This is a genomic window from Stenotrophomonas sp. STEN038 (genome assembly GCF_056759895.1).
The window spans coordinates 1-57,671 of the sequence record NZ_JBRRDW010000030.1 but is presented as its reverse complement, the minus strand read 5'-3'; the positions used below and the strand labels follow the sequence as shown (position 1 = coordinate 57,671).

At 63.9% G+C, this 57,671-nt stretch carries 46 protein-coding genes and 1 tRNA gene (1 of these 47 running past the window's edge); 15 read left to right on the top strand and 32 right to left on the bottom strand.

Annotated elements, in window-relative coordinates; genetic code table 11:
- The 5 genes from ACVOLS_RS13445 to ACVOLS_RS13425 form a co-directional block, all read right to left on the bottom strand.
- Positions 1–29 carry the 5' end (the start) of an alpha/beta hydrolase gene (locus ACVOLS_RS13445; RefSeq protein WP_481546004.1) on the bottom strand. Its footprint begins 739 nt before the window's first position, so the window shows 29 of its 768 coding nt (coding positions 1–29); it begins with the start codon at positions 27–29; its stop codon lies beyond the left edge, outside the window.
- Between the two features lie 196 nt (positions 30–225).
- Positions 226–981 carry a tetratricopeptide repeat protein gene (locus ACVOLS_RS13440; RefSeq protein ID WP_481546003.1) on the bottom strand — a complete coding sequence of 252 codons (756 nt, stop codon included), beginning with the start codon at positions 979–981 and terminating at the stop codon, positions 226–228.
- A 28-nt stretch (positions 982–1,009) separates the two neighbouring features.
- The gene (locus ACVOLS_RS13435) at positions 1,010–1,969 is read right to left on the bottom strand and encodes an acetyl-CoA carboxylase carboxyltransferase subunit alpha (RefSeq protein WP_481536010.1); all 960 of its coding nucleotides are present in this window, start codon (positions 1,967–1,969) and stop codon (positions 1,010–1,012) included.
- A 76-nt stretch (positions 1,970–2,045) separates the two neighbouring features.
- Positions 2,046–5,636, bottom strand: a complete 3,591-nt coding sequence (dnaE, locus tag ACVOLS_RS13430; RefSeq protein WP_481546002.1) for a DNA polymerase III subunit alpha — start codon at positions 5,634–5,636, stop codon at positions 2,046–2,048.
- A 214-nt stretch (positions 5,637–5,850) separates the two neighbouring features.
- Positions 5,851–6,495 carry a hypothetical protein gene (locus ACVOLS_RS13425; RefSeq protein ID WP_481546001.1) on the bottom strand — a complete coding sequence of 215 codons (645 nt, stop codon included), beginning with the start codon at positions 6,493–6,495 and terminating at the stop codon, positions 5,851–5,853.
- A 143-nt stretch (positions 6,496–6,638) separates the two neighbouring features.
- Here ACVOLS_RS13425 and ACVOLS_RS13420 point away from each other — a divergent pair, with 143 nt between their 5' ends.
- Both ACVOLS_RS13420 and ACVOLS_RS13415 read left to right on the top strand, forming a co-directional pair.
- Positions 6,639–8,861 carry a winged helix-turn-helix domain-containing tetratricopeptide repeat protein gene (locus ACVOLS_RS13420; protein WP_481546000.1) on the top strand — a complete coding sequence of 741 codons (2,223 nt, stop codon included), beginning with the start codon at positions 6,639–6,641 and terminating at the stop codon, positions 8,859–8,861.
- 50 nt (positions 8,862–8,911) lie between these two features.
- Entirely contained in the window at positions 8,912–9,376 is a 465-nt protein-coding gene (locus ACVOLS_RS13415) for a hypothetical protein (protein WP_481545999.1), read from the top strand.
- A gap of 17 nt (positions 9,377–9,393) precedes the next feature.
- Here the strand turns inward: ACVOLS_RS13415 and ACVOLS_RS13410 are convergent, their stop codons facing one another.
- The 19 genes from ACVOLS_RS13410 to ACVOLS_RS13320 form a co-directional block, all read right to left on the bottom strand.
- Complete coding sequence (locus ACVOLS_RS13410; protein ID WP_481546010.1) at positions 9,394–10,011, bottom strand: ribonuclease HII; 618 nt, start codon at positions 10,009–10,011, stop codon at positions 9,394–9,396.
- A gap of 35 nt (positions 10,012–10,046) precedes the next feature.
- A complete protein-coding gene (lpxB, locus tag ACVOLS_RS13405) occupies positions 10,047–11,255 on the bottom strand; it encodes a lipid-A-disaccharide synthase (RefSeq protein WP_481545998.1) in 1,209 nt (402 codons plus the stop codon).
- Complete coding sequence (gene lpxA, locus ACVOLS_RS13400) at positions 11,252–12,043, bottom strand: acyl-ACP--UDP-N-acetylglucosamine O-acyltransferase (RefSeq protein ID WP_481545997.1); 792 nt, start codon at positions 12,041–12,043, stop codon at positions 11,252–11,254. The genes lpxB and lpxA overlap by 4 nt, the downstream gene beginning before the upstream one ends.
- Before the next feature lie 17 nt (positions 12,044–12,060).
- Positions 12,061–12,519, bottom strand: coding sequence for a 3-hydroxyacyl-ACP dehydratase FabZ (gene fabZ / locus ACVOLS_RS13395; protein ID WP_481545996.1), 459 nt, complete (start codon positions 12,517–12,519; stop codon positions 12,061–12,063).
- Positions 12,516–13,538, bottom strand: coding sequence for a UDP-3-O-(3-hydroxymyristoyl)glucosamine N-acyltransferase (lpxD, locus tag ACVOLS_RS13390; RefSeq protein WP_481545995.1), 1,023 nt, complete (start codon positions 13,536–13,538; stop codon positions 12,516–12,518). The genes fabZ and lpxD overlap by 4 nt, the downstream gene beginning before the upstream one ends.
- Before the next feature lie 357 nt (positions 13,539–13,895).
- Positions 13,896–16,379 (bottom strand): outer membrane protein assembly factor BamA, encoded by a 2,484-nt coding sequence (bamA, locus tag ACVOLS_RS13385; protein ID WP_481545994.1) that lies wholly within the window; start codon positions 16,377–16,379, stop codon positions 13,896–13,898.
- Between the two features lie 71 nt (positions 16,380–16,450).
- Entirely contained in the window at positions 16,451–17,809 is a 1,359-nt protein-coding gene (gene rseP / locus ACVOLS_RS13380; protein ID WP_481545993.1) for an RIP metalloprotease RseP, read from the bottom strand.
- Between the two features lie 26 nt (positions 17,810–17,835).
- Positions 17,836–19,029, bottom strand: a complete 1,194-nt coding sequence (locus ACVOLS_RS13375) for a 1-deoxy-D-xylulose-5-phosphate reductoisomerase (RefSeq protein WP_481545992.1) — start codon at positions 19,027–19,029, stop codon at positions 17,836–17,838.
- Positions 19,030–19,031: 2 nt separating this feature from the next.
- Positions 19,032–19,850 (bottom strand): phosphatidate cytidylyltransferase, encoded by an 819-nt coding sequence (locus tag ACVOLS_RS13370; RefSeq protein ID WP_481545991.1) that lies wholly within the window; start codon positions 19,848–19,850, stop codon positions 19,032–19,034.
- The gene (uppS, locus tag ACVOLS_RS13365; protein ID WP_481545990.1) at positions 19,847–20,620 is read right to left on the bottom strand and encodes a polyprenyl diphosphate synthase; all 774 of its coding nucleotides are present in this window, start codon (positions 20,618–20,620) and stop codon (positions 19,847–19,849) included. The genes ACVOLS_RS13370 and uppS overlap by 4 nt, the downstream gene beginning before the upstream one ends.
- Positions 20,621–20,623: 3 nt before the next feature.
- Positions 20,624–21,181 (bottom strand): ribosome recycling factor, encoded by a 558-nt coding sequence (frr, locus tag ACVOLS_RS13360; protein ID WP_481507893.1) that lies wholly within the window; start codon positions 21,179–21,181, stop codon positions 20,624–20,626.
- Between the two features lie 75 nt (positions 21,182–21,256).
- Entirely contained in the window at positions 21,257–21,985 is a 729-nt protein-coding gene (pyrH, locus tag ACVOLS_RS13355) for a UMP kinase (protein ID WP_481507894.1), read from the bottom strand.
- Between the two features lie 110 nt (positions 21,986–22,095).
- The gene (locus tag ACVOLS_RS13350; protein WP_481545989.1) at positions 22,096–23,601 is read right to left on the bottom strand and encodes an HDOD domain-containing protein; all 1,506 of its coding nucleotides are present in this window, start codon (positions 23,599–23,601) and stop codon (positions 22,096–22,098) included.
- 159 nt (positions 23,602–23,760) lie between these two features.
- Positions 23,761–24,639, bottom strand: coding sequence for a translation elongation factor Ts (gene tsf, locus ACVOLS_RS13345; protein ID WP_481545988.1), 879 nt, complete (start codon positions 24,637–24,639; stop codon positions 23,761–23,763).
- Between the two features lie 134 nt (positions 24,640–24,773).
- Positions 24,774–25,583, bottom strand: coding sequence for a 30S ribosomal protein S2 (gene rpsB / locus ACVOLS_RS13340; protein WP_481545987.1), 810 nt, complete (start codon positions 25,581–25,583; stop codon positions 24,774–24,776).
- Between the two features lie 303 nt (positions 25,584–25,886).
- Positions 25,887–26,894, bottom strand: a complete 1,008-nt coding sequence (locus tag ACVOLS_RS13335; protein WP_481545986.1) for a Csu type fimbrial protein — start codon at positions 26,892–26,894, stop codon at positions 25,887–25,889.
- The gene (locus ACVOLS_RS13330) at positions 26,891–29,221 is read right to left on the bottom strand and encodes a fimbria/pilus outer membrane usher protein (protein WP_481545985.1); all 2,331 of its coding nucleotides are present in this window, start codon (positions 29,219–29,221) and stop codon (positions 26,891–26,893) included. The genes ACVOLS_RS13335 and ACVOLS_RS13330 overlap by 4 nt, the downstream gene beginning before the upstream one ends.
- A gap of 13 nt (positions 29,222–29,234) precedes the next feature.
- On the bottom strand, positions 29,235–30,020 hold the full coding sequence (locus ACVOLS_RS13325) for a fimbrial biogenesis chaperone (protein WP_481545984.1): 786 nt from the start codon (positions 30,018–30,020) through the stop codon (positions 29,235–29,237).
- Between the two features lie 11 nt (positions 30,021–30,031).
- Positions 30,032–30,544, bottom strand: a complete 513-nt coding sequence (locus tag ACVOLS_RS13320; protein WP_481545983.1) for a Csu type fimbrial protein — start codon at positions 30,542–30,544, stop codon at positions 30,032–30,034.
- A 375-nt stretch (positions 30,545–30,919) separates the two neighbouring features.
- On the opposite strand from ACVOLS_RS13320, the gene map reads away from it, so the two are divergent.
- From map to dapE, 5 genes are all read left to right on the top strand, one after another.
- Complete coding sequence (gene map, locus ACVOLS_RS13315; RefSeq protein ID WP_481545982.1) at positions 30,920–31,696, top strand: type I methionyl aminopeptidase; 777 nt, start codon at positions 30,920–30,922, stop codon at positions 31,694–31,696.
- A gap of 20 nt (positions 31,697–31,716) precedes the next feature.
- Positions 31,717–34,332 (top strand): [protein-PII] uridylyltransferase, encoded by a 2,616-nt coding sequence (locus ACVOLS_RS13310; protein ID WP_481546009.1) that lies wholly within the window; start codon positions 31,717–31,719, stop codon positions 34,330–34,332.
- Positions 34,332–35,417, top strand: a complete 1,086-nt coding sequence (gene dapD, locus ACVOLS_RS13305; RefSeq protein WP_481545981.1) for a 2,3,4,5-tetrahydropyridine-2,6-dicarboxylate N-succinyltransferase — start codon at positions 34,332–34,334, stop codon at positions 35,415–35,417. Before ACVOLS_RS13310 ends, dapD begins: the two co-directional genes overlap by 1 nt.
- Positions 35,418–35,615: 198 nt before the next feature.
- Positions 35,616–35,972 (top strand): Spx/MgsR family RNA polymerase-binding regulatory protein, encoded by a 357-nt coding sequence (locus ACVOLS_RS13300; protein ID WP_481545980.1) that lies wholly within the window; start codon positions 35,616–35,618, stop codon positions 35,970–35,972.
- Positions 35,973–36,030: 58 nt separating this feature from the next.
- Positions 36,031–37,158 carry a succinyl-diaminopimelate desuccinylase gene (gene dapE, locus ACVOLS_RS13295; RefSeq protein WP_481545979.1) on the top strand — a complete coding sequence of 376 codons (1,128 nt, stop codon included), beginning with the start codon at positions 36,031–36,033 and terminating at the stop codon, positions 37,156–37,158.
- 190 nt (positions 37,159–37,348) lie between these two features.
- Here the strand turns inward: dapE and ACVOLS_RS13290 are convergent, their stop codons facing one another.
- The 3 genes from ACVOLS_RS13290 to ACVOLS_RS13280 form a co-directional block, all read right to left on the bottom strand.
- Entirely contained in the window at positions 37,349–38,101 is a 753-nt protein-coding gene (locus ACVOLS_RS13290) for an SDR family oxidoreductase (RefSeq protein ID WP_481545978.1), read from the bottom strand.
- 379 nt (positions 38,102–38,480) lie between these two features.
- A complete protein-coding gene (locus tag ACVOLS_RS13285) occupies positions 38,481–39,167 on the bottom strand; it encodes a pentapeptide repeat-containing protein (RefSeq protein ID WP_481545977.1) in 687 nt (228 codons plus the stop codon).
- 97 nt (positions 39,168–39,264) lie between these two features.
- Entirely contained in the window at positions 39,265–40,161 is an 897-nt protein-coding gene (locus ACVOLS_RS13280) for a tetratricopeptide repeat protein (RefSeq protein ID WP_481545976.1), read from the bottom strand.
- A 358-nt stretch (positions 40,162–40,519) separates the two neighbouring features.
- Between ACVOLS_RS13280 and asnB the strand changes: the two genes are divergently transcribed.
- The 3 genes from asnB (at position 40,520) to ACVOLS_RS13265 (ending at position 44,175) form a co-directional block, all read left to right on the top strand.
- A complete protein-coding gene (asnB, locus tag ACVOLS_RS13275) occupies positions 40,520–42,205 on the top strand; it encodes an asparagine synthase B (protein ID WP_481545975.1) in 1,686 nt (561 codons plus the stop codon).
- A 98-nt stretch (positions 42,206–42,303) separates the two neighbouring features.
- A complete protein-coding gene (locus ACVOLS_RS13270; RefSeq protein WP_481545974.1) occupies positions 42,304–43,689 on the top strand; it encodes a cation:proton antiporter domain-containing protein in 1,386 nt (461 codons plus the stop codon).
- A 57-nt stretch (positions 43,690–43,746) separates the two neighbouring features.
- The gene (locus ACVOLS_RS13265) at positions 43,747–44,175 is read left to right on the top strand and encodes a RidA family protein (RefSeq protein ID WP_481545973.1); all 429 of its coding nucleotides are present in this window, start codon (positions 43,747–43,749) and stop codon (positions 44,173–44,175) included.
- Between the two features lie 183 nt (positions 44,176–44,358).
- On the opposite strand, the gene ACVOLS_RS13260 is transcribed toward ACVOLS_RS13265, so the two are convergent.
- Complete coding sequence (locus ACVOLS_RS13260; RefSeq protein WP_481545972.1) at positions 44,359–46,683, bottom strand: penicillin acylase family protein; 2,325 nt, start codon at positions 46,681–46,683, stop codon at positions 44,359–44,361.
- A 149-nt stretch (positions 46,684–46,832) separates the two neighbouring features.
- On the opposite strand from ACVOLS_RS13260, the gene ACVOLS_RS13255 reads away from it, so the two are divergent.
- On the top strand, positions 46,833–47,321 hold the full coding sequence (locus ACVOLS_RS13255; RefSeq protein ID WP_481545971.1) for a bacterioferritin: 489 nt from the start codon (positions 46,833–46,835) through the stop codon (positions 47,319–47,321).
- Between the two features lie 296 nt (positions 47,322–47,617).
- Here the strand turns inward: ACVOLS_RS13255 and ACVOLS_RS13250 are convergent, their stop codons facing one another.
- The 3 genes from ACVOLS_RS13250 to parC all read right to left on the bottom strand — a co-directional run bounded on the left by ACVOLS_RS13250 (position 47,618) and on the right by parC (position 52,306).
- Positions 47,618–48,958, bottom strand: a complete 1,341-nt coding sequence (locus tag ACVOLS_RS13250) for an extracellular solute-binding protein (RefSeq protein WP_481545970.1) — start codon at positions 48,956–48,958, stop codon at positions 47,618–47,620.
- Positions 48,959–49,227: 269 nt separating this feature from the next.
- Positions 49,228–49,884: a thiopurine S-methyltransferase gene (locus ACVOLS_RS13245; RefSeq protein ID WP_481545969.1), complete on the bottom strand. Its 657-nt coding sequence runs from the start codon at positions 49,882–49,884 to the stop codon at positions 49,228–49,230.
- Positions 49,885–50,062: 178 nt separating this feature from the next.
- Entirely contained in the window at positions 50,063–52,306 is a 2,244-nt protein-coding gene (parC, locus tag ACVOLS_RS13240; protein ID WP_481545968.1) for a DNA topoisomerase IV subunit A, read from the bottom strand.
- 214 nt (positions 52,307–52,520) lie between these two features.
- On the opposite strand from parC, the gene ACVOLS_RS13235 reads away from it, so the two are divergent.
- The 4 genes from ACVOLS_RS13235 to ACVOLS_RS13220 are packed head-to-tail and all read left to right on the top strand — an operon-like array spanning position 52,521 to position 57,199.
- A complete protein-coding gene (locus tag ACVOLS_RS13235; protein ID WP_481545967.1) occupies positions 52,521–52,964 on the top strand; it encodes a MarR family winged helix-turn-helix transcriptional regulator in 444 nt (147 codons plus the stop codon).
- Entirely contained in the window at positions 52,961–54,454 is a 1,494-nt protein-coding gene (locus tag ACVOLS_RS13230) for an efflux transporter outer membrane subunit (protein WP_481545966.1), read from the top strand. Before ACVOLS_RS13235 ends, ACVOLS_RS13230 begins: the two co-directional genes overlap by 4 nt.
- A complete protein-coding gene (locus ACVOLS_RS13225; protein WP_481545965.1) occupies positions 54,451–55,632 on the top strand; it encodes a multidrug transporter in 1,182 nt (393 codons plus the stop codon). Before ACVOLS_RS13230 ends, ACVOLS_RS13225 begins: the two co-directional genes overlap by 4 nt.
- A 7-nt stretch (positions 55,633–55,639) precedes the next feature.
- Positions 55,640–57,199 (top strand): DHA2 family efflux MFS transporter permease subunit, encoded by a 1,560-nt coding sequence (locus tag ACVOLS_RS13220; protein ID WP_481545964.1) that lies wholly within the window; start codon positions 55,640–55,642, stop codon positions 57,197–57,199.
- Positions 57,200–57,467: 268 nt separating this feature from the next.
- On the opposite strand, the gene ACVOLS_RS13215 is transcribed toward ACVOLS_RS13220, so the two are convergent.
- Positions 57,468–57,554 (bottom strand) — tRNA-Leu (locus tag ACVOLS_RS13215).
- Positions 57,555–57,671: the final 117 nt, after the last annotated feature.

Here is a 57,671-nt window from a genome sequence, read left to right as displayed (position 1 = left end):
ATCAACAGGACTTTCAGGCTGGTGATCATGCTGCTTGGCCTCGCCGGGGATGGGGAGAAGGCAGGTGCTGCGGTAAACCGATGCCAGCGAGCAGGTGGCGGATCCATTTGTAGGAGCGGCGTGAGCCGCGAAGCAAGTACATCACCAGATGGCGCAGGTGCCAAGGGCTTCAGCAGGGTCAGCTTCGCGGCTCACGCCGCTCCTACAAAAGCCAAGGTCCTGCGCTCAGCCTGCCGGCGTCAGCTGCCGCAGTTCCTTGCGCGCGGCGTCGATCCAGGTGCGCTGTGCCTGCTGGTAGTAGCGCGGTGAGGTCTCGGCGCGGTCGAGGATGTTCTGCAGTTGCCTGGCAGCGTCGTCCTCGCGCCCGGCGCGCTTGAGCAGCAAGGCATAGCGCAGCCGCGCTTCTTCGCCCGGGTAGCCGCCGATCATGGCTTCGTACTCGTGCAGGGCGGCAGGGATGTCGGCGCTGTCTTCCACCGTGCGGGCATACAGCAGGTGGCCGTCATGCGAGCGGAAGTTGGGATTGGCGGCGATCAGCGCTTCCAGTGTCTGGCGTGCCTGCGCCGGTTGCTGCAGACCGTACTGGGCCTTGGCCAGGCCCAGCATCAGGTCCGGGTCCTGGCTGTGCAGGCCGCGCAGCGCACCCTGGTATAGCGTCGCGGCTTCGGCATATTCGCTGCGGTCCAGGTGCTCCTGGGCCAGGCGCCTGCGGTTGTCTGCGGTGTCAGATACCCGCAGGTGTTGGTCGGCCTGGCGCTTGCCACGCGTCGGGTCGATCTGGTCGCGGACCTTGCGCAGGCCACGACGCGCGGTCGGGCTGTTGCGCAGGTCCGGCAGCACTTCGGCGATCACATAGATCAGTACAGCCAGGTACGAAAAGACCAGCAGGATGAAGACCCAGTACAACGGCCGCCCGGTGCGCACGACGTGCACGCAGCAGGCGACCTGCAGGACTATCGAAAGCAGAATGATCGGACTCATCCGTGTGTCCTCGGCTGTATTGGCGTGATTACGCCGTCTCGTAGACGCCGTAGCTGCGCAGGCGCTTGTAGCGACGTTCCAGCAGCTCTTCGACCGACAGCTTGTCCAGCGCTTCCAGCTCGTTGAGCAGCACGGCTTTCAGGCGCTTGCCCATCTGGGTCGGATTGCGGTGTGCGCCGCCGATCGGCTCGCGGACCATCTTGTCGATCAGGCCCAGGCTCTTCAGGCGCGGGGCGGTCATGCCCAACTGCTCGGCGGCGTCCTTGGCCTTGCCGGCGTCCTTCCACAGGATCGAGGCGCAGCCTTCCGGGGTAATGGTCGAATAGACGCTGTACTCCAGCATCAGGGTGCGGTCGCCCACGCCCAGCGCCAACGCGCCGCCGGAGCCGCCTTCACCGATCACGGTGCAGATCACCGGCACCTTCAGCTCGGCCATTTCCATCAGGTTGCGGGCGATGGCTTCGGACTGGCCGCGCTCTTCCGCGTCGATGCCCGGCCAGGCGCCGGCGGTGTCGATCAGGGTCAGCACCGGCAGGCCAAAACGCTCGGCCATCTTCATCAGGCGCAGCGCCTTGCGGTAACCCTCGGGCTTGGGCATGCCGAAGTTGCGCTTGATCTTTTCCTTGGTGTCACGGCCTTTCTGGTGGCCGATCAGCATCACCGAGCGGCCGCCGATACGGGCCAGGCCGCCAACAATGGCCTTGTCGTCGGCAAAGGCGCGGTCGCCGGCCAGTTCCTGGAACTCGTCGCAGAAGATGCGGATGTAGTCCAATGGGTAGGGACGTGACGGGTGGCGGGCCACCTGCAGCACCTGCCACGAGGACAGGTTGCGGAAGATCTGGGCAGTACGCAGGCGCAGCTTGTCTTCAAGCGCCTTGACCTCAGCATCGACATTGACCGCCGGGCCAGCGCTGGCATTGCGCAGGTCCTTGATCTTGGATTCCAGATCGGCGATGGGTTGCTCGAAATCGAGGTAGTTCGGATTCATCGGAAACCGTCAGCAATGAAAGGGGGGAAGTGTAGCCGAACGCGCCGTATCAACCCGTACGCGTCCGTCCGGACAATCAATTGGCCCAGGGTGGGCTGTACTTGACCTTGACCCGGCGTACGGCCGGATCCTCACGCAGGGCATCCAACAACTTGGGCGTGACCCGCACCGAGCCGCTGCTGCCCAGGTCGAGCATGCCGGCAATGCTGCCGGGCTTGCCGTTGAGCAGCAGGTCCAGGCGCAGGGGGGTACGGCCCGGGCGGGCGGTGGCAAGCAGGGCGTCGATCCGTTGCCAGATCGGGCCGCCGCGGCCGTCCACGCGCATCGACAGGCGCAGCGCGTGGTCGGCGCAGAGTTGCTCGTAGTCCCAGCACTGGCGCATGCGCAGGGCATAACCGCCGTTGAACTCGTCTTCGCGCAGGCCGCCCTTGACCACCAGGATGCGGTCCTTGGTCATCAGGTGGCCGAATTCGGCCAGGCCATCGGAGAACGCACTGCATTCGACCCGGCCCTTGCCGTCTTCCAGGGTCACGAAGACCTGGCTGTCGCCCTTGCGGCGCACGCCAATGACCATGCCGGCCAGGATCACCGGGGATTCCTGGCGCCAGGCGCGCTTCTCGCCGTCCTTGGAGGGGAAAGCGGGGGCAATCAGTTTGTCGAGGCCGCCGAGGTCGGTGCCAACCAGTTCCTTGACGTCATCGGCGTAAGGGTCGAACGGATGGCCGCTGAGGAAGAAGCCCAGCGTCTCGCGTTCGCCATTGAGCAGCTGTGCCAGCGGCCATTCCTTGCTCTCGGGCAGATCGAGCTGGCTGGCGGTGCTGACCGGGTCCGGTGCACCAAACAGGGAGTTCTGCCCGGAAGCCTTCTCGCGCGCCATCTGCTCGGTGGCCTTGATCACTTCCGGCAGCTGCAATGCCAGCGTCGCGCGGTTCTTGCCGATGCCGTCGAAGGCACCGCAGTTGATCATCGCTTCCAGCGTGCGGCGGTTGAGCTTGCCCGATTCCACGCGTGCACAGAAATCCAGCAGCGAGGCGTATTCGCCACCGCGCTCGCGTTGTTCCACTACCGCTTCGCAGGCGCCTTGGCCGACGCCCTTGATCGCACCCAGTCCGTATCGGATGGTGTCGGCGTTGGCTGCCTCGAACATATAGGCCGAGTCATTGACGCGTGGCGGCAGTACGGTCAGGCCAAGGTTCTTCACCTCGGCCAGGAAGCCCACCACCTTGTCGGTGTTGTCCATGTCCGAGGACAGCGTCGCGGCCATGAACTCGGCCGGGTAGTGACGCTTGAGCCAGGCGGTCTGGTAGCTGACCAGCGCGTACGCGGCAGCATGCGACTTGTTGAAACCGTAGCCGGCGAACTTCTCCATCAAGTCGAAGATTTCGTCGGCCTTGGGGCCATCGACGCCGCCGGTGGCCGCACCTTCGCGGAAGATCTCGCGGTGCTTGGCCATTTCCGCCGGCACCTTCTTGCCCATCGCACGACGCAATAGATCGGCGCCGCCCAGCGAGTAATTGCCGACGATCTGCGCCATCTGCATCACCTGCTCCTGATACACCATGATGCCGTAGGTGTCTTTCAGGATGGCCTCGGTACGCGGATCGGGATAGATGATTTCTTCCTGGCCGTGCTTACGCGCGTTGAAGGAGGGAATCAGGTCCATCGGGCCCGGGCGGTACAGCGACACCAGGGCGATCAGGTCTTCGAAACGGTCGGGCCGCGCGTCCTTCAGCAGGCGCCGCATGCCCGAGGATTCGAACTGGAACACTGCACCGGTATTGCCGTTGGCGAAGATGTCCTTGTAGGTCGGGGCGTCGTCGAGCGGGATGTGGGCGATATCGACCGGCGGAATGCCGGCGCGCTCATGGCGCTTGTTGATCGCCTTTACCGCCCAATCAATGATGGTCAGCGTGCGCAGGCCGAGGAAGTCGAACTTCACCAGGCCCACTTCTTCGACGTCGTTCTTGTCGAACTGGGTGACAGGGTTCTTGCCGATGCCGCCATCGTCATGTTCGGCGTACAGCGGGCAGAACTCGCTCAGCGGCTCCGGCCCGATCACCACGCCACCGGCATGCTTGCCGGCGTTGCGGGTCAGGTCTTCCAGCTGCAAAGCCAGGTCGATCAGGTCGCGGACGTCGTCTTCGGACTCGTAGCGCTGGATCAGCTCGGCCGAAGCCATTTCCGAACTAGTGCCTTCCTTGCCCTTGCCCAGCGCATCCTTCAGGTGGATGCCGAGGATGTTGGGGATCAGCTTGGAAACGCCGTCGACCAGGCCGTAGGGGAAGCCGAGCACGCGGCCGGTATCACGCACCACCGCCTTGGCCGCCATGGTGCCGTAGGTGATGATCTGGCTGACGCGCTCGCGGCCGTACTTGCGCGCGACGTAGTCGATCACCTCATCGCGGCGATCCATGCAGAAGTCGATGTCGAAGTCGGGCATCGACACGCGTTCCGGGTTCAGGAAGCGCTCGAACAGCAGGTTGTAGGGCAGCGGATCCAGATCGGTGATCTTCAGCGCCCACGCCACCAGCGAACCTGCACCGGAACCACGGCCCGGACCAATCGGAATGCCCTGGTTCTTCCCCCACTGGATGAAGTCGGCCACGATCAGGAAGTAGCCGGGGAAGCCCATCTTGATGATGGTATTGAGCTCGAACTCCAGCCGCGCGTCGTAGTCCTCGCGGGTCATGCCAGCAGCAATTGGATGCACCTGCAGGCGTTCTTCCAGGCCGTCGCGCGAGATCTTCTGGATCCAGCTGTCCAGGGTCTGGTCGTCGGGCACCGGATAGTTGGGCAGGAAGTAGGTGCCCAGCCGCATCTCGACGTTGCAGCGTTCGGCCAGCGCCAAGGTGTTGTCGATCGCGTCGGGGATGTCGGCGAACAGTTCGCACATCTGTTCCGGCGTTTTCAGGTACTGCTCGGCGCTGTACTCACGCGGACGCTTGGGGTCGTCCAGTACGCGGCCGGTGGAAATGCAGACGCGCGCTTCGTGCGCGTAGAAATCATCCGGTGACAGGAAGCGCACATCGTTGCTGGCAATCACCGGCAGGCCGCGTTGGCCGGCGGCCTGCAGCGCGAACTGGTTGAAGGCTTCTTCGCCATCGCGGCCGGTGCGGGTCAGTTCCAGATGCAGGCCGTCGCCGAATACGCGCTGCCAGTCGGCGAGCTGCTGCTCGGCCAGATCGTGGCGGCCGTCATTGGCCAGGCGCCCGGCCAGACTGTGGCGGCCGGCCAGCGCGAACAGATTCTTGCAGCCGTCCTTCAGCCACTGCGGGTGCACGGCGACGCCACCTTCGTTGCGATGGCCTTCCATCCACGCACGGGTGAGCAGGCGCGACAGGCTCAGGTAGCCCTCGCGGTCGCGGCACAGCAAGGTCATGCGCCAGGGGTCCTGGCCGTCCTCGGTGATCAGCAGGTCGGCACCGGCGATGGGCTTGATGCCCACGCCTTCGGCGGCCTTGTAGAACTTCACCAGCGCGAACATGTTGTTCAGGTCGGTGACGGCCAGCGCGGGCGCCTTCATTTCGACCGAGCGGCTCAGCAGGTTGGCCTGCTTGGCCTTCTTGGGGTCGGCCTGATCGGGCTTGGCGGGTACGCGGATGGTGGAGTCCACCATCGAGAATTCGGTGTGGACGTGGAGATGGACGAAGCGGGAAGAAGTAGACATGCGGAGCCAGAAGTATGCCGGTGCAGGGTAGCGACGGGGGCGGGGTGGGGCAAGGCTTGACATGCCCGCTACGCGCGCCGGCCCGGGCCAGTGGCCCGCAGTTGCACACTATCAGGACGGGCGTGGGCGCGGCGGGCTTGGTTGCCCAAGCCCCACGCGGCAGGGCTCCAGCATGCGCTTGGCGGGTATGGCTGGCGCCCTGTCGGCGTCGCTGTCAGTGGATACGGAAGTAGCTGAGCGGTTCAGGCGCGTAGCTGCTTTCGCGCACCCGCCGCTGGTGCTCGTGCAGGCGGGCTTCGATCTCACGCAGCTCCAGCCAGCTGCGGCGGTTGAAGGCGATGTCATGGTAGCCGCGGCCCTGGCGTTCGGCCTCCAGCTGGCGCAGGCGCTGGTAGTCGAGGAAGTTGGCCACTTCGCCTGCAAGTTTCGGCCAGACGGTATCGATCACGATGGCCTGATCCAGCTGGCCGACGCCCGGGACCGTGTCGGGGATCAGCTGGTGGCTGGCGTGCAGGTAGGCAATGACCATATGCAATTCACTGCTCACCTCGGCAGCGGGCTCCCAGTCGGTCTCCTGCAGCAGCTGTTCCAGCTGGTGGGCGTGGCACATCCGTTGCTCGATGCAGGGCGAGGTGCGCTCGTCCCCGGCGGCGTTGTTCAGGTTACGGGCAGCGGTGGCCACCTGGTCGGTCTGCAGCGGCGGCTGGGTCCGGCCCAGGCGGGCCAGCAGGCCATTGAAATACTCCATTTCACGCGGAACCAACAGATAGTCGTTCACATGGCTGCGGCGGTGCGGGGTGCCGCTCGGGTACTGGTCCAGCACCTGCGGCAGCGGTAGGCGGGGGTCGATGGTGTACATGGTGGTGCTCCTGCGGGTGGGGGCGTCCGGGAGGGGAGAACGCAGCGCCAGCATCCGCTTGGGCGTAGCATTGGTCATGATGGCAGGCGGAGCCTTCAGACAGTCATTGCGCTGGTTTCTGAGGAATTCATGAGGGCTTGCCGATGGGTGCGGTCGAAGACCCGGGTGACACAGCACAACCGGTCGAACGTTACCGTTTCGACGGCATCGTGGTGGATGCACTGGCGCATACGCTCAGCCGTGACGGCCAGTACCAATCGCTGGAGCCAAAAGCATTCGCCGTGCTGTTGATGCTGCTGCGGCATGCCGATGAATTGCTGGTGCGCGACCAGTTGCTGGATGCTGTCTGGGGCCATCGGCATGTGACGCCGGGCGTGCTGACCCGGGCCATCGCGCAGTTGCGTTCGGTGCTGGATGATCATTCGCATGAGCCGCGTTACATCCAGACCCAGCATGGCCTGGGCTATCGCTTCATTGGCAAGTTGTTGCCGCCAGAGACCACGGCTTCATCCGCTTCGGCCGTTGAACCAATTTCGACTTCTACGGCGGCACAGCCGCCTGTTGCAGTTGCTGAACCCGCTGAGCACATGGCTGCGGACAGTGATCCGCATGCCGAGCCGCCGTCACCGCCGGAACGGCGCTTGTCGCGTTGGTGGCGGGAGGCGCCGAAGTTATCGCTACCGGCGTGGATGCGTTCACGCGCGTTCCTGATCGCCGCCGTGCTGTTGCTGCTGTTGTTGGCTGCGGGCTACTGGTGGTGGAGCCGCATGCCGGCTGTAGCCGGTGCTTCGATCGCGGTGATGCCATTCAGCAGCCTCAGCGACGATGCCGCTGATCGTTACTTTGCTGATGGTCTTGCGGTGGAAATGCACGATGCCCTGACCAATGTGCCGGGCCTGAAAGTGGCCGCGCGACAACTCGCGGTTCCCACCGGCAGCGATACCGACGATGACGATGTACGCCGGATCGGGCGCCGTCTTGGGGTAGCCACGTTGCTGGATGCCAGTGTGCGTCGCGAGGGCGGGCGGGTGCGTATCAGTGCACGTCTATCCGATACCAACACCGGTTTTACCTTGTGGGCGGAAACCTATGATCGTGAGATCAATGATGTATTCGCGCTGCAGGGGGAGATCGCCAACAAGGTCGTGCACGCCTTGCTCGGCCATCTGCCCGGAAAGACGTCCGGGGTGGCGCAACGTTTGAGTCCGACCAACGACGTAAACGCCTATGACGCCTATCTGCGCGGCCTGGCGTTGCTGCAGCGGCCAATCGGCGAGGCTGGCAACGAGCGCGCGATGGCGGCGTTTGCGCAGGCGCTGGCGATTGATCCGCACTTCGCGCGGGCCCAGGCCGGCATCTGTCGCGCGCAGATCGCGCGGCTGGAAGGGGTCAGTGACGCAGGTGCGTTTGAACGCGCCCGTCAGGCCTGTGCACGCGCGCAGGCGATGGACCCCGGCTTGCGCGAGGTGAGTCTGGCGATGGCGGAAATCGCCCGCGTCAGTGGCCAGAACGAACAGGCGTTGCAGCTGTACCAGCAGGTCATCGATGATCCTGCGCTGCGCGCCGACGGTCTGGTCGGGCAGGCACGTACTTATGCTGCGCTCGGCAAGGAGGAGCAGGCACTGCAGTCATTCCAGCAGGCCATCGCGGCGCGGCCCAGTGATGCGCAGATCTACCGCCTGCTTGGCTACCATCATTGGCTGCGCGGCGACGTGCCCAAGGCGATCGATGCGTTTGTCACCGCGACCGTGCTGCAGCCGGAAGACAGTCGGCTATGGGGCAGCCTGGGCGGCCTGTATCTGGCCCAGGGCGACACTGCACAGGCCGGGCATGCGTTCAACATGTCCTTGTCGATCGAGCCCAATGCCGGTGCCTTGACCAATCTGGGGACGATGAAATTCGATCACGGCGAATACGCGGTCGCCGCAGAACTGTTCCAACAGGCGACGGTGCTGGAACCGGAGGACTATCTGCACTGGGGCAACCTGGCCGATGCGCTGGCCGCCGCACCAGCAACCGCGGCGCAGGCGCAGGCGCCGTATCTGCGCGCAGCCCACCTGGCGCAGCAATACGTTGATGTGCGCCGCGATGATGCGTATGCCTTGGCCTTGCTGTCCTGGTACCGGGCCAACCTGGGCGAGCGTGCACGCGCGCTGCAGGATCTGCAGGCGGCGCGCGCGCTGGGCACACAGGCGGCCGAGGTCGCGTTGTGGTGTGCACAGACCTTGACCCTGCTCGGCGACAAGCCAGGCGCGCAAAGCTGCGTTGAAAGCGCGTTGAAACAGGGCATTCCGCAGCAGCGCATCGATGCCTTGCTGTCGCTGCAGCGTTACGCGCTGGTCGGCAGCGGCGTGCCTAAAGAGTAAGTGCCGGATTTTCCGTCCGTGGCGGCGGACCTCAGCGAGGAGTGGTCGTCATGAACCATAGCGTGTGGCTCTATCTTGTCGTCTCCATCGGAACGGTTGCAGGCGTTGCTGCCTGCGCCACCCAACCACCGCTTCCGGGTGAAGTATTGCAATGCACGGAGAATCTACCGCCGCGTATCGTCAAACTGGTCTACGTCGATGTGGCGTCTGGTCCCAATGGACCGGTAATCACTCCGGATGTATGCACAGTGCGTAGCGGTACGCAGGTGCTCTGGCGCACCGCAGAAGATGTATTGGACCCGTTCGCATTGGCGTTTGCCGAATCTCCCGGTGCGGCCGCGTATTACCGCAGTGCGGGCAACACAGGGCAGAAGGACTTCAACTCGCAGCGCATGGGCAGGCGGCAGGAAGTGCTGATCGTTGCAAAAACCGTAACCAGCGAGAACAACATCAAGTACGACGTGCGCATTGGCTCAAACCACCTCGACCCGGGGATCAAGATCATGCCGCGCTGATCGGCGCGGCGCGTGGCTCAGGATGCGTCCAGGCTCGCACGCACCGGTGCAAAGCTGCGCCGGTGCTGCGGGCAGGGTCCATGTGCGCGCAGCGCGGCCATATGGAAGGGTGTGCCATAACCCTTGTGCTGGTCGAAGCCGTACTCGGGATGCTGTTGGTGCAGCTCCAGCATGAAGCGGTCGCGGCTGACCTTGGCCAGGATCGATGCGGCCATGATGCTGCGGTCGATGGCATCGCCGCCGACCAGTGCTTCGGCTGGGCAGGGCAGGCCCTTGGGAAGCTTGTTGCCATCGATGCGGGCGAACTGGGCCACATGCGCCACGCCTTCCACCGCCAATCGCATGCCCTGCATGGTTGCCTGGAAGATATTGAGGCTGTCGATCTCGGCCACCTCGACCATAACGATCTTGTAGGCCAAGGCGCGTTCGATGATGCGGTCGTAGAGCTGGTCGCGGCGTAGTGCGGTCAATGCCTTGGAGTCGTCGAGGCCGTTGATGCGGGGGCGTTCGGGATCGAACACCACGGCCGCCACAGCGACCGGGCCGGCCAGTGGGCCGCGACCGGCCTCGTCGACGCCGGCGACCAGACGCGGGGCTTGTCGCGCGAGCAAGGCAGCATCGTCAAACAAGGACAGCGAGACATCCGCTGCCTTGGGAGTACGTCTGGCGGTCACGGCTGGCCTTGATTGAGCGGTGCCTGCAGCAGCCCGGCGACAGCGTCGGCAGCGCGTGCCGAGGCGTCCTGACGCAATTGCTGGTGCAACTGCTGGTAGTCGTCCTGCAGGCCGTTGACGCAATCGGGATGCTCAAACCAGTTACGTACTGCAGCGGCCAGATTGTCTGGGGTGCATTCGTGCTGGATCAGCTCCGGCGCCAGGTCCTTGCCGGCCAATACGTTGGGCAGAGCAAAGCGATTGACCTTGATCAGGCCCAGCGCCTTGACGATGCGATAGGTGAGTTCGGCCACGCGGTAGCCCACCACCATCGGTCGTTTGACCAGCATGGTTTCCAGTGTGGCTGTGCCGGAGGCCAGCATCACCACGTCGGCGGCGATCATTGCTTCGCGTGCCCTGCCATCGAGCAGGTGCAGGCGCGCGCTGGGTAGCGCCGCGCTGCGGATCTGCTCGGTAATCATCGCCTTGCACTTGGCGTTGGCCGCCGGCACGACGATATGCAGGCCGCGGTCCTGCTCGCACAGCTGCCACGCGGCGGCGAAGAACGGCGGGCCGAGCCGGCTCACTTCGCCCAGACGGCTGCCGGGCAGTACCGCGAGCAGCGTTGCCTGCCCGGGAATGCCCAGTGCTTGCCGCGCTGCCGTGCGATCAGTGTGCAGCGGGATTTCATCCGCCATCGGATGGCCGACGAAGCGCGCGTCAATGCCGTGGCGGGCATAGATCGGCGGTTCCATCGGGAACAGGCACAGCACCAGGTCGGCGCTGGCGCCGATTTTCTGGGCACGCTTCTCGCGCCAGGCCCAGACCGAGGGGCTGACGTAATGCACGGTGCGCAAGCCACGTTGCTTGAGCCACTTCTCCACGCCCAGATTGAAATCCGGTGCGTCGATGCCGATGAATACATCCGGTTGCCAGTCGAGCACGCGCTGGCGGAATTCCTTGCGCAGCTTCAGCAGACGCGGCAGGTGGCGCAGGATCTCGGCCAGCCCCATCAGCGCCAGCTCGCTGGCGTCAAACCAGGTCTCGCAGCCGGCGTTGCGCATCGCATCGCCGCCGATGCCGGCAAACTCGGCATCGGGGTAATGCGCACGCAGGGCATTGATCAGTCCGGCGCCGAGCAGGTCGCCCGACGCCTCGCCGGCCACCAGCGCGATGCGCGGCTTGCGCGCGTGACCCAAGCCCGAATCGCGAGTCTCTGCGCTCATCGCTGCAGCGGACGCTCGCCGTGCTCGATGAAGTCCAGCATCTGCTTGACGTCATCGCTGCTCTGCGCCTGCTCGGCCAGCGCCAACTTGGCTTCGGCCAACGGCACGCCGGCCACGTAGATGGTGCGGTAAGCGCGCTTGATCGCACTGATGCGCTCGGCGTCGAAGCCGCGACGCTTCAGGCCTTCGCTGTTGATGCCGCGCGGACGGCCGTGGCCGTCGATGCCGACCATGGTGAACGGCGGGATATCGCCGGTGACCAGTGCACCCATGCCGAGGAAAGCATGGTCGCCGATGCGGCAGAACTGATGCGCACCGGCAAAGCCGCTGATGATCACCCAGTTGCCGACCGAAACGTGGCCGGCCAGCGTGGTGTTGTTGGAGAACACGCAGTGGTCGGCAACGTGGCAGTCATGGGCGACATGCACGTAGGCCAGCATCCAGTTGTCGTTGCCGATGGTGGTCACGCCACCGCCACCGACGGTGCCGCGGCTGAGGGTGACGAACTCGCGGAACACATTGCGATCGCCGATCACCAGCTCGGTACGCTCACCGGCGAACTTCTTGTCCTGCGGCTCGCCGCCGACCGCAACGTGGCCGATGAAACGATTGTCGCGGCCGATCCGGGTCGGCCCGTGGATGCTGCAATGCGGCCCCACTTCGGTGCCGTCACCAATCTCGACGTCGGCGCCGATCAGGGTGAATGCACCCACGCGCACGCCTTGGCCAAGTTTGGCCGAAGGATCGATGACTGCGGTCGGGTGAATCAGGGGGGCGTTATCGCTCATCGTGTGCTCCAGGCAGATTATTCGCGGGTGCCGGCGCACAGCACTTCGGCGTGTGCGACGATTTCACCGTCCACCTTGGCTTCGCCGTAGTAGACCGCCATGTTGCGGATCATGCGCTTGACCTGCACATGCAGTTCCAGCACGTCACCCGGCACCACCTGCTTCATGAAGCGCACGTTGTCGACCTTGACCAGATAGAACAGCTTGGACTGCGCATCGCGGCCAAGGCTGAGCTGGGTCAGCACGCCACCGGCCTGCGCCAGCGCTTCGATGATCAGCACGCCGGGCATGATCGGCTGACCCGGGAAGTGACCCTGGAAATAGGGCTCGTTGATGGTGACGTTCTTGTGCGCGATGATGCGCTTGGCGTCCACATCCAGGTCGACAACCTTGTCGACCAGCAGGAACGGGTAGCGGTGCGGGATCAACGTCTGGATGGTGTTGACGTCGATGGGCATCTGCAGTGGTGCGTTCATTCTTTCTCCTTGCTCACAGCCAGGATGCGCCGTGCCAGCGAATCGAGCTGCTTGAAGCGCGCGGCGTTTTTGCGCCACGTGCGGTTGTCGGTCAAAGGGGTACCTGACGAGTATTCGCCCGGTTCGGTAATCGAGTTGCGCACCACCGACTTGCCGGTGATGACAACGTGGTCGCAGATTTCCAGATGGCCAACCACGCCGACGGCGCCGCCGAGCAGGCAGTAGCGGCCGATCTTGGCGCTACCGGCGATGCCGGTGGAGCCTGCGATGGCGCTGTGTGCGCCGATCTGTACGTTGTGGGCGATCTGCACCAGGTTGTCCACGCGCACATCTTCGTCGAGCGTGGTGTCTTCCAGCGCACCGCGGTCGATGCAGGTATTGGCGCCGATCTCGCAATCGTCGCCGATGCGCACGCCGCCCAATTGCGGCACCTTGATCCAGTGGCCGTTGTCCATCGCCAGGCCGAAGCCTTCGGCACCAAGCACGGCACCCGGATGGATGCGCACACGCTTGCCCAGTTTGACCCGGGCAACCAGGGTGACGCGGGCCAGCAGTTCCGTGCCGGCCTCGACCACGCAGTCGTCGCCGATGATGCTGCCGACGCCGATGATGCAGCTCTCGCCGACCACACTGCGCGCACCGATGCAGACGTGTGGGCCGATATGGGCGCTCGCCGCTACCGTCGCGCTGGGATCGATGACCGCGCTGGGGTGGATGCCGGGCTCGCGTACCGGCACGGTCTCGAACAGCGCACCGATCTTGGCGAAGGTCGTGTACGGGTCCTTGGCGACCAGAGCGGCACCCGGCGCGGCCTCGGCGTCATCGGCACGCAGCAGCACGATGGACGCCTTGCTGTCGGTCAGCTGGGCCCGGTAGCGCGGATTGGCCAGGAAGGTCAGCTGCCCGGGGCCGGCATGCGCCAACGTGGCAACACCATGGATGGCAACCGACGGGTCACCGTGCACCTGCAGGCCGAAACGGTCGGCAAGTTCCTGAGCGGTATAGGTAGGAGTATTCACGCAGCAAGTTTACCGTGTGCGCCGATGGCGGTCATGCGAACGGACGTTATCACCCTTGCAGGGCAAGGGCAGCGGGGTGGGCGGGTCGCCTGAAGTGCAGGTGTTCCGTGAGGCGCAGCTTTAACGGGAAGGCTATTTCCCGCGGAGCGCAAGCACGGGCCCCGTAAAAACAAACCCCGGGAATGATTCGCTTCCCGGGGCAGGTTGAGACCGTAGATCTGGTGTAGAGCCCCCTTTGGTAAAGGGGGCGCGCCGACAGGCGCGGGGAATTGGTGGACCAGAGCGCGCCCGGCTTTCATGCCATGGCATGAAAGCCGGTATCCGGGGCTTCACCCCGGATGAGCGGGTCAGTTCTATTTAGAACTGACCACCAAAGGTGAACTGCAGACGTTCGATCTCGTCGCCGTCTTCCTTCTTCAACGGGATGGCGTAGCTGATCGAGATCGGGCCAACCGGTGCACGCCACAACAGGGCCAGACCGGCCGAAGCGCGAAGCTCATTGGCCTTGAAGTTGCTGGTGCCGTTGTAGACGTTGCCGAAGTCGAAGAACGCCGAAACGCGCGCCGACGGGCTGTCGAACAGCTTCGGGAAATAAGCTTCGATCGAGCCGACCGTCTTCACCGAGCCACCCAGCGGCTGGCCGTTGTAGTAACCGCCGATGATTTCCGAGCGCGGACCCAGGGTGTTGTCTTCGAAGCCGCGCACCGAGTTGGTGCCGCCGGCGTAGAAGTTCTCGAAGAACGGCAGGCCGCTCGCCTTGACCTGGCGGTGGTTTGCGGTGGGGTTGCTGCCGCAGTCCACCACCTGGGTGGTGCCTGCGGTGCCGGGGACGGCCGGGATCGCCGGAGTAGTCGGGGTGGCCGGGGTACCCGGGGTGCCTGGAGTGCCCGGGATATCGTTCCAGCAGATATCACGGACCTTGTCCTTGCCGTAGGAGTCGCCGTAGCCCAGTTCCAGACGGGTATTGATCACCAGTGATGGGATGATCGGCCAGTACTTGGAGAACTGGTAGCTGAGCTTGTAGTACTCAACGGTCGAACCCGGCAATGTGGTTTCCAGACCGAGGCGCTGGTAGGTGCCGCGGGTCGGCATGAAGTAGTCGTTACGGGTGTCGCGTGCCCAGCCCAGCTCCGAACGCCAGGAATGGAAGGTGCGCGTACCCACCGCATCGATGTAATCGATGATCGCCTTCGGGGTGTAACCCTGATAGGTGGTGATCTGGTTGCTGTCGATGCCGAACATCAGCGAGAACGCATCGTTCTCTGTGATCGGAATGCCGAACACCACCTGCGCCGAACCGTTGGTGCTGTTGTACTGCGCGGTGTTGAAGTCGGAGTAGTCGAGCTCACGCCAGGACAGGTTGTAGCCCAGCGAGACGCCGTCATCGGTGAAGTAGGGGTTGGTGTAGCTGAAGCCATAGCGCTGCAGGTAGCTGCTGCGCGAGGCTTCGACCGACACGCGGTTACCACCGCCGAGGAAGTTGTTCTGCGACAGCTGCACCGAGGTGGTCATGCCGTAGGACTGCGAATAGCCCAGGCCGAACACGAAGCTGCCGGAGGTGGTTTCCTTGACGTTGTAGACCACGTCGACCTGGTCGTTGCTGCCGGTGACCGGCTGCGTCTCGACGTCGACCGACTCGAAGTAGCCCAGGCGCTGCAGGCGGATCTTGGAACGGTCGATCGCCGCCTGCGAGTACCAGCTGTTCTCGAACTGGCGCATTTCACGGCGCAAGACTTCGTCACTGGTACGCGAGTTGCCCTTGAACACGATGCGGCGCACAGCCACGCGCGGGCCCGGTACCACCTGCATGTTCACCGCCACGGTACGCTCGGCGCGGTTGCTGGTCGGGATCGGGTTGACCTTGGCAAAAGCGTAGCCAACGTTGGACAGGCTGTTGGTGATGCCGTCGGCACTGAACTCCAGCAGGGCGCGCGAGAACGTATCGCCGCTCTTCTGGATGACCATCTTCTCGACGTCTTCCTGCGGCAGGATGGTGTCGCCGGTGACCTTGATGTCGGAGATCTTGTACTGCTCACCCTCGGTCACACCGGCGGTGATGAACATGTCGCGCTTGTCCGGGCTGATCGAGACCTGGGTGGAGTCGATGCTGAAGTCGACGTAGCCACGGTCCAGGTACCAGGAGTTGAGCTTTTCCAGATCGCCGGACAGCTTTTCCTTGGAGTACTGGTCATCGCGGCGGTACCACGAGGCCCAGTTGTGCTCCTTGGACTCCCAGATGTCCATGATGTCTTCGGCCGGGAACTTCTCGGTACCGATCAGGTTGACGTGGCGGATCTTGGCCGCCTTGCCTTCCTTGACGGCAATGGCGACGTCAACGCGGTTGCGGTCCAGCGGGCTCACCGTCGGGGTGATTTCCACGTTGTATTTGCCGCGGTCGTTGTACTGGCGGCGCAGTTCCTGGGTCACCCGGTCCAGGCTCAGACGGTCAAAGGTGCCGCCTTCGCTCAGGCCGATGTCAGCCAGGCCCTTGAGCAGCTGCTCGCTCTTGATGTCCTTGTTGCCAGTGACGGTCAACTTGTTGATCGCCGGGCGTTCCTTGACGGTGACAACCAGGATGTCGCCCTGGCGGTCCAGTTGCACGTCTTCAAAGAAGCCGGTCTTGTACAGGGCGCGGATGGTGTCGCCGATCTTGGCGTCGTCCACCGTGTCGCCGCGTTCCACCGGCAGGTAGGTGAACACGGTGCCGGAGGAAATGCGCTGCAGGCCATCCACGCGGATGTCGCTGGCGGTAAAGGGCTCGGCTGCCTGTGCGAGCACAGGCAGGGCCAGACCAGCGGCAAGTGCGAGGGCCAGCAAGCGGCGATTGGGAAGTCGCGTCATATCACGTCCGGTTGGAGTCGATTTCGATAATGCGTGGATGCCGGCGTAAGACGACGACAGCGGGAAAAAGTTCATCGCGGAACCAAGCTGAGGATGTCGTTGTAGAACGCCAGTCCCATCAGCCCGGCCAACAGCGCCAGACCGATGTATTGGCCGGCAGCCATGGCGCGCTCGCTAAGCGGGCTGCCCTTGACCAACTCGATAAGGTAATACAGCAGGTGCCCGCCGTCCAAGATGGGGATGGGCAGCAGGTTGATGATGCACAGGCTCAGCGACAGCAATGCCAGGAAATACAGGAACCAATCCACCCCGCGTTCAGCCGAGGCATTGGCCACGCGGGCGATGGTGATCGGGCCGGAAATGTTCTTTACCGAGGCGTGGCCAGTGAGCATGCGCCGCATCATACCCAGCGAATCTGTCGCCAATTTGCCGGTTTCGCGCACGGCGGCGGGGAAAGCGGCAAGTACGCCGAACTGCTGGCGGGCGTCGTAAGCCGGCATCTGGCCGGTGGCGAATTCCAGGCCGATGCGCCAGATCGGTTTGCCGTCCGGTGCCTTGCCAGGCTGCGGGGTGATCTCCAGCGCCAGCCGTTCACCGGCACGCTCGACCTCGACCATGCCCGGCCCGCCTCGCTGGCCCAATTGCTGGATCAGGGGCAGTACCAGTCCTGCATCGTCCACGCGCTGGCCGTCCACGGCCAGGATCAGGTCGTTGGGCTGGATCAGGTTGGCCGCGGCTGAATCGGCCGCGACCTTGGTCACCCGGGCCGGCTGCAGCGAGAACTGCCAGGCTAGCCCCGCCAGTATCGGTACCTGCCGCTCGTCGAAACCAGCCGGCAGCTGCGACAGCGGCAGCACCCGGGTGCGCTCGTTGTCGAGGTTGTCGCGGACGCGCACGTGGGCATCCTGGCGGTCCATGGCAGCGGTGGTGAAGGCCACGCTGGCCTCGGCCCAGGTGTCGACGCTGCGGTCTTCGACGGCGAGGATGCGGTCACCGGCGACGAAGCCGGACTGGGCGGCCATACCAGTGGTGCGGCCGATGGTGGCCGAATAGTCCTGGCGGCCGATCACGAACATCGCCCACAGCAGGGCAATGCACAGGATCAGATTGGCGGCAGGGCCGGCGGCGACAATGGCGATGCGCTGCCAGACGGTCTTGTTGTTGAAGGCGACGGCGCGCTCACCGGCCGGGACCTCGACCTCGCGCTCGTCGAGCATCTTCACGTAGCCACCCAGCGGGATGGCGGCGATGGCGAACTCGGTACCGTTGCGGTTACGGCGGCTCCACAGTGGCTTGCCGAAGCCCACCGAGAAGCGCAGCACCTTTACCCCGCAGCGGCGGGCTACCCAGTAATGGCCGAATTCATGAAAGGTCACCAGCACGCCGAGGCTGACGATCATCCACCACACAGACCCCAGGAAATCAGCCATGGGCACAGCTCGGTTGTAGGGTGGGATCAGACATTCGGCAGGCGGGCAATGGCGGTTTCAGTGATATGGCGGGCCTGGGTATCAGCTGCCAACAGGACGTCCAGTGTATCGGCCGCCACGTAGGGCAGGGTAGATAGCGTGTGTTCCACCAGTGCCGGGATCGACAGGAAGCCTATGCGCCCCTGAAGAAACGCTGAAACGGCGACTTCGTTGGCGGCGTTCAGGATCGCAGGGGCGCTGCCGCCGGCCTCCATTGCCTGCCAGGCCAGACGCAGGCAGGGGAAGGCGTCCATGTCTGGCGCCTCGAAATCCAGCCGGCCCTGGGTCAGCAGATCCAGCCCGCCGACGCCCGATTCGATGCGTTGCGGCCAGCCGAGGCCGACTGCCAGGGTGGTACGCATGTCCGGCAGGCCCAGCTGGGCCAGAGTCGAGCCGTCGATGAACTCGACCAGCGAATGCACCAGGCTCTGCGGGTGCACCAGCACGTCGATGCGGGAACCGGGCACGTTGAACAGGTGGTGGGCCTCGATGACTTCCAGGCCTTTATTCATCAACGTCGCCGAATCGACCGAGATCTTCGGGCCCATCGACCACTTTGGGTGGGCAACGGCCTGTGCCACGGTTACCTTTTCCAACTCGGCGCGGCTGCGCCCACGGAAGGGGCCGCCGGAGGCGGTAAGAATGATGCGGCGGACACCGGCTTCCAGCCGCGCATCGCGCGAGCGCAGGCATTGGAAGATGGCGTTGTGCTCGCTGTCGATCGGAATGATCTCGGCGCCAGCGTTGGCGGCCTCACGGGTCAGCAGTTCACCGGCCAGGACCAGTGATTCCTTGTTGGCCAGCAGCAGGCGCTTGCCGGCGCGGGCGGCTGCGAGCGTGGACGACAGGCCAGCGGCGCCAACAATGGCGGCCACGACGGTGTCACAGCAGTCGCTGGCAGCCAGCGCGTCAATGGCGTGATGACCAGCATGCGCTTCAGTCGCCAGCCCGGCATCTTTGAGGCCATCACGCAGGTGTGTGAACAGCGCCGGGTCGGCAATCGCGGCGTGATCCGGGCGGTGCTGCCGGCACAGTGCGATCAATGCGTCCACATTGCTGCCCGCAGCCAACACGCTGGCGCGCATCTGCTGCGGGTGGCGGGCCATCACATCCAGCGCCGAGGTGCCAATGGAGCCGGTGGCGCCAAGGATGGCGACCTGACGTATAGAAGAGGTGGGCATGCTCAGAAGCCGAAGATTTCCTTGCCCAGCGCGAATACCGGCAGCGCGGCAAGCACGCCGTCGATGCGGTCCAGCACGCCGCCGTGGCCGGGAATGATATGTCCCGAGTCCTTGGCACCGGCATGGCGCTTGAGCAGGCTTTCAAACAGATCGCCGAGCACCGAGGCCAGTACCGCCACCGCGGTGACCAGCATCAGCCAGCCGAACTGTGAAGTCTGCACGCCGGCAAACCAGCCGAATACGCCAGCGGTGATCAGGCCGGCAACCAGGCCGCCAAGCAGGCCTTCAATGGTCTTGTTGGGGCTGATGCGCGGGGCGAGCTTGTGCTTGCCAAAGGTGCGACCCGCGAAATACGCGCCGGAATCGGCCGCCCAGACCAGAGTCAATGCGGTCAACAGCCACAGGTGGCCGTTGCTGCCAGCGTGTATCAGTACCAGCGAGGCCCAGGCCGGGATGATCGCCAGGCTGCTGGCGGCGAGCTTGAGCATGCGGGCGCTGCTTTCGTCATGCGCGCCAAAATCGAAGAAACGCAGCCACAGCAACGCCAACAGCCAGAAGCCGACACCGATCAGTGCCGCCAGTTGGAACAGCACCATGCTGCCGTCCGAGGCCCATACCAGCAGCACCATAAGCAGCAGGTTCAGCGCTACGAGCACGGTACGCGGCAGGCCAACCACACCGGTGAGCTTGAGCCATTCCCACAGGCCGATCAGGAATACCAGGGCGGCAGCGGCGGCCAGCCATTGGCTGGGCAGGAACAGGATTGCGCAGATCGCCACCGGGGCCATGATCAGCGCTGCAATCACACGGGTCTTTGTCATGAATGTGCGCTCGCTGCCGCAGCGGCGGCAATCTGGGCGCTGGTCAGACCAAAGCGGCGCTCACGCCTTGCATAGTCATCCAGTGCCAGTTGAAGGACGGCCGCATCGACATCCGGCCACAGCACGTCAGTGAACCACAGCTCGCTGTAGGCCAGCTGCCACAGCAGGAAGTTGCTGATGCGGGTGTCGCCACCGGTGCGGATGAACAGGTCCGGCGGTGGCATGTCGGCCAGTGCGACGTGCTGGCCCAGGGCCTGCTCGTCGATCTGCTCGGGGCGCAGGGTGCCGGCGGCGACCTGTTCGGCCAGCGCGCGTGCAGCCAGCGCGATATCCTGGCGACCACCATAGCTGGCGGCGATGCTCAGGGTCATCGCGGTATTGCCGATCGTGCGTTGCTCGGCCTTGTCCATGCGCTGGACGATGCTGCCAGCGAAGCGGCTGCGGTCGCCGATGAAGCGCACGCGCACACCGCGGCGGTGGAGTTCATCCACTTCGCGGTCCAGCGCACCGAGGAACAGCTTCATCAGCGAGTCGACTTCTTCCTGCGGGCGGCCCCAGTTTTCACTGGAAAACGCAAACAGGGTCAGTGCGCCAACGCCGCGTTCGAGGCAGAAGTCGATGCTGCGGTTGACCGCGCGCGCACCGGCACGGTGGCCGATCATGCGCGGCCGCCGGCGTTGCTGCGCCCAACGGCCATTGCCATCCATGATGATGGCAATGTGCCCCGGCAACGCCGGGGCAGCGGTGTCGTCGTGCAGGACGGAGGACACGCCTCAGACCGCCATCAGTTCCTGTTCTTTGAGCTTGACCACTTCGTCGACGTCCTTGATCGCCTTGTCGGTCAGCTTCTGGATGTCTTCCTGGCTGCGACGGTCGTCATCTTCGGTGATCGCCTTGTCCTTGAGCAGCTTGGCGACTTCCTGGTTGGCATCGCGGCGGATGTTGCGGATGGCGATCTTGGTTTCTTCGCCTTCCTTGCTCACCGACTTGGCCAGCTCCTTGCGGCGCTCTTCGGTGAGCGGCGGCAGGTTCAGGCGGATCACGGTGCCCATGGTGGTGGGGGTGATGCCGATGTCGGAGGCATAAATGGCCTTTTCCACTTCCTTGATCATGTTCTTGTCGAACAGGGTGATCACCAGAGAGCGTCCTTCGGACACGCTGATGCTGGCCACCTGATTCAAGGGGGTGTCGGTGCCGTAAGCCTTGACCTTGATGCCGTCCAGCAGGGCCGGTGAGGCGCGGCCGGTGCGGATGGTGGTAAGGGTATGGCGCAGAGCGTCAATGCTCTTGGTCATGCGCGCCTGCGCATCTTGCTTGATATCGTTGATCATCGGCCGAATCCTGGATGTTTCTAGAACCGGCCGATTATAGGCGATTACCCCTGCCCACCGCGCCGGCAGCGTGGGTTAGTGTGCGTCGCGGCCGTGGACCAGGGTGCCGATGTGCTCGCCGTGCAGGATTTTCAGCAGTTCGCCGGGCTGGCTCATGTCGAAAACGCGCAGCGGCAGGTCGCTGTCACGGGCCAGGGCAAAGGCGGCCGTGTCCATGACTTCCAGACCCTGGCTGATGACCTGGTCGTAGCTCAGGCTCTCATAGCGGACCGCATCGGCGTGCTTGTTGGGGTCCTTGTCGTAGACGCCGTCGACCTTGGTGGCCTTGAGCAGCAGGTCGGCACCGATCTCGATCGCGCGCAGTGCGGCGCCCGAATCGGTGGTGAAGAACGGGTTGCCGGTGCCGGCGGCGAAGATCACCAGGCGGCCCTTTTCAAGGTGGCGGATGGCGCGGCGGCGGATGTAGTCCTCGCACACGTCATTGATCTTGATCGCGCTCATCACCCGGGCCTTGCCGCCGGCTTTCTCAAGCGCGTCCTGCATGGCAAGGGCGTTGATGACGGTCGCCAGCATGCCCATGTGGTCGCCGGTGACGCGGTCCATGCCGCCTGCAGCCAGGCCGGCGCCGCGGAAGATGTTGCCACCACCGACCACCAGTGCGATTTCGACGCCGGCGTTCTGGGCCTCGATGACTTCATGGGCCAGACGGTTGATGACCTTGGGGTCGATGCCGTAGTCCTCGTCTCCCATCAGCGCCTCCCCGGAAAGTTTCAACAGGATGCGGCGGTAGGCGAGCTTGGACATGGTGACCTCAGATGGCTGGAAAACGCGGGGGATTCTAACGGATGCCGCAGTTTCAGGTGACATCTATTGTTGCAATGCAGCGACAAAATGCCGGTCAATCGCTATCTGGTTCAGCAGGCGGTGGGGTGGGGATCCGGTGCGCGGGCGATTACCCGGTTGCGGCCAAGGTTCTTGGAGCGGTACAGCACGTCGTCGGCGGCCTTGAGCAGGTCGCGCATGTCAGTGAAGCGCTCATACGCGCCATGGGTGGCGACGCCGGCCGAGAAGGTCACATGCAGCGGCATGTCAGCCACGGTGACGATCGGGGCCTGGGTGATGGCGCCAAGCACGCGGCGTATCACCTCCAGCGCGGTCTGCTCGTTGGTGCCCGGGAACAACACCACGAACTCCTCGCCGCCGAAGCGGGCGACGGTATCGCTGCCGCGCAGCTGACCCTGCAGCTGGTTGGCGAACGCCTGCAGCACCTGGTCACCGACCAGATGGCCGTGCTGGTCGTTGATTTTCTTGAAATCGTCCAGGTCGATGAAGGCTACCGACAGTGGTCGATCGGCGCGGCCGGCGCGGTCGAATTCCTGCGCCAGCACCACTTCCAGTTGGCGCCGATTCAACAGGCCGGTGAGCGCATCCAGGTGTGCCTGTTCGGTCAGGCGACGCGCTTGCTGCTCGAAGTCATCGGCGCGTCGCTTGGCGGCGCCAGCGTCCTGCAGTTCGCGCAGATTGCGCAGGGCCATCAATTCGGCGGCGTGATCGAGCAGGTAGGTGATGCGCGCGGGTGACGGCACCGGCACGTCGAACAGCGCGCTGATCTCCGGCAGCATCTGGCTGACCTGTTGCAGTACCAGTTCGAACTGGCTGCTGTCCATTTCCAGCTGTGCATGCACCAGGCGCAAAGCGGTGTCGCGGGCCTGGTCGGTGTCCTTGCTCAGCCAGATCTCCGCAATGCTGCCTGACAGAGCAACACAGCGGCCGAACAGGTCGGTTGGTTCGGCAGGCGCTTCGCTGTGCCTGATAGCGTCGACCAGGTAGGGCGGCAAGCCCCATTGCTCGCACAGTTCGGCACCGACATCGGCGTGGCTGCACTCGAATATGGTTCGTTCGTGGGCGAGCAGTTCCTCATTGCTGCTGGCACCGGCAAGCAGGCTGGGGTAGTTGTCGCCGCGCAGCTGCAACAGGGCAAGGATGCCGATGTCCTGCAATAGGCCGGCCAGCATCAATTCTTCCACGCGGCGCACGTTGCGGGCCAGTCCGAGGTAGCGGGCGGCCAGGGCGCTGAGGATGCTGCGCCGCCAGACCGCTTGCAGCAGCTGGGCGTGATCTTCGTCCTCGCGCAGTGCGCGTGACAGGCTGAAGCCCAGGGCCAGCTGCAAGGTGGCGTTGAGGCCCAGCATGGTCAGTGCCTGGCCCAGGTTTTCAATGCGGCGGCGACTGGCGTATAGCGGCGAATTGGCGATGCGCATCATGCGTGCGCTCAAGCCCATATCCAGTGCTATCACGTCGGCGGCGCTGGCGATGTCGGTTTCCGGATCCTGCGCAAGCTCAATCAAACGGACAGCGATGGCCGGTGGCGAGGGCAGATTTCGGCAGAGGGACAGGGCTGCGGTGAGCTCGGGGGACATGTCAAAGAAGCAGTCGGCAGTACTGCAAGCATACAGGATGCCTTAAGCAAAGACGGGGATTGCGGTCCAGTGCCGGGAGTGTGCCGTCGCGGGTGGCTTGCGGCAAAGAAAAAGCCGCGAATAATCGCGGCTTTTTCAGGTGTTGCAGGCAGCGGGTACTTAGACCTGCATCGCCTTGGCAACTTCGGCGGCGTAGTCTTCCACCACCTTCTCGATGCCTTCGCCGACAGCCAGGCGCTGGAAGCCGATGACGTCGCCGCCAGCAGCCTTGACGGCCTGCTCGACGGTCTTGTCGCTGTCCAGTACGTAGCTCTGGCCGTACAGGGTCACTTCGCTGATGATCTTGTTGATCTTGCCGCTGATGATCTTTTCCAGGATGTCAGCCGGCTTGGCTTTGTCCTTGTCGGTCATCTTGGCCAGCTCGATTTCCTTTTCCTTTGCAACGAAGTCGGCCGGAACGTCGGATGCCTTGTTGTGCGGCGGGTTCATCGCGGCCACGTGCATTGCCAGGCCCGAAGCCAGCTCGGCGTTGCCGCCGGCCAGTTCGACCAGCACGCCGATCTTGCCGTTGCTGTGCACGTAGGTGCCAACGGTGTTATTGCCGCTGATCTTGACCAGGCGACGGATCTGGATGTTTTCACCCAGCTTCTGGATCGCGATGGCGCGGGTCTCTTCGACGGTTTCGCCGCTGGCCAGCTTGACCGACTTCAGGGCTTCAACGTCGGCGGCGCCGGATGCCAGGGCGGCAGCGGCAACGGCATCGACGAATGCCTTGAAGTTGACGTCGTTGGCAACGAAGTCGGTTTCCGAGTTCACTTCGACCAGGACGGCGTTGCCGCCGTTGCTGGCAACGCCCACGCGGCCTTCAGCGGTGACGCGATCGGCCTTCTTGTCGGCCTTGGCAGCACCGGACTTGCGCAGGGCTTCCGCCGCTGCGTCGATGTCGCCGTTGGTCTCGGACAGAGCCTTCTTGCACTCCATCATGCCGGCGCCGGTGCGCTCGCGCAGTTCCTTGACCAGGGAAGCAGTGATTTCCATGGAATTACCTCATCAATAGAAAGGGGTAGGCCGGCCATGATGGCCGGCCGTTGTTACGCAGCCCTGTCAGTGCTCGGCGCCGTTGGTACCGGCACAGGGGGAGCGGGCGCAATGGCTGCGCCCGCCGGTGGGGATCAGGCCGAAGCCTCGTCACCCTTCTTGGCCGGAGCCTTCTTGGCCGGAGCGCGGCGGGTCGGCTTGGCCTCTTCGCCAGCAGCGGCTTCGCTGAACTCTTCTTCGCGCACGGTGGCGGCGTTCGGAGCAGCGGCCTTGCCTTCCAGCACGGCGTCAGCAGCGGCGCGGGCGTACAGCTGCACGGCACGTATGGCGTCGTCGTTGCCCGGGATGGCGTAATCAACCAGTTCCGGGTTGTAGTTGGTATCAACCACGGCGATCACCGGGATGCCGAGCTTCTTGGCTTCCTTGATGGCGATGTCTTCGTGACCGATGTCGATGACGAAGATGGCGTCGGGCAGACGGTTCATTTCCTTGATGCCGCCCAGCGAGGCTTCCAGCTTGTCGCGCTCGCGGCGCAGGCCCAGCACTTCGTGCTTGACCAACTTGTCGAAGCTGCCGTCGGTTTCACCGGCTTCCAGTTCCTTCAGACGGGCGACCGACTTCTTCACGGTGGCGAAGTTGGTCAGGGTGCCGCCCAGCCAGCGCTGGTTCATGAACGGCATGCCGCAACGCTCTGCTTCTTCCTTGATGGATTCGCGTGCGCTGCGCTTGGTGCCGAGGAACAGGATGGTGCCGCGCTTCTGGGCAACCGAGGAGATGAAGTTCATCGCATCGTTGAACAGCGGGACGGTCTTTTCCAGGTTGATGATGTGGATCTTGCCGCGGGCGCCAAAGATGTACTGGCCCATCTTCGGGTTCCAGTAACGGGTCTGGTGGCCGAAGTGGACGCCGGCTTCCAACATCTGACGCATGGTGATCTGGGGCATTGCAAAACTCCTGATGGTGGAACTGACACCGCGCGCGACCGGTTTGTTGGAGTCGTGCTGCGATGCGCGGCTTCTATAGGGAGCGCGCAAACAGTTCCGGGGTTGGGCTTCCCTGGCGCCTCCGTGGCCGAACCCTGAAGAACAGGGCACCCCGGCACGGATGGGGGCGACAGGTGAGGATTCACCGGTTGACGCCCGGTGTCAGCGCGCTCCAGCGGGTATGCGCCCGAAAAAGCCGGCGAAGTATAGCCCTTGGATGAGCTGGGTGCAATTTTCCCGCTTGGCGGAGGGATTTGCGCCGGCCTAGTAGGTGAGCGTGACCGTGATCGTGTCGCTGTAGCTGCCAGGGATGGGGGTTGGCTGTGGGAACACCCTGCCATAGACGGGGAACGATACATCCTCGTTTTCACCGACGTCACTGGCGCCGGTCGCCTCCGAGTCGCCCCAGGGGATGAGCAGTGCCGGGTCGAGGTACAGCTCGTAGGGCAGGAAATTGCCATTTGAGGCCATCCGGCGCTGTCCATTGGCAGGGTTGCTGCCGTTGCTCAGGGTCATTGTCCATGCCGTACCGGTGGCGCAGCGCAGGCGGATCAGCGAGCTCTGGTCGCGGGGGGCGTCGAGGCGGCTGGTGCTGCCAAAGTCCAGGTCGGTGGCGATGGTGATCAGGCAGGCGCTAGGTACCTGCGCGGTGACGGTGCCAAAAAGGAACTGCGATTGACCAGCACCACCCAGCAGGGGAAAGGTGCCATCGCGGCAGTTCTCCGCGGTCGGGGGCGCGAGTAGTGGTGGGCCATAGCTGTAACGGAGGATGGAGGTGCCTGGGTTGCCCTGGTATCGGTAGGCTGCTGGCAACGTTTGTCCACCCGGGACGCGGGCATAGATGTTGAATGGGATCTGTTGTGGGCTCAGGGCTCCTGCCTGGACCGAAATCGCATAGACGGGCTGGTTGCCGCCAAATGCACCGAGCAGCTGTGTCTGCGCCGGGTTCGAATAGAGGTCGTAGTTCATCAGGGCGCCTGCGTCGTTTGTCATGCGGCGTGGTGCCACCCCGCCGGGAACGCCTTCGCCAGGGAAGATGCAGGCGGTGATCTGGTTGCCGAACGGTGCAAGGCCCTGGCAGCTGACGACGACGGTGGCCGCTGTGTCGGTGGTGCCTGTGCTGTGGATTTCGCCGAAATCGACGTTCGGGCTGCGGATTACCTGGCAGCTTTGTGCCCAAGCGGAGAGCGGGAGCCCTACCAGCACCAGCACCAGGATGCGTTGTGTCGCGATAAGCGGGTTCTGCGGCGATGAGTTGGCCGTGTCGCTCATCGTTGGCACTGCAGGGTAGTGACGCCAGGCGGATCGCTGCCTTGCATGGCGATGGGCAGGGCGATCACGCAATCGAGGCTGTCGTTCACCGGGATGCGCAGCACCGCGCCGGCTGGCGGGTCCTGCAGATACACCTCGCCGTCATGGCCGGTGACGGTGGTTGCGACGATCTGGCCTGCCAGTTCGACTGCGATCATGTTGCCGGCGCCTAGCCACTTCCCATCCGCGTCGCGGACCTGCAGGCGCATCGGGCGGCTTGGCTGCAGCTTGAACACCACGCTTGCGGCGCTGCCAGATGCGGGTACCACCAACTGCTGTGGAGTATCCAGCAACAAGTCCATTGGCAAGCCCAGGGTGTCAATGCTGATCAGGTTGCGCTGCCATGCGCGCAGCGGTGCAACCAGCAGCTGCCCATGCGCATCGGTGCTGCCGACCAAACGGTTCTCCAGTCGCACCGGGACCTGCGCCACGCCATTGGTCGACACCAGGGCAAACGCGTCGTCAACCTGGCGCAGTGCACGTATGCCTTGGCCGAACCACACGATGCTGCCATTGGCATCGGCGTACACGGCGGTGCCGGCATCGGTGTCGTAGTCCATGCCCAGGCGCCACTGGCCGGCGTCGCCGAGATGGCTCAGTTCGGCATTGGCGCTGCGGCGTGTGCCCAGGTTCGCCTGCGCGCGCCAGCCCCAGCCGCCCGCATCTGCCGACACGCTGCGACCTGCCTGCAAGGCGAGTGCGTTGCCGTCGTCGCCGTGGCGCAGTGAGCTGCTGAGCTGTGTAAGCCGATCCAGCGGCAGGGAGACATACAGGTTGGCGCTGTCCATCCGCGGGCTGTCCAGGTCGTGCTGGAACTGCACGCTGAGCCAGGCATTGCCGCGCAGATTGCGCGACCAGCCCAGTCCGGTCAGGCGGGTAGGGGGGCTGCCTGGGTAGTGCTGGGACACGTAGCTGAGGCTGAACTGACCGCTGTGGACATTGCCCAGGCCAACAAAGAACTGGTCGGTACGGCGGGGTAAGCGGGCATTGGCAAGAAATGCCGGGGCGTCGCGGAAAGTGCTGCTGCTGCGCTGGGTGCGGGCCGAGACGCTGAAACCGTGCGCGCTCCATTGATAACCAAGCGCGTGTTGATGTCCCGGCAGCTTGCCGGCGTGACTCCTGCTGAACGAGCCGCTCAGTACCCCGCCGCGCCTGCCCAGCAGGGCCACCGCGCCCACGCCGGCCAGCTGCAGGTCCGCGCTGAGCTCGGTATGTGCCTCGATGGTCAGTTGTTGGTGCACGCCGTGGCGCAAGCTGGCGCTGGCCATCGGTCTGTCGCCGTAAGCGAAGGAGCGCAGCCCGTAGTCCTCACGCAGTACGCCCAGATCCAGTGACCAATCGCTCAGGCCGGCCTGTAGTAGGGAGGGCGTGCCGTACAGTGCAAACTCCAGCATCCGCTGCTGTCCATTGATGTCGGTCACCAGCAGCTGCGCTTGGCCACTGCCATTGAGGGTGGGGGTGGCATCCAGCTGGAACCGCCCAGGCTGCACGTTGCGGCTGGCCTGGCGGATGCCATTGATGTACAGGTCGATGGTGGAAGGCAGCAGGGCATCGCCGCTGAATGAAGCCAATGGCGTGGTCACCCGGTACGGCTGCAGGGAGAAGTTGCGCGACAGGTGTACGCCCGCGATGCGGGCGGCACGCGACCATTCGAGCGCGCCGGTTATGGTGTCTCCAATGCCCAGGCTGAGCATCGGACCGGGCAGATCGAGTTGCCAGCGGCTGTCCAGACGGGTGTTCCTGTGCTGCCAGTGGCCTTCGCTGCCGTCCAGACTGGTGTTCTGGGTGGTGGACCAGATGCCTGCCCCCATACCGAACAGGCGCAGCTCGCTGAAGCTGCTGGCGCTGCGGAATCCGCGTTGCTGTTGCACATGCAGGTCGTAGTTGAGCAGGAGGCCGGCGCTGCTATCGCTTGCAGCGAGCACGGTGGGAGGTGCCGCCAGGCGCAGTTGAGTGAGTGGTCGATTCAGACCTGCCAGCGGCAGCTGCAATGCGAGGCGCTGGTTGGGCGCGTCGTAGCTGATGTTTATATCTGGAAGTTGGGCGAGATCAACCGATTGCTGTTCGGGTTCGATGCCCGCGGGCAGGCGCAGGCCCAGTTTCCGCAAGGTCGCCGCGCTTGCAGACAGCTGCTGTCCGCTAACGATGAAGCGCGCCAGCTGGGTGCTGCTGCCCTGATTGACCCGGACTTCCAGGTACAGCTCCTGCGGCAACTGTTCGCCAATACCGGCGAGTGCCGTATCCGGGTGGGCAGATGGCGCGGCAGACAGGGAGGAACTACTCGCCATGAGCATCGCCAGATCAACGGTCAGCAGAGCGCAGCGGCTGCGGAATGGCGGCATCGTTCAGCCTGGCCTGCAAAGTGCCGATGAGGGGGAAGGGGCGTGGTAGCGGCAGCGTCCATCGCATGTGTTGGCCCGCCAGCACATAGCCCAGCAGGCCGGGTGTCAGTTCAATCGGTGGGCCGTTCTCGGGCAGCCAGCGCAACTGGCTCAGGCGCATGCGCTGGGCGCCCGTGTTGTGTACGGCCAGGGTCAGCAGGCCGGCATCTACCTGCCAGCTGGCGTGCAGTCCGCTTGTGTCGGCAGCGGTCTTGCTTCCCAGTTCGCGCGGGCTCGCACCCGCGGGTAGTACGAACGCCGGGATCGAGTAGCGCAGCAGGAAATTCAGGCCCTGGTTGGGTTTGGGGTGGGTGGTGGGAAGTTCATCCACCAATAGGCGATAGGCTTGTTCCTGCGTATCACCCGCGGGCAAAGGAGCCGGCCGCAGTACGCGTACCAACTGCCGTTGGCCGGGGCCGATCTTGACGATGGCGGGGCGTGCCAACAGCATCTGCGATGGCTCAAGCACGTCAGCCGAATCGCTTTGGGTCCAACGCTGTATGCGCACCTGCGCATGCAATGGCTGATCGCCGCTGTTCTCCAGCCACAGTGCCTGCGCCTGGACGCCGTCGCCGAACTCCAGCAGGATCGGTGCAACCTGCAGATTGCCGGCGCTTGCCACGGGGGCCAACAGCAACAGGCCCCAATGCGCCCGGCGCAAGGGGTGCGGACCGGTTCCACTGACGCGTGGGCAGGCTGGCTGCATCTGGTCCGGACTCAGTAGGTGATCGTGGCAATCACCGTGTCGCCGTAGCTGCCGGCTGGCGCATCGGTGGAAGGCACGCGGCCATAGACCGGGATGGTCTGTGCACTGGCGGTGCCGGTGCCGGCCAGGGTATCGGTGCCAATCGCCTCGCCCCAGAAGTTCTGCCGACCGGCATCGCGGTACAGCCCATAAGCGACGAAGTTGCTTGCGCCATCGCTCATGCGTCGGTTGTCGGCGGCAGCGGTGGTGCTGGTGGCATTGGCACCGGGATTCATGCCGATGGTGTAAGGGGTGCCGTTGGTGCAGTTCACTTCGAGCGTGCCTTGGGCGTCGAGTGGGGTGCCGGTGGCGCGGGCTACGGTGCCAAAGTCGATGTCGCTGGCGGCGACGGCCTGGATATCACAGGACTCGGTGATGACGATGCGTACCTGGAACTGCGCGGTCTGGGTTGCTGCCTGAGTGAGGCCTGCAGTTCCCGTCAATGCAATGCTGGCTGCGGTGATCAAGAGCGTGCGCGTGAGCATGTCGATTCTCCCGGCGGTTGGCGGCAGTGGCGATGCCATGGGGCATGGCGTCGGCCTGCGCGCAGAGCTAAGCACGGCAGCGCTACGCTGACACGTGTTCACGCGGGCAGTTTTGCCTGAACAGGGGATGTTGCTAAGTTCGGTCAATCGGGACGTTGTGCCGATCGGTTGGGGTCTCCGCTGGCCGAGGTCATGCGCGCGGCTGCCGCGGCGCGCTGTCGGTTTGGGTGATTCGCCTAAGCGTGGAAGGGAGGGGGGGGGCGGTCGGGGTTCCCGCTCAGGAAGGTAGCGGTCGGATTCGGGCGAGGCGTTCGATTCCGTGTTTATTAATGTGAAATACTTAGCGAAATAGACCAAATGGGGGATAATCGGCCCATGGCAATCAACCTGAAAACCCCCGAAGAAATCGAGAAGATGCGCATCGCCGGCCGTCTGGCGGCTGAGGTGCTCGACATCATCACCCCGCACGTCAAGCCCGGTGTCACCACCGAAGAGCTGGATCGCATCTGCAACGACCACATCATCAATGTGCAGGGCACCATCCCGGCCAATGTGGGTTACCGCGGATTCCCCAAGACCGTGTGCACCTCGGTCAACAACGTCATCTGCCACGGCATTCCCAGCGAAGCCAAGGTGCTCAAGGATGGCGACATCGTCAATATCGACGTGACCGTCATCAAGGATGGCTGGCACGGTGATACCAGCCGCATGTACTACGTCGGCACACCGTCGGTGATGGCCAAGCGTCTGGTGGAAACCACCAAGGAAGCCATGTGGCGCGGTATCCGTGCGGTCAAGCCGGGCGCGACGCTGGGCGATGTGGGTCATGCGATCCAGGAATTCGCCGAAGGTGAACGCTTCAGCGTGGTGCGCGAGTATTGCGGCCACGGCATCGGCAAGGTCTACCACGACGAACCGCAGGTATTGCATTACGGCCGTCCGGGTCAGGGCCTGGTGCTCAAGCAGGGCATGACCTTCACCATCGAGCCGATGATCAATGAAGGCACCCGCTACACCAAGGTGCTGCCGGATGGTTGGACCGTGGTGACCAAGGACCGCAAGCTCTCGGCACAGTGGGAACACACCATTGTGGTGACCGAGGATGGCGTTGAGGTATTGACGCTGTCGCCGGCGGAAACCGCGCAGGCATGACCTCACTGCCGGCGGGCCCGATTCTGGACACGCCGGCAGATCCTGCCGGTGACGTGCAATGGGCTGCCGATGCACGGCAGTCGCTTGCCCACACCGATGCCCGCCTGGGCAAACGCTTCGAGCAGACCGACAATGTCGAACGTCTGCCCGGCCTGCGCGCACGCGCGGTCGATCAACTAATCATCGAAGCCTGGCAGCGCTGCATTCCTGCAACGGGTGGTTTGGCCCTGTTCGCGGTCGGCGGCTACGGCCGTGGCGAGCTGTTCCCGCGCTCGGACATCGACCTGCTGGTGCTGGCTGAAACCGACGTGCAGCAACGCCACGAAGCCGCACTGGCGCGGTTGTTCGCCTTGTTGTGGGATGCAGGCTTGCCGGCCAGCCATGCGGTGCGCTCGGCAACGCAATGTGTACACGCCGCGGCCGATCAGACGGTGCTGACAGCCTTGATCGAGGCGCGCCCGCTGGTCGCTGATGCAACCGCCCAGCACGGTCTGGCGCGGGCGATCGCGCCCAGTCTGGTATGGCCGCCGCGCGAATACTTCCTGGCCAAGCGCGAGGAGCTGCTGGCGCGGCACCAGCGTTTTGGTGACACCGCCGACAACCTCGAGCCGGACATCAAGGATGGCCCGGGCGGTCTGCGCGATCTCAATACCCTGGGCTGGATGGCGCTGCGCGCCTTCGGCGTCAGCAATATCGATGCGCTGGTCGGCTTGGGCCATCTGGGCCTGGACGAGGCCGCCGCGCTGAAGCGCGAACGCCAGGTATTGGCGCGGTTGCGCTTTGGCCTGCACCTGGTGGCGCAGCGTCCGGAAGAACGGCTGCGCTTCGATTACCAGAAGACCTTGGCCGCGCGCATGGGTTTTGGCGATGACGCCGAAAGCCTGGGTGTGGAAAAAATGATGCAGGGCTTCTACCGCAGTGCGACGGTCATCCGCCGCATCAGCGACCGCCTGCTGCAACGCTTTGAAGAACAGTTTGATGGCGAGGCGACACCGCAGCCTGTAGGCGAGGGCTTCTCGCTACGTCGCGGCTATCTGTCCGCTGATGATCCGTTCTGGCCGCATGGTGATATCCGCAGCATCTTCGCGCTGTTCGCCTGCTGGGCACGCACCTCCGATGTGCGCGGCCTGCACTCGATGACCGCGCGCGGTCTGGCCGAGATGCTGGACGAAATTCCCGCCTATACCGCCGTGGACGAAGACGTCCGCGAGCAGTTCATGGCCTTGCTGCGCGGCCCACGTGCGGTCGATACGCTGGCGCGGATGGCGCGTCTTGGCGTGCTTGGCCAGTGGATTCCCGCATTTGCCGCAGTATCCGGGCGCATGCAGTTCGACCTGTTCCATGTCTACACGGTGGACCAGCACACCTTGATGGTGTTGCGGAACATGGCCTTGTTTGCCGCTGGCCGCGCCGATGAGCGTTTCTCCATTGCCCACGAAGTCTGGCCGCGCCTGCGCAAGCCGGAGCTGCTGTTGTTGGCCGGCCTGTTCCATGACATCGCCAAGGGCCGGGGCGGTGACCATTCCGAACTGGGCGCGGTGGATGCGCGCGAATTCTGCAGCGCACATGGTTTGAGCAGTTCCGATACCGAGCTGGTGGCGTGGCTGGTCGAGCAGCACCTGCGCATGTCGATTACCGCGCAGAAGCAGGACATCACCGATCCCGATGTGATCCACCGTTTTGCCGGCCTGGTCGGCGACCGTGATCGTCTCGATTACCTCTACCTGCTTACCTGCGCCGATATCGCTGGTACCAGCCCCAAGATGTGGAATGCATGGAAGGACCGGCTGCTGGCTGACCTGTATTTCGCCACCCGCCGCGCCTTGCGCGAGGGCTTGGAGCATCCGCTGCCGGAAGCCGAACGGGTGCAGGAAGCGCGCGACAACGTACGCGAGCAGATGCGCCTGCTCGGCCATGATGATGCGGTGATCGACCGCCAGTTCGCGGCCATGCCCGACGAAAGCTTCGTGCGTTTCCGTCCTGAGCAGCTGGTATGGCAGGCGGCGTCGTTGGTGGAGGTTCACAAGGGCGGAACCTTGGTCAAGGTTCGACGAATCACGCCCGAGAGTGATGCGTTGGAAGTCTTCGTGCATTCACCGGACCGCGACGGCATGTTCGCCGCGATCGTGATGACCCTGGACCGTGCCGGCTATGGCATTCACCGTGCGCGCGTGCTGGATGGCCCGGACGACACCATCTTCGATACGTTCGAAGTGACGCCTGCTGGCAGCTTTGCCGATGGCGACGCCGTGCGCCTGGAGACCGTGCTGCGCAAGGCCTTGGCCGGCAATATCCTGATCCTGCGACCCTCGCGACGGGTGATGCCGCGCCAACTCAAGCACTTCCGCTTCGCCCCGCGCATCGAGTTTCTCGACGCCAGTCACGTAGGCCGGACCGTCTTGAACCTGGTGGCGCCGGATCGTCCCGGTCTGCTTGCCGATGTGGCGCATGTGCTGCGTGACCAGCGCCTGCGCGTGCAGGATGCACGCATCGCCACCTTCGGCGAGCGTGCTGAGGATCAGTTCCAACTTACCGATCGTCACGATCACCCCCTTACCGAAACCTCCATGCAGGCGTTGCGCGATGCATTGCTTGCCTGCCTGGACCCCGACAACAAGCCAGGAGACCCCCACTGATGGCAAGCAAGCCCGCAACCAAGAAGACCGTGACCAAGAAGATCGCCAAGAAGGCTGCGCCTGCAAAGGCCGCGCCGAGCAAGGCCGCAGCGCCGAAGAAAAAGGCCGCAGCAGCGACCAAACCGGTCGCCAAGCCTGTTGCGAAGGCGGTCAAGGCACCGGTCAAGAAGGTTGCCGCTGCCAAGCCGAAGTCGATCAAACCGGTGGCACCATCGGTTGGCCCGCGCAGCCTGCGCAAGCCGCCGGCACCGGGCGTTGCCGAGCTGAAGTTCGGTATTGAAAGCGCATTCGAGCGCCGCACCATGCTGACCATGGACGAGATCGAAGGGTCGACCCGCGCGCTGGTCAACCGCGTGATCGATGGCCTGGAGTCCGGTGAATTCCGTGTTGCCGAGCCCGATGGCAACGGCGGCTGGAAGGTCAACGAATGGTTGAAGAAGGCCGTGCTGCTGTACTTCCGTGTCAACGACATGGCGGTGATGGACGGCGCCCCGGCACCGTTCTGGGACAAGGTCGAGTCGCGCTTTGAAGGCTACGACGAAGCCGCCTTCCGCCAGGCCGGCGTACGCGTGGTACCGGGTGCGATAGCACGTCGCGGCACGCATTTCGGCAAGGACGTGGTGCTCATGCCGAGCTTCACCAATATCGGCGGTCACGTCGGTGAGGGCACCATGGTCGATACCTGGGCCACGGTGGGTTCGTGTGCGCAGATCGGCAAGCATTGCCACCTGTCCGGCGGTGCCGGTATTGGCGGCGTGTTGGAGCCGCTGCAGGCCAGCCCGACCATCATCGAAGACCATTGCTTCATCGGCGCGCGCTCGGAAGTAGTGGAAGGCGTGGTTGTCGGCCACCACAGCGTGATCGGCATGGGCGTATTCCTGAGCCAGAGCACCCGCATCTACAACCGTGCCACCGGCGAAGTGACGTATGGCTATGTGCCGCCGTACAGCGTGGTGGTCAGCGGCTCGCTGCCGTCCAAGGACGGTACGCATTCGCTGTACTGCGCGGTGATCGTCAAGCAGGTGGACGCCAAGACCCGCAGCAAGACCAGTGTCAATGATCTGCTGCGTGGGTTGGCGGACTAAGCCTCGCCAGAGGTGCAGCGCCGTCCCTTCTCCCGCGAGCGGGAGAAGGTGCCCCGAAGGGGCGGATGAGGGGAGCTTTAGCTTCGCTCTTATTCTGAGGGCTAGAAGCTTGGGCAATGAGCTAGAAGCTTCCCCTCACCCCAACCCCTCTCCCGCAAGCGGGAGAGGGGCTTTGTCATGCGGGCTTTGGATTTCAGAATGACCACGATCTACGGACTAAAAAACTGCGACACCTGCAAGAAAGCCACCAAGTGGCTGGATCGCTTCAATGTCGCCTACACCTTCGTCGATTACCGCGACAACAAGCCCAGCCCGGAAACCCTGCTCGAATGGGCCGGCAAAGCAGGCGGCTTCGCCGCGATGATCAACAAATCCTCGACCACCTGGCGGCAGTTGCCGGACAACCGCAAATCGCCCGAATCCGATGCCGAGTGGAAGCTGCTGCTGCGCGAATACCCGCAGCTGATCAAGCGTCCGCTGGTGATCACCGACGATGGCGCCCTGAGCCAGGGTTTCAGCGACAACGGCTTCAAGGCCCGCTTCAACATCGCCTGATCCGCCACCACATGCAGGAGCGGTGCAAGCCGCGAAGCCACCGATCCACAAGGCCCCCATGAACGACGTACTAGCCCTGACCTGCGACCTGATCGCCCGCCCCTCGGTAACCCCGGAGGACGCCGGTTGCCAGCAACTGATCGCCGGCCGTCTCAACGCCGCCGGCTTCAACTGCGAGCACCTGCGTCTGGGCGAAGTGGACAACCTCTGGGCTACCCACGGCAGCGGCGCGCCGGTGTTGGTATTGCTCGGCCACACCGACGTGGTGCCGACCGGTCCGGTCGAAGCCTGGAGCAGCGATCCGTTCAAGCCGGAAGTGCGCGATGGCGTGCTGTACGGGCGCGGTACTGCCGACATGAAGGGCAGCGTCGCCGCCTTCGTGGTGGCTGCTGAACAATTTGTCGCCGCCCATCCGAACCATCCCGGCACGCTGGCGGTGCTGCTGACCAGCGACGAGGAAGGTGACGCCATCGATGGCGTGCGCCACGTTGCCAAGCTGTTTGTGGAACGCGGACAGGGCATCGACTGGTGCATCACCGGCGAACCTTCCTCCACCGCCAAGCTCGGTGACCTGCTGCGTGTCGGCCGTCGCGGGAGTCTCTCGGCCAAGCTGCGCATCAAGGGCGTGCAGGGCCATGTCGCCTACCCGGACAAGGCACGCAACCCCATCCATCTGGCCGCACCGGCGTTGGCTGAGTTGACCGCCCGTCATTGGGACGATGGCTACGAAAGTTTCCCGTCCACCAGCCTGCAGATTTCCAATATCAACGCCGGCACCGGTGCCAACAACGTGATTCCGGGTGAACTGCAGGTGATGTTCAACCTGCGCTACAACCCGCATTGGAATGCCGACAAGCTCGAGGCCGAGATCGGTGCGCTGCTGGATCGTCACGAGCTGGACTACGACCTGCAGTGGCACCGCAGCGGCGAGCCGTTCTATACGCCGGAAGGGCGCCTGCGCAGCGTTGCCCGCGACGTACTGGCCGAATTCGCCGGTGCCGCACCGGAAGAAAGCACCGGTGGTGGTACTTCCGATGCCCGTTTCATCGCGCCGTTGGGTGCGCAGTGCATCGAGGTGGGGCCGGTGAATGCCAGCATCCATCAGGTTGATGAGAACGTGCGCGTGGCCGACCTGGAAGCGCTGCCTGACCTGTACCGGAAACTGATCGAAAAACTGCTGGACTAAGCCGTTACGGTGCAATTGCACAATCTTGCCGGGGGGCGAGATGGGTCGTGTTCAAGTGTGACTCCGAGACGGGCAGGCGCTACTCAGGCGAATGCTCTTCGCTGGAGGTGGCTATCATCCAGGGCAAGAGCAAGCGTCTTGAGTTGTGTGCTGGCCTTGTTCAATCAAAACACCTTCGACGCGCGGGACATCAACTGGGCGAGCCCTGCCTGTCGATGACGCCGGCCAGCGCGCCGCCGTCGGCGACAAACTCGGCCCCTGTTGAAAAGCTTGACGCATCGCTGGCCAGGAAAAGCACCATGTCGGCGATCTCGTTGGGTTTTCCTGCGCGGTTGAGAGCGACGTGGCCCTGATCCTGCATCAATCTGGAGGCGGACAACGGCGTTTCTATCAAACCCGGATGTACTGAATTGACCCGCACGCCGTAGCGCCCAAGTTCCAGTGCGACCGACCGGGTGAGGCCGCGTACGCCGAACTTGGACGCGCTATAGGGTGCGAGAGATTCAAAACCAAGGAATCCGGCAGTAGAGGATACGTTGATGATCGATCCAGCACCGGACGCGACAAGTGCCTTCGCAGCGGCCCGCATTCCCAGGAAGACGCCGGTGAGGTTGATATCGATCACCAGGTTCCAGTCTTCGACACTCAGATCCAGGATCGAACCGGATTTGACGATCCCAGCGTTGTTCACGAGGATATCCAGCCCGCCGAACGTTTGCTGCGCCAGCTCTGTCGCCGCAGCCCAATCACCGGTGCTGGTGACATCGAGGTGGGCGTAGCGGGCGCGTTCGCCCAGTGCCGACGCCAGCTTGCAGCCGTCGGCATCGAGGATATCGCCGAAGACGACGGATGCACCTTCCTCGATCAGGCGATGCACAACCGCGGCCCCGATACCTCGTGCGCCGCCACTTACAAGCGCAACTTTTCCATCTACAGCTCCCATTTGACTCCTCCACCTTGTCGGTTTCACCGAGACGGATTGATTGGCCGCTCGCCGAAAATTTCATCAGGCCAGGTTGGAGTCAAGTGCAAAAACAGACATCAAATGATCGAACTCAACAGTGCGCGACAGCCCTGAAGTCCGGGTACAGGCGGTCGCATGTTCAGCCGTACAGGTCCGAGCCGACACTCGAATGCAGCTGGTCGCCTGGCTTTCCAGGTTCTGATTTCATTGCATCCAACTCCCCAAGATGTCGACTCAGATATTCGCGAGGGGGGGGGCTGGGTACGATAGGCGGGAAAGACAGTAGTAGTGGGCAGGCAGAGGTGTGCTTTGGGTGCTTGCCAGGCGCATGGAAAGTCATCCATGCCAGCCCATTGCGCTATGCGACGATCAGTCCGAAAGCAGCCAATGCAGCCGCTGCCTGCCGCTGCGATATCACCGCCTTCTTGAAGTGCTTGCTGTCCATCACGTTGAGTCCGCTGATATCGGTATCGCGCAGGTCGGCGCCTTCGAAGCGGGTCAGACGGGTCTGTGTGTTGCGTAGGCTGCCGCCGCTGAATACCACGTCGCGGAAGTCACAGCCGGACAGGTCGGCATCGGAGAAGTCCATGCCTTCCAGCTGCGCCTTGCGGAATGACATGCCGCGCAGGTCGGCGCTGGCCAGCAGGCAGTCGCGGAACTCCAATGCCCAGCCGCTGACTTCCTGCAGGTGGGCGCCGGTCAGCTTGCAGTCCTTGAACTGCACCGACGACAGCGTGGCGCGTCGCCAGAAGCTGTTGTTGAGGTCGCAATGATCGAAGCGCGAGTCGCTGAGCTGTGCGGAACTGAAGTCGCAATGGCTGCCGCGGCATTTCTGCCACTGGCTTTCCTCCAGTGATGCGGCAAGCCAGTTGGCCCTGCTCAGCGAGCACTGCCTGAACTGGAAGCCGTCCATGTCCAGGCGCGAGAAATCGCCTTCGTCCAGCGTGCACGATTCGAACACAGCAGCGCGCGGACGCGCACGGATGATCTGCTGCATGCGCGCGCGGTCGATGGTTTCTTCGCGAAAAACCGGGGTGTTCGTCATGTCCAACTCTGCAGGTGCTTGCGCGTCATTCTGCGTGACATTGCTCTGCTGATGCAGTCTTGTTGCGGCGGACGTTGTGTGTACAGACCTGCTTGATCTATTCGAAGATGAAGAACGGCGGCGCAATGGCCCGGCGCCAATACGACTCCTCAGCCAGATAGAACTCCTGTGCGTTGGCGCGCGCGAACCATGCTGCCGCTGCTGTTTCATCCTTCTGCAGGCCCTTGCTGCCACGACCCAGCGCCAGGCCGCTGAAGTACTGGCCATAGACATTGCCTTGCTCACCCGCGCGCTGGTACCAGCGCAGCGCCTCGCGCATGTCCTCGGGCATGCCGATGCCCGCTTCGTGCAAGGCGCCAAGATCGACTTGGGCCTCGGCGTCGCCGCGCGCGGCGCGCCGCTGGATGCGGGCGATGGTCGCATTGGAGGAGGGCTGATCGGGGGCAAGGCGCGCGGCATCAGTTGAGGCGAGGGTTGCCTTGCGCAACGCCTCCAGCTTGTACAACTCACGCATGTACACCGCCGAACGCAGGCGCCAGCGCAGTGCGCCTGCCATGTCGCCTTGACGTTCGTACCAGCGTGCCAGATCGGACATGGCATACGGCGAGCCGTGGTAAGCGGCGCTTTGGTACCAGCGGAATGCCTTGCGCGGCGAAGGCTTGAAGCGGACATCTTCCGGCTTCTGCGGGTCATCGCTGCTGTCCAGGCGACCGCGCTCAAGGATCCTGCCCAATTGCTCTTCGGCACCTGTGCTGCGGTGGGTGCGCGGCGTTGTCGCCGCTGCGCGCGCGTACCAGTCCAGTGCGCGCGGGTCGTTCCAGGCCTGGTACATCTTGGCCACCCGCAGGGCCGAGTCGAACTGGCCATCGGCGGCTGCGGACAGCGCATCGCGCTCGGTGTCGCTGGGAGGGCGGGTGTTGGGCCTTGTCGCGCAACCGAGCAGGATGAACAGGGGCAGGGCGTACAGCAGCACGCGGGGCGTGGGACGGGGCATCCAGCAGGTCCGGGTAACGGGGCAGGCGATTATCGCGGAGGCTCCCGGCCCGGCCGCTGAATCGGTTGCCAAAGCAACAGTTGCGCGGGCGCCGAAAGCGGGATACGGTCAGCGCCATGTCCTCGTTCCTGGCCACCGCCGTCAACAATAACAACCGCAATAATCTGCGCGCGAATAATCGTGCGCGGCCACTGCGGGACTGCGACCAGAGCTAGAACAGGCAACACGCTCAGGACATCAGAAAACCCGCATCGGCCGATGCGGGTTTTTTTGTGGCCGGGGCGGGAACACCGAGCGGCTGCAGGTCTTCAAGCCGTTGCTTCCAATGTTTGTCCCCACACAACCCAGGAGCTTTCCCATGTGTTCCATCTTCGGCATTTTTGGCCTGCAATCCGGTGACGACCTGCAGGCGCTGCGTCGGCAGGCGCTTGAACAATCCCAGCGCCAGCGGCATCGCGGCCCGGACTGGAGCGGTGTCTATGTAGACGACGGCGCCATCCTGGTGCACGAGCGCCTGGCCATCGTCGACCCTGCCGGCGGCTCGCAGCCGCTGCTGTCCGACGACGGTCAACTGGCATTGGCAGTGAACGGTGAGATCTACAACCACCAGGAGCTGAAGAAGGAACTGACCCAGTCTTACGCCTTCCAGACCGGCTCGGACTGCGAAGTAATCAACGCGCTGTACCGCGAGGACGAGCCGGCGTCCTACTTGAACAGGCTCAACGGTATCTTCGCCTTTGCGCTGTGGGACCGCGCCAAACAGCGCGTGATCATCGCCCGCGATCCTATCGGCGTGGTGCCGCTGTACTGGGGCCACGACAAGCAGGGCCGGCTGTGCGTGGCCTCGGAAATGAAGTCGCTGTCCGATACCTGTGCCGACGTCGCGCAGTTCCCGCCCGGCCATTGGTATGACAGCAGCACCGACACGCTCAGCAAGTACTACGAGCGCCCTTGGCGCGAGTACGACGCGGTGGAAGGTGTGGACGTATCGCTGACCGAACTGCGCGAGGCCTTCGAACGTGCCGTGCACCGCCAGCTGATGACCGACGTGCCGTATGGCGTGCTGCTGTCCGGTGGCCTGGACTCCTCGTTGGTCGCCGCGGTTGCGGCGCGCTATGCGCGTAACCGCATCGAGGATGGTGGTCAGAGCGAGGCCTGGTGGCCGCGCCTGCACAGCTTCGCGATTGGCCTGAAGGGGTCGCCCGATCTTGCTGCGGCCAAGGTGGCGGCGGAAATGCTGGGCACCGTGCACCACGGCTTCGAGTACACCTTCGAGGAAGGCCTGGATGCGGTGCCGGAAGTGATCCGTCACGTCGAGACCTATGACGTCACGACCATTCGCGCATCCACCCCGATGTTCCTGCTTGCGCGCCGGATCAAGGCAATGGGCGTGAAGATGGTGCTGTCCGGCGAAGGCAGTGACGAGATCTTTGGCGGCTACCTGTACTTCCACAAGGCGCCGAACGCGCGTGAGTTCCACGAAGAGCTGGTGCGCAAGCTCGATGCGCTGAACAACTACGACTGCCTGCGCGCAAACAAATCGATGATGGCCTGGGGCGTGGAGCCGCGCGTGCCGTTCCTGGACCGCGAGTTCCTCGATGTGGCGATGAAGATGGATGCGCGCCACAAGATGGTCGACAAGGCCAGCGGCCGCATCGAGAAGGCGGTGTTGCGTGAGGCCTTCGAGGGTTACCTGCCCAAGGAAATCCTGTGGCGGCAGAAGGAGCAGTTCAGCGACGGCGTCGGCTACGGCTGGATCGACGGTCTGAAAGCGCATGCCGAAGCCCAGGTCAGCGACCGCGTGCTGGCCGCCGCCGACAAGCGCTTCCCGCACAACCCGCCGCAGACCAAGGAGGCGTACTACTACCGCCACGTGTTCGAGCAGTTCTTCCCCAGCCATGCGGCATCGGAAACCGTGCCTGGCGGCAAGTCGATTGCCTGTTCGTCACCGGCGGCGATTGCCTGGGATGCCAGCTTCGCCAGCATGGCCGATCCGTCCGGCCGTGCCGTGGCCGGTGTGCACGAGCAGGCCCTGGCTAGGTGAGTGACGACGCACGGCCCGTAGTATTACGGGCCGTGCGTTTGCAGCTGCCGCTGTGCAGCCGTGGGCCGTATCATCGCCGGCTTACGCAAGGGAAGATCATGGACGCAGGAACGCATCGCCCGGCCTCGCGGGCGCATTGGGGTTGGCTCTATCTGGTTTGGGCTGCGCTGCCGCTGCTGGCGGCGCTGCTAGTGGCCCGTTACGCCGGGATGGATGTGCCGGCGCCGGTGCAGCAGGCGGCCAAGGCCGGCTCGGCGGCACTGCATTCGAGTTCTCCCTTGGGTCTGTTCCTGCTGCAGTTGCTGGTACTGCTGCTGGTGGCCAAAGGGGCTGGACGGCTGTTGCGCTGGTTTGGCCAGCCGGCAGTGATCGGTGAGATGGCGGCCGGCTTGATGATGGGGCCGCTGCTGTTTGGCAGTGTCTTCCCGCAGCTGCAGGCTGCGCTGTTTCCGCCCAGTTCGCTGGGCCCGCTTGGTCTGGTCAGCCAGCTCGGTGTGCTGATGTTCCTGTTGGTTGCTGGAGCGGAGCTGGATCTAGGCAGGTTGCAAGGGCGGCGGCGTTTTGCCATTGCGGTCAGTCACGCTGGTATTGCCGTGCCATTTCTGTGTGGCGTGTTGTTGGCGATCTGGTTGTATCCGGCGCATGGTCCTGCCGGCGTCGGCTTCACTTCGTTTGCGCTGTTCATTGGTATCTCGCTGAGCATCACTGCATTCCCGGTGCTGCTGCGCATTCTTGCCGATCGCGAGATGACCCACAGTCCCCTGGGGCAGACCGCGATCGCCTGTGCAGCGCTGGGCGACGCGACGGCCTGGTGCATGCTCGCGTTGATTGTCGCAGCCACCCAGGCCGCCGGCTGGGGCGCGGCAGGTTTCAGTCTGGCCTGTGTGACGGTTTTCATCGGGCTGATGTTGGGCGTCGTGCGGCCTTGGTTTGCACGGCAACAGATTGCCGCCGGGCGCGAAGGCGCGTGGTTGCTGGGCATGCTGTTGCTGACCCTGGCCAGTGCCTTGTTGACCGAGTCCTTGGGCATCCATGCACTGTTCGGTGCGTTTGCCGCCGGTGTCGCCGCGAACGCCAATGCGCAGCTGCGCGAGTTGATCATCAACAAGGTCGAGCCGCTGGCGGTGACTTTGTTGTTGCCGTTGTTCTTCGCGATGACCGGATTGCGCCTGCGTGCCGATGCCTTGCAGGTCAGCGATCTGTGGCTGTGTCTGCTGGTGATAGCGGTGGCCAGCGTCGGCAAGCTGCTTGGCACGTTTGCCGCGGCGCGCAGTGCGGGCATGCCGGCCCATGATTCGCTGCGCTTGGGGGTGTTGATGAACACCCGTGGTCTGATGGAGCTGATCGTGCTCAATCTCGGCTATGAACTGGGTTTGTTGGGTGACCGTCTGTTTGCGGTGTTGGTGATCATGGCCTTGGTGACGACGGCGATGACCGGCCCGTTGCTGAGCTGGAGTGCGCGCGGCAAGGGCAAGGCAGGCTGAGCTTCTTCGTAAGCGTATTTCGTTGGTGTTGTTCCTCTCAATTCAAAAGGATTTCCGATGCGCGCATTGCCGTTGTTGATGCTGGGGTTGTTGGGCAGTCCATTGGTGGCAACCGCGAACGAGGTGCCGCTGGAACGGCATCAACTGGGCAGCTGGGAGACGGACATCGGCTACACCGGCGTGGTGCGCGATGGCGACACGCTGCATGTTTCCGGTGTGCCCTGCAGGGGCGCGGACATGCAGGCTGCGGTACGTGATTGCTACGGCAAGCTCACCAAGATCCTGCAGCAGTTTGATGCCGACAGCAGCCAGGTGGTTAAGGAAACAGTGTTCACCACCGATATGGATGGCCTGATCAAGGCCATCCCCGAGCGCAAGGCCTTCTTCGCCGACGGCAAGTATCCGGCCGCGAGCTGGGTGCAGATCAGCCGTCTGTTCGACGCCGAGGCCAAGCTCGAAGTGGAGTGGACGGTGCGGTTGAAGTAAGGCTGGAACCCAGACCCGGCGTTTGTCGGGGCGTCGTAAGCCGCGAAGCAGGAACACCATCAGATTGCGCACGCATCAAGGGTTCCAGCACAGCCAGCTTCGCGGCTTACGCCGCTCCCACAGTCAGATGCCAGCCGGCAAACGCAGCGCTTACCCGGGCTACGTCAGGCTTGTGCTGCATACTCAGCGTGGGCTCAAGCTCAAATTGTGCGCGGGCTGACCTGGCAGGAATGGGGTTGGCCGGCCTTCCACCCAGTCGTCGTGGCCTGCGCCCCAGAACGGCGACAGCGGATGGCCGCTCTGGCCGCCGGGCATGTGTACGATGCCGTCGGCTTCGTGACCGGGCGACACCACCATGCGTTCGGACGCACCAAACTTGGGCCCAACCACGCGCGGCATGTTGTCGTCGCCAGCCAATGGTTGGGCCGGCATGCACAGCCAGCGCTTGAATAGACCCGGCAATGCCATCGAGACCGGATGGCAGATCGCGGCGGTGTTGCGCTCGCCCCAGCTGCGTTGCGCCAGATCCGGGCCCTGTTCGGCCAGATCTTTTTCCAGTTGACGGGCGCTGTCGGCCAGCAATGCATCCCAGCTCTTATAAGGCGGTGGCAACAGGTGCGGCGGACGTTCGCTGAGCAAGGGCCATAGCAGGCCTTCGAACTGGGCCAGTTTGGGTGGGATGTAACGTTCGCCCAACTGTTCCCTGGCCGGTGCCAGCAGCGCGCCTTCCATGTTGTCCATCAGGATCCCGCGGAAGCCGCGCGCCATCCGGTAGCTGACGGAATCGGTGGAAGCGCGGCCCTGCCACTGGCGGCTGGCGGCTTCCAGTCGCTTCAGCGCCGGATCATCGCTGTGCTCGACGGTCTGCCGCAGCAGCTTCCACCAACGTTCCATCAGCAGGGCGCGGTCATCCAGCTGGATTGCCAGCAGGTCACTTTCCTTGAAGCTTTCGCGGGCGAACAGGCCGTCGCGGATCTGCTTGGCGCGTGCACCGAAGTCATAACCGCCGTCACCGGCCTCGACCAGCGCGGCGCCATCGAGCACGCGGCCATTGGCTGTCCATAAACGGTGATCGGGTGGGTCGATCAGCGCGGGTGCCTGATCGGTGCGGATCGGCCACGGTGCGCAGTTGGCCTGCGCCGCTGCATCGGCATGGCAGCTCGGGTCACGCGCGGGGCGCGCGCCGATCAGGCGCCAGGCGATGCGCCCGCTACGGTCGGCGACCAATAGATTCTGTGCGGGGATGCCGGAGCGATCGGCTACTGCAAAGGCAGCGTCGAGATCGGCGGCCTTGGCCATGTCAGCGAAATCCAGACGCACGGCGCCAGCCTGCTGGCCAACCCAACGCAGGGCCAGCAGTTGCCCGTCGGGTTCGTCATGCAGGATCGGGCCCCAGTCGCTTTCGCGTACCAGCAGCAGCTCCGGGCGCGCCCCGGCGACGGCGATGGACTCGTTGACGGTGCGCAGCGGGGTGTTCGCGGGCAGGGTGGTGTAATCGGCGGTGTCGATGTAGCTGTTGGTGAAGGCCCAGGCTACCCGCGTATTGCTGCCGACAATGACTGCAGGCAGGCCGGGCAGGGTGAAACCAGCAACATCGACCTTGCCTTCCGGCGCGGTCGGGTCGGCATAGCGCAGGCGTGCGCGGAACCAGATGTTGGGCGCACGCAGGCCCAGGTGCATGTCGTCGGCGATGATGGCGCGGCCGTCTTCGGTCAGAGCGCCGGCTACTGCGAAGTTGTTGCTGCCTAGGACATCAGAGTCCGCCGCGACCGGCGCAGGTGGCGCCGTGCCAGCTTGCTTGCGCAGGTCCAGCGCTGCCGCATCTGGTAACACCGCATCGCCACGGGGAGCGCCAAACAAGGGCGCATCCCAGCTGCTGCCGTCGTGGGCGAGCAATGCATACAGGGCTGGCGGCACCACGCTACGGATGCGTGCCATTGCCAGCTCGCGGGTATTGGTTGGGTCCTGCAGATCGGCGTACATCGCCAGCCCGGTCAGCACCGAGTCCTCCAACTCCCAAGCGCGCGGTTGCTGGCGCAGCAGCAGGTATGGCCAGGGCCGGACCGGCAGCGCGGCAAGGCCGGCATTGACGCCGTCGCGGTAGGCCTCGATGACGCCGCGTTTGTCGCCCAAGGCCGCGCCCAGGTTCTGTTGGGTATGGGCGCGCAGGCGTTGCACGCGCATGCGTCTGTCCAGCGGCAGGGCCTTGGCGCCGAACAGCTCGGACAGCTCGCCGGCGGCCGAACGCCGCATCAGGTCCATCTCGAAGAAGCGCTCCTGCGCGTGGACATAGCCCAGGGCGCGGGCCATATCGGTCTCATTGGCGGCTTCGACGGTGAGCACCCCCAGCGCGTCGCGCTGGATGCTGACCGGCGCAGACAGCCCCGGCAGGGCCAGCTCCCCATCCAGCTGAGGCAAACTCCCGCGCAGCAATCCCCAGATGACCAGCAGCACTACCAGCAAAAGCCCCAATACAACCCAAAGCGAACGCAGCAGCCAACGCAGCACAGGCCTACCCCCGGTAGCGGTTCTGTGGCGATTGTAGACAGCTTGTGAAGCCGAAAGAGAGGGAATCGCAACTGAAAGTGATTCCGATTAGATCATTGGGTTTTCAGATGGGGCACCCTATGCACCATCGAATCATCAGGAGCACCCCCATGCAGGGCAAAGCCGAAGTCATTGAGTGCCTGAAGGAGCTGCTGCGCGGCGAACTGGCTGCGCGCGACCAGTACTTCATCCATTCCCGTCGGTATGAAGATCAGGGCCTGCTGGCGCTGTACGAGCGTATCGGTCACGAGATGGAAGAAGAGACCGAGCACGCCGATGCGCTGCTGCGTCGCATCCTGTTCCTGGGCGGCAACCCGGACATGCGGCCGCACGCGTTCGAGCCGGGCGTGACCGTGATGGAAATGCTGGAGAAGGACCTGCAGGTCGAGTACCAGGTTCGCGCCAACCTCGCCGCCGGGGTGAAGCTGTGCGAAGCACAGGGTGACTATGTCAGCCGCGACATCCTGCTGCTGCAGCTGCGTGACACCGAGGAAGACCATGCCTGGTGGCTGGAGAAGCAGTTGGGCCTGATCAAGCGTATTGGCCTGGAGCTTTACCAGCTGAGCAAGATGGACGCCAAGGGCACCCCGGCGCATTGATCCTGCGGTGCGGGCTGGCGGGAATCACGCGACTTGAGGCAGCGACCCCCGTGTGAGGCCCGCCTTTGGAGCGGGGGCATCCTGCTTTGCCGTCTCTGCTCACAGTGCCGTGCCTGGGGCAGAACGGCCACTGCTCTGGCAGGTATGAAGGCTTGAAAGCCAGAGCGGAGCTCAGAGCTATTCCCGCATTTGCGGGAATGACGGCATGAGAGCCAACACCGAAGTGTTCTGTGCAGTATTGCCAGCATCAGACTGGCAATGCTGCGGTAACTGCGCTCGAGAAGGAAATGCCGTGATCAACGGATCAGTCCGTAGATGATCCGGTTCCAGCTGTTCTCACGACGTAGTGTCTGTTGCTCGCTGAGCTGTGCCGAGTCCACCAGCTTGCCCATCACGGACTTTGACGGGTAGATATTCGGATCATTGGCCACTTCGTGATTGATCCAGCGGGTGGATGCCGCGTTTGCATTGGCGTAAGTGACATGGTTGGTGATATCGCTGATCACCTTGGCGTCCATCAGGTAGTTGATGAACTCATGCGCAAGCGCTGGGTTCTTCGAATTCTTCGGAATGGCGACCACGTCCATCCAGCGCAATGCGCCTTCGCGGGGGATCAGGTACTTGATGTTCCTGGGCCTGCCGCCCTTGGCAAGCTCTTCTGCCCGCGCCTGCGCCTGCCCAATATCGCCGGAATAGCTGAGTATCACGCATAGCTTGCCCGACGCCAGGTCGTCGATCAGCTCGACCGAGCTGCCAAACGTGCGGATGTAGGAGCGTACATCCAGATAGGCATCCTGCACGGCGTCCATGTTTTCCGCCGTGATGGCGTTGGCATCACGGCCCAACCATATCAGCGCTGCTGTATGGCCTTCCTCGTCATCATCGATGATGCCGATGCCGCATTCCGAAAGTTGGGACGCGATAGCGGGCTTGAACAACAGGTCCCACGTGGCCATGTCGAAATCTGGCCCCAGAATTGCCTGAACCTTGTCGGTGTTGACGCCAAGCCCGGTGGTGCCCCAGAGGTACGGAACGAGGTGAGCGTTTCCGGCATCCGGTCCGGTGAGGCCATCGAGTGCATCCCTGCTCAGGTTCTGCCAGTTGCTCAGTGCGGTTTTGTCCAGCGGACGCAGCAGGCCTTGCCTGATCTGATCCGCTGCATACGGGCGTGCCGAGGGGAAAACCACATCGTAGGCATCGTTGTTTTCGCGCAGCTTCTGATCAAGCACGCCATTGCCGCTGAACAGCTCGTACCGCACGCTGACCCTGAATTTCTTTTCGAAATCGCGGATGGTGTCTGGTGCAACATAGTCTGGCCAGTTGTACACGTTCAGTACACCACCAAGGGCGGTTGGGGCCGCCGGTGCCTCTGCTGTGCTTGGGAAATCGCTGCCGCCGCACGAAATCAGCGACAGCGATACAGCGGCCGAAAGTAGCTTTTTCAATCCTTGTCCCTTGGCGATATTGAAGCGCGGCGTGCCGAGCGCAATTCGCCAGTGAGCAATCGTGCTGTCCCCGGCCCGGCATTGGCCGTGGAGGAAAAGCACTTGGCTGGATGGCAATCTTGTTCGGTGTGGTGTTGAAAACTTTCGTATTTTCGATAGGGCTGGCCGGAGTGGACATCGGACCAGTCTCAAAATCGCTGTTGGCCAAGCGATTTGGTGCGACTACGTTGGTAGGGGCAGCAATGTGGCTCGCGGCCAGGGGGCATGATCTGCGGCCACCGCATGGCGCAGCCGCGCAGCGGTACCGACGGACATCTGTACTGGCAATGTGGCAAGAGGCGGTGATCTGTCGCGGCAGGCGCCGAGGGCCTTGGGCGTTGTGGCACTGCGCATGCGCGCTTGATCGGATGTGCCGATATGGCCCCCACGAGAGGGGCATTTCCGCTACTGGGAGCGTTGCGTCAGCTACGGAATAGTTGATAGACCGTGGTGGAGAGCGCCGTCACACCGTCTGCGCGGAAATCCGGTTGTTGATCCAGGATGTCGCGACGTTCCATCACGGTGGCGAGCCATGGCGTCGCGAACAGGCGCAGCACTTCGGCTTGTTCGACAGAGAATGGAGGGCCCTGCTTTTCGTCCTGTGGATACTCGAGCGTTATCAGTATGCCGCGGCAATCGACCGGCAGTTGGGCATACAGCGTGTCGCGGTAATGCTGGCGCAGTGGTGGCGGTAGCGCGATCAGGGCGGCGCGGTCATAGACGGCGGCTACATCGGCCAGCAGACCAGCGTCCAGTGCAAATGCATCACCGCAGATGATTTCAATCGGCCCGGCGCTGTAGTGCTCGCCGTACTGGCTGCTGTGGTGCTGCGGAGTGATGTCGGCTTCGGCAAAGAACTGCTCGATCGCCATCGGTGATAGTTCAACCCCAAGGACGCGGTGGCCTTGCGCGGCCAGCCAGTGCATGTCCAGGGTCTTGCCGCATAGCGGTACCAGCACGCGGCTGCCTGCCGGGAGTTGCAGCTCGGGCCAGTGCTTCTGCAGCAGTGGCATCACTTCGTTGCGATGGAAGCCGATTTGACCGTTCTGCCAACGTTGCAGCCAGAAGTCGGGTTGCATGGGGGTCTCCGCTTGCGTTGCCGGTGGTTTGTAGGAGCGGCGTGAGCCGCGAAGCTGAGAGCAGTGGATCAATGGTGATTCGTGGTTGCTGGTGCTGTTTGGATTTGTGGCTTCGCGGCTTACGCCGCTCCTACAAAAGCGAAATAAAAAAGGCCGGGCATTGCCCGGCCTTCTCTGTTTACTGGACTTCCAGCCCTTCGACCTTCTGCCAACCCCGCGGCAGCAGATGCCCGCGCGTCGCCCGCGTTCCCAGATACGTCTCCAGGTCCTTGAACGACAGGTTCATGGTGCGCTGGCCACTGCGTACCTGCAGAGTGTTGCCCGGGCTTACCGCGACCACCGCGACCACGCGCTCGGTGGAGAGCTTGGCCTTGGGGATCTCGATGATCTTGTTGCCCTTGCCCTTGTCCAGCTCAGGCAGCTCGCTGGCCGGGATGGCGAGCATGTTGCCGGCGCTGGTGACCGCGACGATGCGGTCGGTTTCCGGGTTGGCGACCAAGGACGGGGTCAGGACCGCCGAACCGGTGGACAGGTTGAGCATAGCCTTGCCGGCCTTGTTGCGGCCGGTCAGGTTCTCGAAGCGGGTGACGAAGCCATAACCGTGCGTGGAAGCCAACACGAAGCGGGTGTTGTTGTCGCCGCTGGCTACGGTGACGAAGCTGCTGCCCGATGCCGGTGAGAAGCGACCGGTCAGCGGCTCGCCATTGCCACGTGCCGAGGGCAGGGTGTGGACCGGCGTGGAGTAGGCACGGCCTTCGGTATCGAGGAAGGCCACCTGCTGGGTGCTGCGGGTACGTGCCACCGCCAACAGGCTGTCGCCATCGCGGTAGTTCAGGGTCGAACCGTCGACGTCGTGGCCCTTGGCCGCGCGAACCCAGCCCTTCTCCGACAGCACCACGGTCATCGGCTCGCTGGGCACCAGCTCGGTCTCGTCGATGGCCTGGGCGGCACCGCGCTGCACCAGTGGTGAGCGGCGCGCGTCGCCGAACTTCTTGGCGTCGGCCAGCAGTTCGTCCTTGACCAGCTTCTTCAGCTTGGCGCTGCTCTGCAGGATCGAGAGAATCTTGTCGCGTTCCTTGGCCAGCTCATCCTGCTCGCCGCGGATCTTCATTTCTTCCAGGCGCGCAAGCTGCTTGAGCTTGGTTTCCAGGATGTACTCGGCCTGGTCTTCGCTCAACGCGAAGCGCGCGATCAGCGCGGCCTTGGCATCGTCCTCGGTGCGGATGATGCGGATCACTTCGTCCAGGTTGAGGAAGGCAACCAGCAAGCCCTCCAACAGGTGCAGGCGACGCTCGACCTTCTGCAGGCGATGGTTGAGGCGGCGGGTGACCGTGTCCTGGCGGAAGCGCAGCCACTCGCTGAGCAGCATCTTCAGGTTCTTGACCTGCGGACGACCGTCCAGGCCGATGACGTTGAGGTTGACGCGGTAGCTGCGCTCAAGGTCGGTGATGGCGAACAGGTGGCCCATCAGCTGCTCGGCGTCGACGCGGTTGGAGCGCGGCATCAACACCACGCGCACCGGGTTGGCATGGTCGGATTCGTCGCGGATGTCTTCCAGCCACGGCAGCTTCTTGGCGCGCATCTGCGCGGCGATCTGCTCGATCACCTTGGACGGCGAGACCTGGTGCGGCAGCGCATCGATGACGATGTTGCTGCCTTCCTTCTTGAAGGTGGCGCGTGCGCGCACGCTGCCGTTGCCGGTCTCGTAGATGTTCCGCAGGTCCGACGGCGAGGTGATGATCTCGGCGGTGGTCGGGTAGTCCGGGCCCTTCACGTGCTCGCAAAGCTCGGCGACGGTGGCGTCCGGCTCGTCGATCAGGCGCACCAGTGCGCTGACGATCTCATTGAGGTTGTGCGGCGGTACGTCGGTGGCCATGCCCACGGCGATGCCGGTGGTGCCGTTGAGCAGCAGGTGCGGCAGGCGTGCCGGCAGCCAGGTCGGCTCTTCCAGGGTACCGTCGAAGTTCGGGGTCCAGTCGGTGGTGCCCTGGCCCAGCTCGCCCAGCAGCACCTCGGCAATCGGGGTCAGCTTGGATTCGGTGTAACGCATGGCCGCGAACGACTTGGGGTCGTCGCTGGAGCCGAAGTTGCCCTGGCCCTCGATCAGCGGGTAGCGGAACGAGAACGGCTGGGCCATCAGCACCAGTGCCTCGTAGCAGGCGCTGTCACCGTGCGGGTGGTACTTGCCGATGACGTCACCGACGGTGCGGGCGGATTTCTTGGGCTTGGCCCCGGCACCCAGCCCCAGTTCGCTCATCGAATAGACGATGCGGCGCTGCACCGGCTTGAGCCCGTCGCCGATGAACGGCAGGGCGCGGTCCAGCACCACGTACATGGAGTAATCAAGATAGGCGCGTTCAGCGTATTCGCGCAGTGGCTGCTGTTCGAAGCCATGGTATGCGGGGCGTGCAGAATCAGTCATTGCGGGTGGGTGCTACCTGTTGTGCGGGGCCAAGGCGGGGACCGCCGGCTGCCTGATCCGACGATTATCCGGATGCCGACGACGATGCCAAGCGCGGCGACTGTCCGGGTGAAGGTGGTGCCATCGATTCACTACATATGTGTAACGATGAATTCATTTCTTGATGGAAATATTCCGTAGAATATATTTCCAAATGGAAATAAAATGCCGCCCCATGACTGAATCCTCTTCTGTACCCCCCAGCTTTGGCCTGCTGCTGCGCCAGGTGGGCGACGGGCTGGTACGCCAGCTCGACGCGACCATGGCCGAGGAAGGTCTGGGTATTGGCTTCACCCATTACGTGGGCCTCAAGGTGCTCTCGCAGATGGCGCCGTGTACAGCGGCCGAGCTCGGCCAGGCCATCAACCAGGTGCCCAGCGCGGTGACCCGCCTGCTGGATCGGCTGGAGGCGTTGGGTGCGGTGCGCCGCGAGCCGCATGCGCAGGACAGAAGAGCCTTGCAGATCGTAGTGACCGACGAAGGTCACGCGCTGTGGCAGCAGCTCAAGGTACGTGGTGACCGGATCATTGATCTGGCACTGGGTGACCTGACTGCCGCCGAGCGTGACCAATTGTTTTCTCTGTTAGCCCGGGTACGGGATGCCCTTTCTCCCCCATGAAAACTTCTCCTTTGAACTACGCGCGCCCGTTGTTGCTGGGCGCGTTGGTGTTGGCGCTTGGCGCCTGTGCCAGCAGCCGTGGCCTGCAACCGCAGGGCCATCTGCTCGATGCCGACAGCCTGCAGGCCGGGCGGAGCTTGGCCGGAGCGTCGCTCAGCGCCGCCGGTTTCCCTGCTGCCGATTGGTGGCGTGCATTTGCTGACCCGCAGTTGGATGCGCTGGTCGCCGAAGGCCTGCGTAGCAATCCCTCACTCGAAGCGGCCGATGCACGGCTGCGCCAGGCGCAGGCACAGGCGTCCGGTGCCAATGCCGAGCGCAAGCCCAGCCTGTCGCTGGCACCAGGCTATACCGGGCTGACCTTGCCCGAATCGATGGCCGGTGACCTCGGCGGCGATTACATGGGCAGCGTGCAGGCGGTTGCCAATTTCAGCTACGGGGTTGACCTGTGGGGCGGAAAGCGTGCGAACTGGGAGGCGGCGGTGGACAGTGTCCATGCCTCGACGGTGGACGCGCAGGCGGCGCGGCTGGACCTGTCGGCTGCCATCGTTCAGGCCTACGTGCAGTTGGCCCATGCCGGTCAGCTGCAACAAGTCGCCAATGACGAACTGACGCGTGCCGAAAAGACGCTTGAGCTCACCAACCAGCGCCGCCGCGCCGGTATCGACAGCAACCTGCAGGTCACCCAGGCACAGGCCCGGTTGCCACTGGCGCGCCAGCAACAGCTGGCCGCGCAGCAGCAGATCGATTCCGCCCGCAACGCCTTGGCGGCGCTGCTGGGGCAGGGTCCGGATCGCGGCTTGGATATTGCTGTTCCCGACGAATTGAATCCGCTGGCCCTGCAGCTGCCAAGCGTGTTGCCCAGTGAACTGCTGGGTCGTCGCCCGGACGTCGTCGCTGCGCGCTGGCGCGTGGAAGCGGCAGACAAGCAGATCAAGGTCGCCAAAACCCGCTTCTATCCCAGCCTCAACCTGACCGCGCTCGGCGGCGTGGTGTCGAAGAACCTGGACAGCTTGCTGCAGAGCGGCTCCACCTTCGGCCTGCTGGCACCGGCGCTGAGCCTGCCGATCTTCGACGGTGGCCGCCTGCGTGCAGGCCTGGCTGGCAGCGATGCCGAGTACGATCTGGCGGTGGCCAACTACAACCACACCGTGGTCGAGTCGCTGCGCGATGTGGCTGACCAGGTGACCGCACTGCGTTCGCTGGCCGAGCAGGTGCAGGCCCAGCAGCAGGCGCAGGCTACCGCGCAGGCCGCCCATGACCTCGCCCAGCAGCGCTACCGCGCCGGCATCGGTAATTACCTTGATGTGCTCAGCACGCAGGACCAGTTGCTGCGCAGCCAGCAGCAACTGAGCAATCTGCAGTCACAGCAACTGCTGTCCTCGGTGCGCCTGAGCGCGGCACTGGGCGGAGGCTTCCAGCCTGACGCAGTTGCCGAACCTGCTGTTGCCATCAACGCCCATTCGAATTCCTCAGACGCCTCCCCCCAATGAGCCAGACCTCCTCCCCCGAAGCGGCAGCCGCCGCTCCCAGCCGTCGCGGCAAGCTGCTGCGCGGCCTGTTGTTCGTGATCCTGATCCTGCTGGCAGCATTTGCTGCGTGGTACTACTTCCTGGGCCGCTGGGCCGAGGAAACCGACGACGCCTATGTCGGCGGCAACCAGGTGCAGATCACCCCGCAGATCACCGGCACCGTGGTGTCCATCGCCGCCGATGACGGCATGAAGGTGGAGCAGGGCCAGCTGCTGGTGCAGCTGGACCCGGCCGATACCGAAGTGGCGATGCAGCAGGCGCAGGCCAACCTCGCCAGCACCGTGCGCCAGGTGCGCGGCCTGTACCGCAGTGCGGAAGGTGCACAGGCGGAATTGAACGCGCGGATGGTATCGGTGAAGCGCGCACGCGAAGACTTCGCCCGTCGTCGCGATCTGGCTGCCAGCGGTGCCATCTCCAATGAAGAACTGGCCCATGCCCGTGACGAGTTGGCCGCTGCCGAAGCCGCCGTTGCCGGTTCGCGCGAGACCGTCGAGCGCAGCCGCGCGCTGATCGACGACACCGTCATCGCCACCCAGCCGGACGTGCAGGCCGCTGCGGCGCAGCTGCGCCAGGCCTATCTCAACAACGCACGTGCCGGCATCGTTGCGCCGGTCACCGGTTATGTCGCACGTCGCTCGGTGCAGGTCGGCCAGCGCGTGCAGCCGGGTGCCGCCTTGATGGCGGTGGTGCCGGCTGAGCAGATGTGGGTGGATGCGAACTTCAAGGAAACCCAGCTGCGGCACATGCGCCTGGGCCAGGAAGTGGCGCTGCGCTCGGACCTGTACGGTGGCGACGTCACCTACACGGGCCACATCACCAATCTTGGCCTGGGTACCGGTTCGGCGTTCTCGTTGCTGCCGGCGCAGAACGCCAGCGGCAACTGGATCAAGATCGTGCAGCGCGTGCCGGTGCGCATCACCGTCGATGCCAAGCAGCTTGCCGAGCATCCGCTGCGCCTGGGTCTGTCGATGAAGGCCGAGGTCAACCTGCACGACCAGAAGGGCACGGTACTGCCGGCTGACGTGGCCAAGGGCACGGTGTACGGCACTGAGGTTTATACCAAGCAGCTGCATGATGCCGACGCCATGATCCACAGCATCATCCAGGACAACCTGCCGCCGTCCACGCGCGCCAGCTGAGGTCACCATGTCCGCTCAAGCTCCCACGGCGCCGGCCACGACGGTCGGCGCAGGGCCAGCCAATGTTGCGTTGTGCACGGCCGGCCTGGCGCTGGCCTCGTTCATGCAGGTGCTGGATACCACCATCGCCAACGTCTCGTTGCCGACGATCGCCGGCAACCTTGGTGCCAGTTCGCAGCAGGCGACCTGGGTGATCACTTCGTTCGCGGTCAGCACCGCGATTGCCTTGCCGCTGACGGGGTGGTTGAGCCGCCGCTTCGGTGAAGTGAAGCTCTTCATCTGGGCGACCATTGCGTTCTCGATCGCTTCCTTGTTGTGCGGCATCGCCCAGAGCATGGGCATGCTGGTGGTGTCGCGCGCGCTGCAGGGATTCGTGGCCGGGCCGATGTACCCGATCACGCAGTCGCTGCTGGTCTCGATCTATCCACGGGAGAAACGCGGGCAGGCGCTGGCCTTGTTGGCGATGATCACCGTGGTTGCGCCGATTGCCGGGCCGATCCTCGGTGGCTGGATCACCGACAACTACAGCTGGGAATGGATCTTCCTGATCAACGTGCCGTTGGGCGTCATCGCTGCGGCGATTGTCGGCAGTCAGCTGCGTCATCGCGTGGAAACCACTGAGCGGCCGAAGATGGATTACGTCGGCCTGGTCACCCTGGTGATCGGCGTCGGCTGCCTGCAGCTGATGCTGGACCTGGGCAACGAGGAAGATTGGTTCAACTCGACCAAGATCGTCGTGCTGACCTGCATCGCTGCGGTGATGCTGGCGGTATTCGTGATCTGGGAACTGACCGACAAGGACCCGATCGTCGACCTGAAGCTGCTGCGGCATCGCAATTTCCGCGCCGGCACGCTGGCGATGATTGTGGGTTACGCCGCGTTCTTCTCGGTGGCGTTGATGATTCCGCAGTGGTTGCAGCGTGACATGGGCTACACCGCGATCTGGGCCGGTCTGGCCACAGCGCCACTAGGCATCCTGCCCATCATGGTGGCGCCGGTGCTGGGCAAGTTCGGCCACAAGGTGGACATGCGCTACCTGGCGACGATCGCGTTCTTCGTGTTGTCGATGACCAGTTTCATGCGCTCGGGCTTCAACCTGCAGGTCAACTTCGAACACGTTGCTGGTGTGCAGCTGCTGATGGGTGTTGGTTTGGCGCTGTTCTTCATGCCGGTGCTGCAGATTCTGCTGTCCGACCTTGATGGGCGCGAGATCGCCGCCGGCTCCGGCCTGGCGACCTTCCTGCGGACCTTGGCGGGCAGTTTCGCGGCGTCGCTTACCACGTGGTTGTGGGCGCGTCGTACCCAGCAGCACCACGCTGATCTGACCGAGCATGTGTCCTTGTACGATCCGGGCATGCATCAGCAGGTGACCGCGATGGGGCAGGGCGACCTGCAACATGGTGCGGCGGTGCTCAACGAGATGATCAACCACCAGGCCTCGCAGATGGGTTTCAACGACATCTTCCTGCTGCTGGGCTGGGTGTTCCTGCTGATCATCGGCCTGGTGTGGCTGGCCAAGCCGCCGTTTGGTGCGGGCGCTGGTGCAGCGTCGGCAGGCGGGCATTAGCCCCGCTTGTTGTAGGAGCGGCGTAAGCCGCGAAGCCGATAGCAATGACGCTACAGCGAAGCCCGCAATCGGAAAGATTGCGGGCTTCGCTTTGTGTAACGCCGAGCCATGCTCGGCAATGGCCTTACCGGTAAAGCCCCTGCCGAGCATGGCTCGGCACTACGGGGGGGGATTGTCGGTAAGGCTTCTGCCGAGCATGGCTCGGCACTACAGGTAAAAGCTGCGGGCACAAAAAAACCCGCTTTCGCGGGTTGTTTCGTTTGAGTCGTGGTGCCCGGGAGAGGACTCGAACCTCCACGGAGTTGCCCCCGCTAGCACCTGAAGCTAGTGCGTCTACCAATTCCGCCCCCTGGGCGACTCAGGAGCGAGATTATGTAGGACGTTTCTGGTGCCGTCATCTGGTTTGTGAAGATGGGGCTGCGCCGCTTGGCTCCCTCCCTTTGCCGCAGGCAAGGGGAGGGCAGGGGAGGGG

Bases quoted from the DNA above. Each gene is read 5' to 3' on its own strand.
- ACVOLS_RS13290 (WP_481545978.1), bottom strand. From the start codon at position 38,101: ATGGGAGCTGTAGATGGAAAAGTTGCGCTTGTAAGTGGCGGCGCACGA.
- ACVOLS_RS13255 (WP_481545971.1), top strand. From the start codon at position 46,833: ATGCAGGGCAAAGCCGAAGTCATTGAGTGCCTGAAGGAGCTGCTGCGC.
- ACVOLS_RS13230 (WP_481545966.1), top strand. From the start codon at position 52,961: ATGAAAACTTCTCCTTTGAACTACGCGCGCCCGTTGTTGCTGGGCGCG.
- lpxA (WP_481545997.1), bottom strand. From the start codon at position 12,043: ATGAGCGATAACGCCCCCCTGATTCACCCGACCGCAGTCATCGATCCT.
- asnB (WP_481545975.1), top strand. From the start codon at position 40,520: ATGTGTTCCATCTTCGGCATTTTTGGCCTGCAATCCGGTGACGACCTG.
- frr (WP_481507893.1), bottom strand. From the start codon at position 21,181: ATGATCAACGATATCAAGCAAGATGCGCAGGCGCGCATGACCAAGAGC.
- ACVOLS_RS13440 (WP_481546003.1), bottom strand. From the start codon at position 981: ATGAGTCCGATCATTCTGCTTTCGATAGTCCTGCAGGTCGCCTGCTGC.
- ACVOLS_RS13285 (WP_481545977.1), bottom strand. From the start codon at position 39,167: ATGACGAACACCCCGGTTTTTCGCGAAGAAACCATCGACCGCGCGCGC.
- map (WP_481545982.1), top strand. From the start codon at position 30,920: ATGGCAATCAACCTGAAAACCCCCGAAGAAATCGAGAAGATGCGCATC.
- ACVOLS_RS13375 (WP_481545992.1), bottom strand. From the start codon at position 19,029: ATGCCCACCTCTTCTATACGTCAGGTCGCCATCCTTGGCGCCACCGGC.
- ACVOLS_RS13235 (WP_481545967.1), top strand. From the start codon at position 52,521: ATGACTGAATCCTCTTCTGTACCCCCCAGCTTTGGCCTGCTGCTGCGC.
- ACVOLS_RS13425 (WP_481546001.1), bottom strand. From the start codon at position 6,495: ATGTACACCATCGACCCCCGCCTACCGCTGCCGCAGGTGCTGGACCAG.
- ACVOLS_RS13320 (WP_481545983.1), bottom strand. From the start codon at position 30,544: ATGCTCACGCGCACGCTCTTGATCACCGCAGCCAGCATTGCATTGACG.
- tsf (WP_481545988.1), bottom strand. From the start codon at position 24,639: ATGGAAATCACTGCTTCCCTGGTCAAGGAACTGCGCGAGCGCACCGGC.
- pyrH (WP_481507894.1), bottom strand. From the start codon at position 21,985: ATGTCCAAGCTCGCCTACCGCCGCATCCTGTTGAAACTTTCCGGGGAG.
- ACVOLS_RS13350 (WP_481545989.1), bottom strand. From the start codon at position 23,601: ATGTCCCCCGAGCTCACCGCAGCCCTGTCCCTCTGCCGAAATCTGCCC.
- ACVOLS_RS13265 (WP_481545973.1), top strand. From the start codon at position 43,747: ATGCGCGCATTGCCGTTGTTGATGCTGGGGTTGTTGGGCAGTCCATTG.
- ACVOLS_RS13270 (WP_481545974.1), top strand. From the start codon at position 42,304: ATGGACGCAGGAACGCATCGCCCGGCCTCGCGGGCGCATTGGGGTTGG.
- dnaE (WP_481546002.1), bottom strand. From the start codon at position 5,636: ATGTCTACTTCTTCCCGCTTCGTCCATCTCCACGTCCACACCGAATTC.
- ACVOLS_RS13420 (WP_481546000.1), top strand. From the start codon at position 6,639: ATGGGTGCGGTCGAAGACCCGGGTGACACAGCACAACCGGTCGAACGT.
- parC (WP_481545968.1), bottom strand. From the start codon at position 52,306: ATGACTGATTCTGCACGCCCCGCATACCATGGCTTCGAACAGCAGCCA.
- ACVOLS_RS13335 (WP_481545986.1), bottom strand. From the start codon at position 26,894: ATGAGCGACACGGCCAACTCATCGCCGCAGAACCCGCTTATCGCGACA.
- ACVOLS_RS13370 (WP_481545991.1), bottom strand. From the start codon at position 19,850: ATGACAAAGACCCGTGTGATTGCAGCGCTGATCATGGCCCCGGTGGCG.
- ACVOLS_RS13325 (WP_481545984.1), bottom strand. From the start codon at position 30,020: ATGCAGCCAGCCTGCCCACGCGTCAGTGGAACCGGTCCGCACCCCTTG.
- ACVOLS_RS13330 (WP_481545985.1), bottom strand. From the start codon at position 29,221: ATGGCGAGTAGTTCCTCCCTGTCTGCCGCGCCATCTGCCCACCCGGAT.
- fabZ (WP_481545996.1), bottom strand. From the start codon at position 12,519: ATGAACGCACCACTGCAGATGCCCATCGACGTCAACACCATCCAGACG.
- rpsB (WP_481545987.1), bottom strand. From the start codon at position 25,583: ATGCCCCAGATCACCATGCGTCAGATGTTGGAAGCCGGCGTCCACTTC.
- ACVOLS_RS13245 (WP_481545969.1), bottom strand. From the start codon at position 49,884: ATGCAACCCGACTTCTGGCTGCAACGTTGGCAGAACGGTCAAATCGGC.
- lpxB (WP_481545998.1), bottom strand. From the start codon at position 11,255: ATGAGCGCAGAGACTCGCGATTCGGGCTTGGGTCACGCGCGCAAGCCG.
- dapD (WP_481545981.1), top strand. From the start codon at position 34,332: ATGGCAAGCAAGCCCGCAACCAAGAAGACCGTGACCAAGAAGATCGCC.
- rseP (WP_481545993.1), bottom strand. From the start codon at position 17,809: ATGGCTGATTTCCTGGGGTCTGTGTGGTGGATGATCGTCAGCCTCGGC.
- ACVOLS_RS13435 (WP_481536010.1), bottom strand. From the start codon at position 1,969: ATGAATCCGAACTACCTCGATTTCGAGCAACCCATCGCCGATCTGGAA.
- ACVOLS_RS13415 (WP_481545999.1), top strand. From the start codon at position 8,912: ATGAACCATAGCGTGTGGCTCTATCTTGTCGTCTCCATCGGAACGGTT.
- ACVOLS_RS13220 (WP_481545964.1), top strand. From the start codon at position 55,640: ATGTCCGCTCAAGCTCCCACGGCGCCGGCCACGACGGTCGGCGCAGGG.
- ACVOLS_RS13300 (WP_481545980.1), top strand. From the start codon at position 35,616: ATGACCACGATCTACGGACTAAAAAACTGCGACACCTGCAAGAAAGCC.
- dapE (WP_481545979.1), top strand. From the start codon at position 36,031: ATGAACGACGTACTAGCCCTGACCTGCGACCTGATCGCCCGCCCCTCG.
- bamA (WP_481545994.1), bottom strand. From the start codon at position 16,379: ATGACGCGACTTCCCAATCGCCGCTTGCTGGCCCTCGCACTTGCCGCT.
- ACVOLS_RS13225 (WP_481545965.1), top strand. From the start codon at position 54,451: ATGAGCCAGACCTCCTCCCCCGAAGCGGCAGCCGCCGCTCCCAGCCGT.
- ACVOLS_RS13280 (WP_481545976.1), bottom strand. From the start codon at position 40,161: ATGCCCCGTCCCACGCCCCGCGTGCTGCTGTACGCCCTGCCCCTGTTC.